The organism is Bradyrhizobium sp. IAR9, from assembly GCF_013408065.1.
Lineage (GTDB): Bacteria > Pseudomonadota > Alphaproteobacteria > Rhizobiales > Xanthobacteraceae > Bradyrhizobium.
Window position 1 is genome coordinate 1 of sequence record NZ_JACBZW010000015.1, and the last position, 55,954, is coordinate 55,954.

Here is a 55,954-nt window from a genome sequence, read left to right on the forward strand (position 1 = left end):
GCGTGGGGGGGGTCACGGGGCCCCTGGCGCCCCCCGGGCCCCAAAGCCGGTTTTTTGGCCAAAAACCGGGGGGGGGGGGGGGGGGGGGGGGGGCCCCCCCCCCCCCGGGGGGGGGGGGGGGGGGGGGGGGGGCCCTGGCCACACGCACCGCTCGTGGGGCTACCCCCCTCCCGTCAGCCTGCGGCTGCCGACCTCCCCCACAAGGGGGGAGGTAACAAAAGCCTCGTCTCCACCGGCCGCAGCGTGCAGCGGACCGGCGGCCTGCACACCCTCTACATCTCGCCGCTGAAGGCGCTTGCCGTCGACATCGCGCGCAATCTGGAGCGGCCGATCGCGGAGATGGTGCTGCCGATCAAGGTCGAGACCCGCACCGGCGACACGCCGGTGTCGCGGCGGCAGCGGCAGCGGCGCTATCCGCCTGATGTGTTGCTGACGACGCCCGAGCAGCTTGCCCTGCTGCTGTCCTCGGATGACGCGCCGTTCCTGTTCTCCTCGCTGAAGCGGATCGTGCTCGATGAGCTGCACGCGCTGGTGACGTCCAAGCGCGGCGATCTGCTCTCGCTCGGGCTGGCGCGGCTGTGGCGGCTGGCCCCGCAGATGCGCGCGATCGGCCTGTCGGCAACCGTCGCTGAGCCGGATCAGCTCGCGCGCTTCCTGGTGCCGCAGCCCGACGGCGAGGAGCGAGCAGCCGACATCGTCATCGCCGGCGGCGCGGCGCCGCCGCTGGTCGAGATGCTGGATACGCGCGAGCGCCTGCCCTGGGCGGGCCACAGCGCGCGCCATGCGCTTCCTGAGATCTACGAGCTGATCAAGGCGAACAAGACCACGCTGGTCTTCGTCAACACGCGCAGCCAGGCCGAGATGCTGTTCCAGAATCTCTGGAGCATGAACGACGACGACCTCGCGATTGCGCTGCATCACGGCTCGCTCGACGTCGCCCAGCGCCGCAAGGTCGAGGACGCCATGTCGGCGGGGCGCCTGCGCGGCGTGGTCTGCACCTCCTCGCTCGACCTCGGCGTCGACTGGGGGGATGTCGATCTCGTCGTCAATATCGGCGCGCCAAAGGGCTCCTCGCGCCTGATGCAGCGGATCGGCCGCGCCAATCACCGTCTCGACGAAGCTTCGCGCGCGGTGCTGGTGCCGGCCAATCGTTTCGAAGTGCTGGAGTGCCGCGTCGCTATCGATGCCATTGCCGAGAACGCGCAGGACACGCCGCCCCTGCGCACAGGTGCGCTCGACGTGCTGGCCCAGCACGTGCTCGGCTGTGCCTGCGGCGAGCCGTTCCTCTCCGATGAACTCTATGCCGAAGTGCGCACCGCAGCGCCATACGCCGACTTGTCGCGGCCGGATTTCGACGACGTCGTCGATTTCGTCGCCTCCGGCGGCTACGCGCTGAAGACCTATGAACGCTTTGCCCGCATCAAGCAGGACAAGGAGGGGCGCTGGCGCGTCGCCAATCCCAAGGTGCGGCAGAGCTACCGGATGAATGTCGGCACCATCGTCGAGGATGACATGCTGAAGGTGCGCCTGGTGCGCTCGCGCGGCGGCGGAGCGGGCTCGACCGGCGTCATCGCGCGCGGGGGTCGGTTGCTCGGCGAGATCGAGGAGGCCTTCATCGAGGGCTTGAGCCCCGGCGACACCTTCGTGTTCTCAGGCGAGGTGGTGCGCTATGAAACGCTGGTGGAGGACCAGGTCTATGTCTCCCGCGCCAACGACAAGGACCCGAAAGTGCCGTCCTATATGGGCGGCAAGTTTCCGCTCTCGACCTATCTCGCCGAGCGCGTGCGCCGGCTGCTCGATGACGGCCGCGCCTGGGGCGGCTTGCCGGAGCAGGTGCGCGACTGGCTGTCGCTGCAAAGGGACGTCTCGCGCGTGCCGGCGGTGCGCGAGCTGCTGGTCGAGAGCTTTCCGCGCGCCAACAAGCACTACATCGTTTGCTATCCGTTCGAGGGCCGTCTCGCGCATCAGACCCTCGGCATGCTGCTGACGCGCCGGCTGGAGCGCGCCCGCGCCCGGCCGCTCGGCTTCGTCGCCAACGAATATGCGGTCGCGATCTGGGCGCTCGGTGATCTCTCCTTCATGATCCGTGATGGCCGGATCGATCTCAACGCGCTGTTCGACCCTGATATGCTCGGCGACGATCTCGAGGCCTGGCTTGCCGAGTCAGCACTGATGAAGCGCACGTTCCGCAACTGCGCGATCATCTCCGGGCTGATCGCGCGCCGGCATACCGGCGAGGAGAAGAGCCGCCGCCAGGTGCTGTTCTCGACCGATCTGGTCTACGACGTGCTGCGCAAGCACCAGGCCGATCACGTCCTGCTGCGCGCCGCCCGCGCCGATGCCGCCACGGGCCTGCTCGATCTGCGCCGCCTCAGCGACATGCTGATGCGCATCCACGGCCGCATCACCCACCGGGAACTCGACCGCGTCTCTCCGCTCGCCGTGCCCGTGTTGCTGGAAATCGGCCGCGAGTCAGTTTATGGCGAAGCTGCAGACGAGCTCTTGGCCGAAGCCGCCGATGAGCTCGTCAAAGAGGCGATGGATAGAAGCGGGTAAAACGTGACGACTGGCGCGCAGGTTTCGGAGGATGTCGACGACATGCGCGTGTCCACAGTCACCATCAGCGATGTAACCTTCGCCGCCGATCTCTCCGGCGCGCTGTTCTGGGACGAGCAGCGCCTGCTCGTCGTCTCCGACCTGCATCTGGAAAAAGGCTCCAGCTTCGCCACCCGCGGCGTGCTGCTGCCGCCTTACGATACGCTCGCGACCCTGAGCCGTCTCGCTGCTGTCATCTCCCGCCATGATCCGCGCACCGTCATCGCACTCGGCGACAGCTTTCACGACCGCACCGCGCATGAGCGGTTGTCGGCCGACGATCGCGATGCCGTCGCTGCGCTCCAGACCGGCCGCGACTGGATCTGGATCTCCGGCAATCACGATCCCATGCTGCCGCGCGATCTCGGCGGCACCGTCGCGGACGAGGTCGCGATCGGCCCGATCACCTTCCGTCACGAGCCGACCGGTGCGTGCGGCGAGATCGCCGGCCATCTCCATCCCAAGGCACGCGTCTCCGCGCGCGGCCGCTCGTTGGAGCGCCGCTGCTTCGCCTCCGATGGGATGCGTGCGGTGATGCCGGCGTTCGGCGCCTATGCCGGCGGCCTCAGCATCCGCGACGTCGCCTTCGCGAAGATCTTTCCGGCCAATGGTTTTGTCGCCCATTTGCTGGGCGACCGCCGCGTCCACGCCATTGCGGCTTCACGCTGCTTCTGACGCCAAAAATTGGGACAGCACTACGTTCAGTAGTTTTCCGGAATCGCCCAAGCCCGTTGACGGTTCTAACGTTACGCTTGCCGGGGCTGGAATTTCTCATCCCGAACAAGAATTGTAACCGGCGAGGGGCCGCTGCGAAGCGGCCCCTTTCGATTCTGGCAGCCCGTAGCCGGCTTCGGGGCCGTCTCCCGCTCCGCCATAGAACGAATTAAGAACACTTTAGCAAGTCTTTGATATATCATTGTGATTCGGCGCGTCGCCGACACAATATCTAGCGTCTGTCAGACTTTGCGAGGACTACATGTCCACCATCGCCTTCGATCAATTTGCCCTCACCCGGATCGCCGATTTCGCGCGCTCGCTGTCGCGGCTGCATCAGGCGGCACGACGCCAGAGGGTCGACGACGACCAGTTCGACCGCGAGTTCAACGCGGTGTGCCAGTCGATCTGGGGCTACACCATCGACGACGTCAGCGACGATCTGTTCTCGGCCGAGGATCATCTGTTTCTGGACACGCTGGATGAAGCGCAGGCGCGCATCTTCGCGGCCGAGCAGGGCTACGACCTCGTCGGCGATCAGGGCATGCTGACGGACTGGTGGGGCTTCTGCTGGATGATCCTGGCCGAGAAGCGCGGGCTGCTGACGGCGGAAAACCGCGCCGCCGCGCGCGCGGCGATCGAGGAGAAATATCTGGCAGCGCCGAACGTGATCGGGGTGATCATCGGACGATAGTCTCGTGCCCCGGACGCAGTGCAACGCTCTCCCGGCGATGCGAAGCATCGTCCGGTTCAGCGGTGCCCTGCAGCGCCGGGGCCCATGCTCGCGGCATTCTGGGTCCCGGCTCTGCGCAGCAACGCCAAAGAGCGTTGCAGCGCGTCCGGGACACGAAAGCGACTTTAATCCAGCCCCGCCCGCTTCGCCGGCTTCTGCGCCGCCGTCTTCGGCACCGTCACATCGGGCAGCGTCTCACGCACGATCTCCGCAGCCGGCGCATCTGCCGACACCGTCTCCGCCCGCACCGGGGCCACCTTCATCTCGCCGAGGCGGGCGCGGACTTGCGCGGTGAGGCCGGGATAGGAGGCGACCGGGGTGAAGTCCGCAGCCTGGTCGTTGCCGACGCGGATGCCGGTATAGGCGACGAGGCCGTCGGTGGTGGCGATCACGTCGCCGGCCTTCAGCGATGAGTCCAGCGCGAGATCGACCGGGGCAAGGCCGACCGGCTCGCGGCCGTTGCAGGTGCAATCGGCGCGCAGCGCCTTGCGATAGGCGAACGCGTTCTCGCTGTCGGCGTAGCGCTCGCCGGTCTGCGACGCGGCACCGTCGATCGAGGAGCCGAAATAGACCTTGGTCGCGCTGGCAGGACAGAACGCCTGACACATCTGCGCCGGTGACGCGAGGCCGCGCATCAGCGGAAAATATTTGCCGTCGCAACTCCGCACGCAGAAGGCCGGGCCGGAGCCGCCGGCCGCCGCCGCGCGGGTCGGCGGCACATATTGCGGAGTTGCGGCATTTTGCTGCCCGGTGAAGGGATCGGCGTAGGAGCTCGACTGTTGCGGCACCTCGCGCTGCGGCCGCTGCTGCTGCATGCCGCCGAAGAAGAAATCGAACAGGCCCTCGGCCGAAACCGGGGCCGGAGCCGCAAGTGCTCCAAGGCTGGCGGCCACAAGCATCGCGCGACGCCGCCGGCGCGCATGGGACAGGACTGTACGCAAACGCTTACTCCACCCGACGCTTCCGAACCGGCTGGGACCTCAAGGGGTCTCAGCACATGATTCACCATAAGGCGCGATGGTAAATGAGCAGTTGAGCGGAGGCGGTTTCAAGACGAGGCGGTGGCCTCTTTAGGGCCGGGCGCAGCTTTGGACGGATGGTTGCGTCCGGGGCACACTGAGGCATGACGGCGAGGGATGTTTCGCCGCGTCAGGCCTTCAAGAATTCCGAGGCCTTGTACAGCGAGCGGAACGGCAGGCCGGCCGCACCGAACGTGTCGGTGGCGCCTTCCTCGCGGTCGACCATGGTCAGCACCAGCACCACCTCGGCGCCGGTCTCGCGCACCGATTCCACCGCCTTCATCGCCGAGCCGCCTGTCGTGGTGACGTCCTCGACGATCACGACGCGCTTGCCGGCGAGCGTCTCGCCCTTGGGCAGGCCCTCGATCGCGAGTTTCGCGCCATGCTCCTTCGGCTTCTTGCGCACGAAGAACGCCGCGATCGGATGGCCCTTGATCCAGGAGATCTGCGCCAGCGCGCCGGCGAGCGGCACCGCGCCCATCTCGAGGCCACCGATGAAATCGAGATTGTCGTCCTTCAGCGCCTCATAGGTCAGCTCGGCGAGCAGGGTCGCCCCCTCGGGGTCAAGCATGGTCGGCTTGAGGTTGAAGTAGAAATCGCTCTTGCGGCCCGACGCGAGCGTCACCTCGCCGCGACCGAATGAGCGCCGGCGGATGATTTCGAACAGGCGGGCGCGGGAGGCTGATTTCGACACGGCGGTCCCTCGGGAGCGTTTTTGGAGGAGGCGGAATTTATCCGCGACGGCCGCGACATTCCAGAGGGGGCGTCCCTAGTCAACAGGGATCGGCCATCCCGGACCGCCGGTTGTGGGGGCGCGACCTTCTGGAGTAAGTGGAATGCCAATCTGTTGGGGAAGGACATGGGAATGACCATCGAGCTGCACACCTGGAACACGCCGAACGGCCGCAAGATCTCGGTCGCGCTGGAGGAGATGGGGCTGCCCTACAAGGTGATCCCGGTGAACATCACCAAGGGCGAGCAGATGGCACCGGGGTTCCTCAAGCTCTCCCCGAACAACAAGATCCCGGCGATCGTCGATCCTGAAGGCCCGGACGGCAAGCCCGTCAGCATCTTCGAATCAGGCGCGATCCTGCTCTATCTCGGTGAAAAGACCGGCAAATTCCTGCCGAAATCGCTGGACGCCCGCATCCCGGTCTATGAATGGCTGATGTGGCAGATGGGCGGCTTCGGCCCGATGCCGGGCCAGGTGCACCATTTCATCGCACTCGAGAACGAGCAGGACCGTGCCTACGGCCTGAAGCGCTACATGGCGGAGACGCGCCGGCTCTACGGCGTGCTCGACCGCCAGCTGGACGGTCGCGACTTCGTCGCCGGCGAGCTCTCGATTGCCGATTTTGCCATCCTGGGCTGGGCCTGGCGTCACTCTCGCCACAAGGTTGAGCTGACCGACTTCGCCAACGTCAAGCGCTGGTACGAGACCCTGATGGCCCGCCCGGCGGTGAAGCGGGGCATGGATGCGAAGCTGGATTGATCTTCGCTTACCCTCCCCTGGAGGGGGAGGGTCGATCGCGCGCAGCGCGAGCGGGGTGGGGTGGTCTCTCCGCTCGGGCACCGTTGGATGGGGAGAGACCGTCACCCCACCCCGTCTCACGCTTCGCTCCGCTCCACGTGAGCCGACCCTCCCCCTCCAGGGGAGGGTGAAGAAAGAACATCACACCTTCTTCGCTTCGACCGCCATCCGCACCGCGAGGCCGGCCAGCACCGTGCCCATCAGCCAGCGCTGCACCAGCATCCAGCTTGGCCGGTTCGCCAGGAACTGCGCGATCGATCCCGCCGCCAGCGCGATCATCGCGTTGACGCTGACGCTGATCGCAATCTGGATTGCGCCGAGCACGACCGACTGCGTCAGCACGCTGCCGGCGGTGGGATCGATGAACTGCGGCAGCAGCGCCAGATAAAGCATCGCGATCTTCGGGTTGAGCAGGTTGGTGACAAAACCCATCGCGAACAATTTGCGCGGGCTGTCGATCGCGAGCTGCTTCACCTGGAATGGCGAACGTCCGCCCGGCTTCACCGCCTGCCAGGCAAGCCACAACAGATAACCCGCGCCGGCGAAGCGCAGCGCGTCATAGGCGAAGGGAATCGCGAGCAGCAGCGCCGTGATGCCGAACGCCGCGCACAGCATGTAGAACACGAAGCCGAGCGCGACGCCGCCGAGCGAGACGATGCCCGCCGCCGGCCCCTGCGTGATCGAGCGCGAGATCAGGTAGATCATGTTCGGCCCCGGCGTGAGCACGAGGCCGAGGCAGACGAGGGCGAAGCCGAGCAGGGCAGAGGTGTGGGGCATGGGTGAACCGGTGCGGGAGATGCGACGGTTCTAATATGCGAGGCGAGGTGGGGCCATCGCGCAATTGCTCGGAGGACAATTCAGGTTCTCGCATGTCACTCCAACGTCGTCCCCGCGAACGCGGGGACGACACCGACTGTGTGGCGTCAGCGAGCGCAAGCGGGGAGAAGTAAAAGAAGAACTAATGCGCCTCGTCCCAATTATTCGCGGCGCGCGCATCGACATGCAGCGGCACCGACAGCAGCACCGCCGGGAACGGCGCGTCCTGCATCACGTGCTGCACGACCGGCAGCGTCGCCTCGACCTCGGCGTCGGGGACCTCGAAGATCAATTCGTCATGCACCTGCAGCAGCATTTGCGCCGACAGCTTCTTCTCGGCGAGGGCATCCTCCACCCGCGTCATGGCGCGGCGGATGATGTCGGCCGCGGTGCCCTGCAGCCGCGCGTTGATCGCGGCGCGCTCGTTGAAGGCGCGCACCGAGGCGTTTGAGGCCTTGATGTCGGGATAGTGGCATTTGCGGCCGAACAGCGTGGTGACATAGCCGTTCTGCCGGCAGAAATCGCGCGTCTCGTCCATGTAGGCGCGGATGCCGGGGAAGCGCTCGAAATATTTCTTGATGTAGGCCGAGGCCTCCTCGCGGGCGATGCCGAGCTGGTTGGCGAGGCCGAACGCGGAGATGCCGTAGATGATGCCGAAATTGATCGCCTTGGCGCGGCGGCGGATCTCGCTCGGCATGCCCTTGATCGGCACACCGAACATCTCCGACGCCGTCATGGCGTGAATGTCGAGACCGTCGCGGAACGCCTGCTTCAGCACGGGAATGTCGGCGATCTCCGCCAGCAGCCGCAGCTCGATCTGCGAATAATCGGCGGACACCAGCTTGTGCCCCGGTGTCGCAATGAAGGCGCGGCGGATTTTTCTGCCATCCTCGGTGCGCACCGGAATGTTCTGCAAATTCGGCTCGTTTGACGACAACCGGCCCGTCGTCGTCGCAGCCAGCGCGTAAGTCGTGTGCACGCGATGGGTCTGCGGATTGACGTAGGTCGGCAGCGCGTCGGTGTAGGTCGATTTCAGTTTCGAGACCTGGCGCCACTCGAGGATCTTCTTCGGGAAGTCGTGGCCCTGCTCGGCGAGCTCGTCGAGCACTTGGGCGGTGGTCGACCATGCCCCGGTCTTGGTCTTGGTGCCGCCTGACAGTCCCATCTTGCCGAACAGGATGTCGCCGATCTGCTTCGGGCTGCCGACATTGACCGGCTCGCCCGCGATCTCCTGGATCTCGGCCTCGACGCGCGCTGCGGTCTGGGCAAAGTCGCCGGACAGCCGCGACAGCACCTGGCGGTCGATCGAGATGCCGCGCCGCTCCATGCGCGCAAGCACCGCGACCAGCGGCCGCTCCAGCGTCTCGTAGACCGCGGTCATGTGCTCGGCGACGAGGCGCGGCTTCAGCACGCGCCAGACGCGCAAGGCGACGTCGGCGCTTTCGGCCGACAGCGCCGCGGCCTTGTCGATCGGCACCTGGTCGAAGGTGATCTTGCCCTTGCCGCTGCCGAGCAGCTCGCTCTCCTTCAGCATGGCGTGTCCGAACCAGCGCTCGGACAGCGATTCGATCGCATGCGAGCCGCGGCCGGCATCGAGCACGTAGGAGATCAGCTGCGCATCGTCGGTGTTGCGCAAGGTGATGCCGTGCTGCGCCAGCATGACGGCGGTGAATTTGAGGTCGAAGCCGATCTTGAGAATGCCCGCCGATTCCAGCGCCGGCCGCAGCGCTTCGATCGCATCCGTGTGCTTGACCTGATCCGGCGCAAGGCCGGCGTCGAACAGGCCGGCGCCGCCGCCGGACTGCTTGTGCGCCAGCGGCACATAGCAGGCCTCGTTCGGCGCCAGCGCCAGCGCGATGCCGCAGAAATCGGCCTGCATCGGATCGATCGAGTTTCCGCGGATTTCGACCGCGACATGACCGGTATCGTGGATGCGCGCGATGAAGGCGTTGAGCTCCTTGAGCGACTTGATCGTTTGATATTTGGCGCGATCGACCGGAAGCTTGCGCAGCGCCTCTTCGCGCGCGGCGGCCAGCGAGATCGGGGCGCCCTTCGCGCTCGCAGCCTTGTCCTCCTTGCCCGCTGACTTGTTGGGCTCTTTCGCCCGGGCTTGCGCCGACGTATCGCCGCCCGGCGCAGGCACGACATCCGAGGGCGGCAGCGTCGTGAACACGCTGGCGCCGCTGGCATAGCCAGGGTCGGCATCGACATTGGCGGGATCGATTTGCGAATATTCGGCGACGCGCCGCGTCAGCGTCGTGAATTCCATGGCTTTCAGGAAGGCGACCAGCTTGCGTGCGTCGGGCTCGTGGACCACGAGGTCGTCCAGCGGCACCTCGAGGTCGACCTTGTCGTCGAGTAGCACGAGCTGCCGCGAGATCCGCGCTTTCTCGGCATTCTCGAGCAGCGCCTCGCGCCGCTTGGGCTGCTTGATCTCGCCGGCGCGGAACAACAGTTGATCGAGGTCGCCATATTCGGTGATCAGCTGCGCCGCCGTCTTGATGCCGATGCCGGGCACGCCGGGCACGTTGTCGGTGGAATCGCCGGCCAAAGCCTGCACCTCGACGACCTTGTTCGGCGGCACGCCGAATTTCTCGATCACCTCGGGGATGCCGATGCGGCGATCCTTCATGGTGTCGTACATGGTGACGCAATCGGTGACGAGCTGCATCAAATCCTTGTCGGAGGACACGATGGTCGCGCTGGCGCCGCGCTCGCAGGCCTGTCGCACATAGGTTGCGATCAGGTCGTCGGCCTCGAAGCCCACTTGTTCCAGGCAGGGCAGGTCGAAGGCGCGGACCGCCTCGCGGATCAGCGCAAATTGCGGGATGAGATCGTCAGGCGCCGGCGCCCGGTGGGCCTTGTACTCGGGGTAGATCTTGTTGCGGAACGTGACCTCCGACTTGTCGAAGATGATCGCGAGGTGCGTCGGCCGGTTGTCTTCCGGCATGTCGCGCAGCAGTTTCCACAGCATGTTGCAGAAACCGAGCACGGCGTTGACCTGCAGGCCGTCGGACTTGCGGTTCAGCGGCGGCAGCGCGTGATAGGCGCGGAAGATGTAGCCGGAACCGTCGACCAGGAAGATGTGGTCGCCCTTGCCGGCCGCCTTTGCTGCAACCGGTTTGGCCGCGACAGGTTTGGCAGCAGCTGTCGCGGCGGGCTTGGTGTCGGCGGCGGCCTTGGGCGCGGCAGCCTTGGTGTCAGCTTTGGCGGTCGTCTTCGGGGATGTTTTGGGCATGGCCGCAATGTATGAATTTTTGCGGGCTTTGACAGCCTGGGAACGGGGATTTTTGGGCGGATTCCCACACCTCTCGTCGTCCCCGCCTAGTGCGCAATTGCGCACGGGGCGCGGGGACCCATAACCACAGGGAGTAGTTTGGCGAAGGCTGACTGTGACTAGGCTCCGGTACGAAGACCGCGATCCATCGACAGATCACGCGGTATGGGTCCCTGCGTTCGCAGGGACGACTGCGAGGGCGGCTACTCCGCCGCCTGCAACACCGGCCCGGCCTTCTTTGGCGCGATCCAGAACGCGTCCGGCCGTTCGAACAGGAAGTGCGCATTGAACAGCAAGGCGCCCCGCCAGATCGCGAGCGCTCCGACCACGCCGACAATGGTGACGATTAGCGACACCGTGCCGATATCGGGAATGATGCCGGTGCGCAGCAGCAGCGTCCGCGTCGCCGCCATCGGCAGGAAGAAGGCGAGATAGATCACGATCGAATGCTCGCCGCAGAAGCGGAAAAAATTTAGCCACTGCGCGCGCGCGAGCAGCGTGCCCATCGTGATGATGGCGCAGGCACCGGCAAAGCCGAGCACGAGCGAGACGATCTTCCATTCGCTGGCCCCCGACCCGACTAGGCCGGCATTGACCAGCACCCAGGTCGCGAGCGCTGCGAGCGCAAGGGCGGGATGTTTCCGCGCGCGATCCGACAGCGCGAACACGTAAGGTGCGAACAGATAGCCCGAATAGAAATAGACGAAGCGTGAGCAGAACTCGTCAATGGCGGTCCAGCCGGTCGAGATGCGGGCCGTCTCCAGGGCGGCGGCGACCAGCCAGATCGCGAGCGGCGGGAATTTGCGTGTCAGTTTTGTGACGACGAAGAAGACCGGCAGCAGATAGATGAACCACAGCGTGCCGAACGGCTCGATGAAGGATTCAAGATACAGGAGGCCAACGTGGTGCCAGCTCGACTCCGCCGCGAAAGCCGGCGCCTTGAAGCCGAATTGGATCGTCACCCAGACGACATAGAAATAGGCGAAATGCACCACCTTGCGGTCGAGATAGGTTCGCCAGTCCCGATCGATCACCAGCGGCAGGAACAGGCCCGAGATCAGGAAGAAATCCGGCATCCGGAACGGCTTTGCGAAGGCCACGGCGACATGCATGAAACCGGTCTCGCCGGCGGCGAGCTCGACCCCCAGCACCGAATGCATCATCACGACCATGATGATGCAAATGCCTTTAGCGTAGTCGATCCAGTCGACACGCGCGGCAGAAGGGGCTTGGCTGCCTCCGCTCCCTGCGATTGTGCCAGATGGTGCCATGGTGTCTCTTTTCGAGGCGCGTTCCGCCCGTCCTGTTCGGGGGCGGGGCAGTGTGGGGCCTGCACGGTTTCCGACTTCTTTACCGGTTCAATTCCCATGCCGCTTTTTTGCCTGCGGACTGTTCCCTCCCCTCGGGAAAATGCTAAACCGCCCCGTGTCGGGGTTTCGTTAACCAATCTAAAACAGGGATTTTCATGCGCATCGCGATGATCGGCACGGGTTATGTGGGACTGGTGTCCGGAGCCTGCTTTGCTGATTTCGGTCACGACGTCACCTGCGTCGACAAGGACGAGAAGAAGATTGCGGCGCTCCATCGCGGCGAGATCCCGATCTACGAGCCCGGGCTCGACGAGCTGGTCGCGACCAACGTCAAGGCCAAGCGGCTCGACTTCACCACCGATTTGTCCAAGCCGGTCGCCGATGCCGATGCCGTGTTCATCGCCGTCGGCACGCCGTCGCGGCGCGGCGACGGCCACGCCGACCTCTCCTATGTTTACGCCGCAGCGAAAGAGATCGCGCGGTCGCTCACCGGTTTCACCGTCGTGGTGACGAAGTCGACCGTGCCGGTCGGCACCGGCGACGAGGTCGAGCGCATCATCCGCGAGGCCAATCCCAACGCCGACGTCGTGGTCGCCTCGAACCCCGAGTTCCTGCGCGAAGGCGCGGCGATCCGCGACTTCAAGTTTCCCGATCGCGTCGTGGTCGGCACCTCCGACGAGCGGGGCCGCAAGGTGATGGGCGATATCTACCGTCCGCTGTCGCTGAACCAGGCGCCGCTGATGTTCACGGAGCGTCGCACCGCGGAAATGATCAAATACGCCGCGAACGCGTTTCTCGCGACCAAGATCACCTTCATCAACGAGATCGCCGATCTCTCCGAGAAGGCCGGCGCCAACGTGCAGGAGGTGGCGCGCGGCATTGGCCTCGACAACCGCATCGGCACCAAATTCCTGCATGCCGGTCCCGGGTTTGGCGGCTCGTGCTTCCCGAAGGACACCAAGGCCCTGATCAAGATCGCGCAGGACTACGATGTCTCCTTGCGCATCGTCGAATCCGTGCTGGCGGTCAACGAGAACCGCAAGCGCGCGATGGCGCGCAAGGTGAGTCAGGCGCTCGGCGGCTCGTTGCGCGGCAAGACCATTGCGGTGCTCGGCCTCACCTTCAAGCCAGACACCGACGACATGCGCGATGCGCCGTCGATCCCGCTGGTGACGGGCCTGATCGACATGGGCGCGAAGGTCAAGGCGTTCGATCCCGTCGGCATGGAGCAGGCCAAGGGCGAGCTGCCCGACATCACCTATTGCGAGGACGCCTATTCCTGCGCGCAAGGCGCTGACGCGCTCGTCATCGTCACCGAATGGGTGCAGTTCCGTGCGCTCGATCTCGACCGGCTGAAGAGCGTCATGGCGCAGCCCGTGGTCGTCGACCTGCGCAACATCTACCGCCCCGAGGACATGGAAGCCGCCGGCTTCACCTATGACAGCATCGGCCGGCCGTCTGTGCAGGGCTGATCGCCACACACGATTGTCATACCCCGCGAAGGCGGGGTATCCAGTAATCCCGATCTTCGTGATGATCGGGATCTGAGTTGACTGGATCACCTGCCCGGCGCGCAAGGCGGGTGATGACGGATGCGAGATCTTGCCCCGCAGTTTCGACACGCCCCTCCCGATCGATTCCGTGCTCGACGATTTGTCGCGCACGCTGGAGGCGCATAACGCGGCCGTGCTGGTGGCGCCGCCCGGCGCCGGCAAGACCACGCGCGTGCCGCTGGCGCTGCTCGATGCGCCCTGGGCGAAGGACAAGAAGATCATCGTGCTGGAGCCGCGGCGCATCGCGGCGCGGGCCAGCGCCGACCGCATGGCCAAATCGCTGGGCGAACGCGCCGGCGAGACCGTCGGCTACCGCGTCCGGTTCGGCTCGAAGATCTCGCGCACCACGCGCATCGAGGTGGTGACCGAGGGCATCTTCACCCGCCAGATCCTCGACGATCCCGAGTTGTCAGGCGTTGCCGCCGTCCTGTTCGATGAATTCCACGAGCGCTCGCTCGATGCCGACATGGGCCTGGCGCTGGCCCGTGACGCCCAAACCGGCCTGCGCGAGGACTTGCGCATCCTCGTAATGTCGGCCACGCTCGATGGCGCGCGCGTTGCAAAGCTGCTTGGCGATGCGCCCGTCGTCGCGAGCGAGGGCCGCGCCTTCCCCGTCGAGACGCGCTATCTCGGCCGAAAGGCGGACGCGCCGGTGGAGCGGCAGATGGCGGATGCGATTGCATCCGCGCTGCGTGCCGACAGCGGCTCGGTGCTGGCATTCCTGCCCGGCGCCGCCGAAATCCGTCGCACCCAGAATTTCCTCAGTGAGCGCGTGCAGGACGCCAGCATCGAGATCGTGCCGCTGTTCGGCGCGCTCGATGCCGCCGTGCAGGATCGCGCCATCGCGCCCGCGCCCAAGGGCACGCGCAAGGTGGTGCTGGCGACGTCGATCGCGGAGACCTCGCTGACGATCGAAGGCGTGCGCATCGTGGTCGATTCCGGTCTTGCCCGCGTGCCGCGCTACGAGCCGGACATCGGGCTGACGCGGCTCGAGACCGTGCGCGCCGCGCGTGCGGCAGTGGATCAGCGCCGCGGCCGCGCCGGCCGTACCGAGCCAGGTATCTGCTACCGGCTCTGGGACGAGCCGCAGACGGCTTCACTCGCGCCGTACACGCAACCGGAAATTCTCAGCGCGGATCTCTCCTCGCTGGTGCTCGATCTCGCGCAATGGGGCGTCAGCGATCCTGCCGCGCTGTCGTTCCTCGATCCGCCGCCGGCGCCCGCTTGGAAGGAGGCAAAAAGCCTGCTCTCCGAGCTCAACGCGCTCGATGGCGATAGCCGCATCACCGCAGAGGGAAAAAGCCTGCGTGCACTGGCGCTGCCGCCGCGGCTGGCGCGCATGATCGTGGATTCGCATCGCGCAGGCGAGGGCGAAGCCGCCGCCGAGATCGCGGCCATCATCACCGAGCGCGGGCTTGGCGGTGACAGCGTCGATCTCGAGCACCGGCGCGATCAATTCCGCCGCGACCGCTCGCCGCGCGCCGGCAGCGCCCGCGATCTGGCACGGCGCTGGGCCTCGCAAGTGGCGGCTTCGGAGAAGGCAGGACCGCAGGATGATCTTTCGACGGGTTTGATGCTCGCCTATGCGTTCCCGGACCGCGTCGCGCGCAATCGCGGCAATGGCAGTTTCGTGCTGGCCAACGGCCGCGGCGCCGCCGTCGAGCAAACCTCATCGCTGGCCCGCGCGCCCTACATCGCGATCGGCGAGATGACGGGAACGGCGGCGAGCGGGCGCATCCTGCTCGCTGCGCAGATCACTGAGAGCGAGATCGAGCGGCATTTCGCCGAGCATATCGAGAGCGCCGACGAGATCTCGTTCGATCGCGGGGCGATGGCGCTGCGCGCGCGGCGCAAGCGCGTGCTGCACGCGATCACGCTGTCCGAGGCGACACTGGCCGTGTCGCCCTCCGAGGACACCGCGCGCATTTTCGCGGATGGATTGATCGCCGCCGGCCTTGATCGGTTGCCTTGGTCGAAGGCTGCAAAGCAATGGCGCGACCGGGTGATGTTCCTGCGCAAGGCCGAGGGCGACAGCTGGCCAGACCTGTCCAACGAGGGATTGATCGCGCGCCGCGACGACTGGCTGGTGCCGGCGCTCTACGACAAGATCGCGCTCAAGGACATCTCGCCCGGCGATCTCTCCGACGCGCTGATGGCGCTGCTGCCGTGGGAGATGCGCGCGCGGCTCGAGCGCGAGGCGCCGACGCATTTCGAGGCGCCGACAGGAAGCGTGCTCGCGATCGACTACGAGGCCGAGCAGGGGCCGACCATCGCGGTGCGGCTGCAGGAATTGTTCGGCCTCAACAGCCATCCCTCCATCGCGGCCGGCAAGGTGCCGCTGGTGCTGGAATTGCTGTCGCCGGCGCAGCGCCCGGTGCAGGTAACGCGCGACCTTCCCGGTTTCTGGCGCGGCAGCTACGCCGCGGTCCGTTCCGACCTGCGCGGCCGCTATCCCCGTCATCCCTGGCCGGACGATCCGGCCAGCGCAGTGCCGACCCGACGCGCCAAGCCGCGCGGAACGTGAGGGCGCGTTAACCGTCCGCTCATCCTTTTCGTCAAAATAGCATCGCTCTGGCCGCAGCAATGCTCGCGGCCTGGCGTGTCGCGTGTTGAAATCGGGCTTTCCGGCTCGGAAGTGGTGTGATGCGTAACATTATGATCATCGCAGCCGTCATGATCGGCCTCGGCACCTTCATGGCGCAGATGGCGGACAAGATGAGCTCCGCCTCCGCAAGCTCGGTGCCGCGCACCACGTTCGCCGTCGCGGCAGCCGCGCCTGCCGGGGGCCGCAGCCTTGCCATTTCCCGCGATGGCCGCGGTCATTTCCAGACCGAGGGCCGGATCGACGGCCAGCGCATCGGCTTCATGCTCGATACCGGCGCCTCCGTGGTTGCGCTGAATGAGACCTCAGCCGCCCGCTTCGGCCTGCGTCCCTCGCGCGGCGATTACAACGCCACCGTCTCCACCGCGAACGGCACCATCAAGGCCGCGCGCACCCGTATCCCGATGCTCGAGGTCGGCGGTCTGGTCGTGCGCGACGTCGATGCCATGGTGCTGCCCGACGAGGCGCTGTCGGAGAACCTGCTCGGCCTCTCCTTCCTCTCCCGCCTGAAGCGCTTCGAATATTCCAACGGCCAGATGGTGCTGGAGCAATAGGCGGAGCCTTTCGCGATCAAGCGCGGTCCATTTCAAGATAGCTATTTGCCTCGACCGCCCTCGCGGTAACGTTTCTTCGTTACCAAACTGCCGCAATTATCGGCCATAAGCCTTCATTCCCGCCTTCCGCTGCGGCCTGGCATTCGCTAAGGCTGCATCAATTCCTGCCCTTTTTCACGAGACCGTCTCAATGTTCCCCAAGCCGAAATCCGTATTGCTGCCCAACACCTACGCCTTCGAATCCGAGCCGATGGTGAAGCCCACGGGCTTTCGCGAATACGACGCGCGCTGGTTGTTCCAGAAGGAAATCAACCTGATGGGTGTGCAGGCGCTCGGTATGGGGCTGGGCGCGCTGATCGCCGAACTCGGCGTCAAGCAGGAGATCGTCACCGGCCACGACTTCCGTGGCTATTCGGCCTCGATCAAATACGCGCTGATCTCCGGCCTGATGGCGGCGGGCTGCAAGGTGCACGACATCGGCCTCGCCGTGACGCCGATGGCCTATTTCGCGCAGTTCGATCTCGACGTGCCCGCTGTCGCGATGGTGACCGCCTCGCACAACGACAATGGCTGGACCGGCGTGAAGATGGGCGCCAACCGTCCGCTGACCTTCGGTCCCGACGAGATGACGCGGCTGAAGGAGATCGTGCTGGGCGCCGAATTCAAGAACAAGGCCGGCGGCTCCTACCAATTCCACGAGAACTATCCGGCGCGCTACATCGCCGATCTCACCTCTCGTCCGAAGCTGAAGCGCAAGCTCAAGGTCGTTGCGGCCTGCGGCAACGGCACCGCCGGCGCCTTCGCGCCGCAGGTGCTGGAGGCGATCGGCTGCGAGGTGATCCCGCTCGACACCGAGCTCGACCACACCTTCCCGAAATACAATCCGAACCCCGAAGACATGGAGATGTTGCACGCGATCCGCGATGCGGTGCTGCATCACAAGGCCGATGTCGGCCTCGGTTTCGACGGCGACGGCGACCGCTGCGGCGTCGTCGACAATACCGGCGAGGAGATCTTTGCCGACAAGGTCGGCGTGATGCTGGCGCGCGACATGTCGGCGATCCACAAGGACGCGCAGTTCATCGTCGACGTGAAATCGACCGGCCTGTTCGTCACCGATCCGGTGCTGCAGAAGCAGGGCGCGAAGGTCGCCTATTGGAAGACCGGCCATTCCTACATGAAGCGCCGCACCAACGAGACCGGCGCGCTGGCGGGCTTCGAGAAGTCCGGCCACTTCTTCTTCAACAAGCCGTATGGACGCGGCTATGACGACGGCCTGGTGTCGGCGATCGCGATCTGCGACATGCTCGACCGCGCGCCGGGCAAGTCGATGGCGGACCTGAAGAACGCGCTGCCGAAGACATGGTCGTCGCCGACCATGTCGCCACATTGCGCCGACGAGACCAAATACGGCGTCATCGACCAGGTGGTGAAGCATTTTGAGGGCTTGCAGGCCAAGGGCGCCAAGATCGGCGGGCAGGCAATCCGCGATCTCGTCACCGTCAATGGCGTGCGCGTCACGGTCGAGGACGGCAGCTGGGGCCTGGTGCGCGCCTCCTCCAACAAGCCCGAGCTCGTCGTCGTGGTCGAGAGCCCGGTCTCCGAGCAGCGCATGCACGACATGTTCGAGATGGTGAACAGCGTGCTGCGCACGCATCCCGAGGTCGGCGAGTACAATCAGAAGATTTGAGGTTGCTCGAGTGAGGCACGATCCGTGCCTGTCTCTCCGCTGTCATTCCCCGCGAAAGCGGGGAATCCAGTACGCCGCAGTTTCTCCGTATCCAATCGCTGTCTCTGGAATACTGGATCGCCCGGTCTTCGCCGGGCGATGACAGCGTCCGTGTAGCGCGACCTACGCCGCCACCACCGCCGGAATCGGCAGCGCGGTGACCGACTTGATCTTCTCCATTGCGAAACGCGAGGTGACGTTCTTCAGCGGCACGGCGCTGATCAGCTTCTTGTAGAACACGTCATAGGCCTGCATGTCCGCGACCACGACGCGCAGCATGTAGTCGACGTCGCCGGCCATGCGATAGAATTCCATCACCTCGGGCATGGCGCTGACGGCTTCGGCGAACTTCTTCAGCCAGGCGTCGGAATGATCGGAGCTTTCCACCGACACGAACACGGAGATGCCGAGCCCGATCTTGTTCTGGTCGACCAGGGCCACCCGTTTCAGGATCACGCCGTCAGCCTCCAGGCGCTGGATGCGCTTCCAGCAGGGGGTCGAGGACAGTCCGACGCGGTCGCCGATCTCGGCGACGGACAGGGAGGCATCCTCCTGCAGAACCATCAGGATCTTGCGGTCGATGGCATCGAGGCGGCGGCTGGTCTCGGGGATCTGGACGGCGACGTCGGTCATTTGAAGAACTTTGTTCCATTTCAGGGGCCGATTTCCCTGATATAGAGAAAATCTTTCCCCAGCAAGCCCATAATCTCGGCTCATCCATGGAATTGATCTAGGGCCTCCCTCGCAAAAACTCTTCAACTTCAATGCGTTGGGGTGCAGCCATGCCACCGCCATGGCGAGTGCATTTCAGTGCTGCCGCGGCCGCGGCGAATCGCAGCGCCTGCCGCACGTCGCCGCTCTCAGCGAGGCCGAGTGCGAAGGCGCCATGAAAGACGTCGCCGGCGCCGAGCGTATCGACCGCCTGGACCGGGAAGGCCGCGGTCTCCTCCAGCTCGCCTCTCTCGTTTAGCCAGATGGTACCGAGCGGGCCGCGGGTTGCGGCAAGGAAGGCGGGCGTCAGCCTGGCCAGGCGTTGCAACGCTTCGGCGTCGTCGGCGATGCCGGCGGTCTCCTGCACCTGCTCGCTGGCGAACAGCAGATGCGAGGCGGCGGTCAGCAGGCCGTCCTGCAACGACATCACGCGATCGACGCCGACGATGACGGGAATGCCGCGTCGCCGGGCCTCGGCGCAGAGATCAACGCAGAATGAGGCACAGCGGCTTTCGACGAGGACGGCGCGGCAATCGGCCAGCAATTCGTCGGCATCAGGCAGCGTCACGCTCCACAGGCCGGGATCGCGATAGATCGTGAGCGTCCGTTCCCCCGAGGGCTCGATCATGATCGCCGAGACTGGCGTGGTCACATCAGGCATGCGCACGATGTGCGTGGTGTCGATGCCCTCCTGCGCCATTTGGTCGAGGATGAAGCCGCTCGACGTCTCCCGCGCATCGCCCATGGGACCTGCGAAAAAGACACGGCCACCAAGTCGCGCAATCGCGATGGCGGCATTGAGCGCGTTGCCGCCGCAGATCTCGGCGAGGTGGCTGGCGTTGGCCTTGCTGCCGCGCGCCGGCACGGCCTCGACCCGAAAGGTGAGGTCGCGCACGGGAATGCCAATGCAGAGGATGCGCGGCGCGATCCCGGATGCGGCCACGGCGGTCAGCTCTTGTCGTGCACCCAGCGGCCGAGCAAATGATGGGCGATGGCGAAGGGATGCGGGCCGGCGAGCCCGTCCGGATGCGTCCGCGTCAGCATCAGTGCGGCCTCTTCGCGCGTGAACCAGCGCGCATCCTCCAGCTCCGAATGATCGACGACGATGTCCTCGCTCACGGCCCGCGCACTGCAGCCGATCATCAGCGACGACGGATAGGGCCAGGGCTGCGTCATGTAATATTGCACGTCGGTGCAGCGGATCCCGGATTCTTCCAGGATCTCGCGGCGCACCGCGTCCTCGATGGTCTCGGCGGCCTCGACGAAGCCGGCGAGGCAGGAATACATCCCTGCCGGAAACTGCTTCTGGCGGCCAAGCAAGCACTTGTCGCCGGAGGCGACGTGCATGATCACGACAGGGTCAGTCCGGGGAAAATGCTCGGCCTTGCAAGCCGGGCACTCGCGCTTCCAGCCGCCTTCCTTCATCGCGCTGCGAGAGCCGCAATTGGCGCAATAGCCGTGGCGCTGGTGCCAACCGACCATCGACTTCGCCATCGCGATCGCCGACAGCTCGTCGGGGGGAATCGCGCCCTGCATCGCCATGCCGCGCAGCTCGGTCACGGTGTAGTCCTCGCGTCCGACCAGCTTCTCGGCGGCGGCCTGCGACAGGCCCATGCCGAACATCGCGGCGCCGTCGCGTAAGCCCAAGAAGATCGTGCCGGGATTGGCGCCGCACTTCAGCGCCTCGTCGATCGAGAGCAGCGCGCGAATCTTGTCGCCCTCGCGCTTGATCAGGAGCGAGTCGCGGTAAACGACATAGGCGCGCGAGGAGGGCTTCTGCTCCATCGCGAACAGCTTTTGGTCGTCGCGGCGCAGATGCGCGGCGCGATCGAGGATGTTGGTGACGAAGGCCGGCTGTCCCAGCGGAAATGCGTTGAATGCTGACATTATCGTTCTTTCAACCCAACCAGATCTTGCGGCGAAGCGCGCTGATGAAATTCTGAACCTCTGCGGCGTCATGCGCCAATGGCGGCATCACGCCCCAGACCGGCCGCGGCCAGGCCGCATCGCTGGTGCGCCGCGCGATGATGTGGACGTGAAGCTGCGGCACGAGGTTGCCGAGCGCCGCGACATTGAGCTTGTCGCATCTGGTGATCTCCTTCAGCGCGCGCGAGACGCGGGAGATCTCCGTCATCAGCTGCGCCTGCTGCACCTCGTCGAGATCGATGATCTCGACCGCGTCGGGCCGCCGCGGCACCAGCAGCAGCCAGGGATAATGCGCGTCCTTGATGACCAGCACCTTCGACAGCGGCAGATCGCCGATGTCGATGGTGTCCTCTTTCAGGCGGGAGTGCAGCGTCCAGGCGGGTTCGGGCATATGCGTTTCCGGATGGCCCGGCGGGGACGGGCGTGTTGGGCCCGACCATACGATAGGGAGTTGGCGAGGGGAAGGATGGCGCCCCGCTCTTGCTGCATACACGGTCGTCGTTTGAAGCGTCGTTCCGCGGTACAACGACCTGTGTTCATCGTTAGATCACGCGGTACGGGTCCCGGCGTTCGCCGGGACGACAGCGGAGTTTGTAGCTGCGACCGCAGGCTCACACCTCCGCCAGCACCCTTGCATTGGCGCGGATCGAGGCCTCGCTGACGCGAATGCCGAGGCCGGGGCCGTCGGGCACCACGACATGGCCGGCGCGGTTGGCGACGCGCTCCTCCAGCACGTCCTCGGTCAGCACATGATGGGGCATGTAGAATTCGCAGCCGAGCGAAATGCCAGGCGTCGCCGCAATCAGCTGCGTGCCGGCGGCTAGGCCAATGCCGCCTTCCCACAGCGTGCCGCCATAGCCGGGCAGGCCGGCGATGTCGGCGATGGCCATGATCGCCTGCGCCTCGAACAGGCCGCCGGCCTTCATCAGCTTGATCGAAACGGCGTCGGCCGCCTCGCGGCGCACCACTTCCATCATGTCGCGGCGGTCGAAGCAGCTTTCGTCGGCAAGCACGGGCGTTTCCAGCGCCGCGGTGAGCTGGGCCATCACGTCGAGATATTTGCGCGGCACCGGCTGCTCGATGAAGGTCGGCGCGAACTCTTCGACGTCGCGCAAAATCTTGATGGCGCCGAACGGCGCGAGAGCCTGGTTGTAGTCGACGCGCAGATCGACCTTGTCGCCGAACTCCTTTCGGATCGCTTCGAGATGGTCGAGATCCTCGCGATGCGGCTTCACGCCGGTCTTGACCTTGTAGATGACATTGCCGTCCGGAACCATCTTTCGCATGCGCTCGAGATCGGCGGCGAAATCCGGATCGGCGATGGAGAAGGAGAGGGGAATGGTGTCGCGCACGCGGCCGCCGAGGAGGTCGGCGACCGAGAGCCCTGACGATTTGCCGACGATGTCGAGCAGCGCCATCTCGATGGCGACCTTGGCTTCGGCATGGCCGACCAGCGCGCGGTCGAGCTCGGCCATCAGCGCACGAACGCGGCGCACCGGCTTTTCGAGGACGATGGGACGCAAGTAGATATCGAGCGCGGCGAACGCGGCTTCCGGCGTTCCCGTGAACACTTCCCACGGCGCCGCCTCGCCCCAGCCGACCACGCCGTCGCTCGCGGTGAGCTCGATCAGCACGCGCTTCACCGTGCCCTTGACGTTGCCGACGCCCTGCAGGCGCGCCATCTTGATCGGGCTCTCGATCAGGAACAGCCTGAGACGTTCGACGGTTGCTTCGCTCATGTCAGGCCTCCATTGACGTGCCAGACCTGGCCGGTGACGTAGGATGCTTTTGGGGATGCCAGGAAGGCGATGATCTCGGCGACCTCTTCCGGTCGCCCGCGGCGGCGCATCGGGATCAGCGCTTCGGTCGCGGCGATCTGCTCGGGCGACAGCCGGCTCTCGCTCGGCTTGTCCTTGACGATGAGGCCGGGCGACACCGCGTTGACGGTGATGCCGTCGCTGGCAAGCTCGATCGCGGTCAGTCGCACCAAGGCTTCCAGCGCGGAACGGCTCGCGGCCGTTGCCGCGAATGGTGCGAATTCGGGCCGGATCGCATGTGCGACGAAGGAGGACACGGCGACGATCCGTGCATTTTGCCCTGCGCGCAGCAGTGGGAGCGCCGCCTCGACCATTCGCGTGAAGGCCAGCGCTGACTCATCCATCGCCTGCCGGAATTGATCCGCCGGCGTGCCGATCGCGCTGCCGCGGCGGGCGTGGCCGCCGACCAGGATCAATCCGTCGAGCCGGCCGAAGGAGGCTTTCGCGGCGGCGATGGCGTCGGTGGCCGCGCTCTCCTCGGCGAGATCGCCAAGGCATTGTGCCGCCACGGCGCCCTTCGCTTCGATGTCCGCTGCGGTGGCTTGAAGCCCCTCTGCGTTCGATCGCGTGTGGAGCAGAAGCCCTACGCCCGGCGCGGCGAGCAGTTTGGCGGTGGCACGGCCGATGCCGCTGGCGGCACCGGTGACGAGATAGACGCGGTTGATGTCGGACATCACGATGCCGTTGTGGCCGGCGGCAATGCGCCGGTGCGGTGGAAATGGCTGAGGAAGGCGCGGGTGGCGGCTTCCTTTGGGTTGTCGATCACCTGCCGCGCGGGGCCTTCCTCGACCACGACGCCATCGCGCATGAAGATGAGGCGGTCGGCGACCTCGCGAGCAAAAGCGATCTCGTGGGTCACGATCACCATGGTCATGCCTTCGGAGGCCAGTTGCTGGATCACGTTCAGCACCTCACCGACCAGTTCGGGATCGAGCGCCGAGGTCGCCTCGTCGAACAGCATCACGTCAGGCTCCATCGCGAGCGCGCGCGCAATCGCGACGCGCTGCTTCTGTCCGCCGGACAGCGTCGCCGGATATTGGTCGGCCTTCTCCGCAAGCCCCACCTTGGCGAGCTGCGTCCGCGCAAGCTTTTCGGCGTCGGCCTTGGCCATGCGCCGCACCGTGACCGGTCCCTCCATCACGTTCTCAAGCGTCGTCATGTGCGGGAACAGATTGAAGTGCTGGAACACCATGCCGGTGGTGGCGCGGAATTTTGCCAGCATCTTCACGTCGGGCAGCTTCGCACCGTCACCGAACGCAAAGCGCGTGTCGCCGACACGAACGCTGCCGCCATCGGGCACGACCAGCAGATTGATGCAGCGGAGCAGCGTCGACTTGCCCGAGCCTGATGGCCCGATCAGCGCGACCACGCCGCCCTTGGCGACGTCGAGATTGATGTTCTTCAAAACCTCGTTGCTGCCAAAGCTCTTGCGCAGGCTGCGGATCTCGATCTTTTGCGTCTCGCTCATTCGCTGACCGCCAATCGCTTCTCGCCGCGGCGGACGAGGATGGTGAGGGGAATCAGGATCGCCGCATAGGCGACCGCGACCGCGGTGTAGGTCTCCAGCGGCCGGTAGCTGTCATGGGCGGCGACCTGGCTCTGATAGACGAGGTCGGGCACTGCCAGCACCGAGACCAGCGAGGTATTCTTGAACTGGATGATCGACTGGTTCATCAGCGCCGGGATCATGCGCTTGATGGCCTGCGGCAGCACGATGCGCCGCATGGTCTGGATCGGCGTCATGCCCAGCGCGGCGCCGGCTTCGGACTGCCCGCGGTCGATCGAGATGATGCCGCCGCGGATGATTTCCGAATAGAACGAGCCGCCATAGAGCGAGAGCGCCAGCGCCGAGGCCGTGATCGGCGTCATCTCGACGCCGGCGAGGATCGGCAGCGCGTAATAGAACCAGATCAGCTGCACCAGGATCGGCGTGCAGCGAAACGCCTCGATGAAGGTGAGGGCGAGGAGGCGGACGGGCTTGAAGCGTGACAGGCTGCCGAACGCGCCGAACAGGCCGAACAGCAGGCCGCACACGACGATGACCACGGTGAAGCCGACGGTGACGCCGAGCCCGTTGAGAAAGAGCCAGCGATAGCTCCAGAGGATGCCGAAGTCCCACTGATACATGTGTGTTTTTACTCAGCCGGCGAAAAGCTTGGAACGGTGTCGCGTCGTTCTCGGTGCACCTCTCCCGCTTGCGGGGGAGGTCGACGCGCTCGGCAGCGCACTTGCGCGCCAGAGCGCGGCGGGTGGGGGCTCTCTCCTGTGGGGGAGTCTCTTTGTGGAGAGACCCCCACCCCAACCCTCCCCCGCAAGCGGGAGAGGGGGCAGAGCGGAGTGCGCGGAGATAGCCAGCCTAACCTTACCGGTTGTTACAGCGAAACGCCCGGCGGAATGTCCGCTTCGGTCACGCCCACTAGCTCCATGTTGGTGATGATCGCGTTGCGGATGAAGCCGAGGCCCTTGTTGAAGTCGATCCAGGTGTTGACGTAGTCGCGCCAGGTCTTGTCGGTCTCGCGGCGGAAGCCAGCATTCGAGGTCGTGGCGAAGATCGGCGTCGGCAACACGAGCTGGCCGAGCGAGGGGTTCTTCTTCAGCACGGTCAAGGACAGCATGGTGATCAGGCACTGCGCGTCGACGCGGCCGGTCTGCAGCGCGGCGGTGGCGTCGTCCGCGGTCTTCAGCCGCGTGATCTGCGCCTTCGGTGTCAGGCGGCTGACGACCTGATCGTGCGAGGAGCCCTGGTCGACCGCGATCTTGATGTCGGGTGAGTTCAGCTCGGCCCAGCTCTTCGGCTTGAAGTCCTTCTTGCAGAGGATGGCGAAGGCGTTGTTGAACACCGGCACCGAGAAGTCGACCACCAGCGCGCGCTTCGGGGTCGGGTTGAGGCCGAAGAAGATGTCGATCTTGTTGGCCTGCAGATCGAGCACCGAATTGCCCCAGGTGGTCTCGGTGATCTCGAGCTCGGCCTCCATATCGTCGGCGAGCCCCTTGGCGATGTCGATGTAGAAGCCCTTCCACTGACCGCTGGAGAGATCCTTCATGTAATAGGGAGCGCCGCCGCCGACCGCGCCGATCCGCATCTTCTTGGTCCGGCGGATCCGGGCGAAGGTCGATTCGTTCGGATCGGCGGTCTGGGCCACAGCGGGCGAAGCCAGCACGGCCGCGGTCATCGCGCCAAGTCCGACAATCGATGCAACATCACGACGTGTAACCATTGGGATCAATCGCTTTTCTGGTTGGGACAGGTTCCGGCAGGTTCATACCAAGGTCGCACTTTCAGTGAAAGCACAGCCTATCGGCTGGGCAGATCGGGAATTGCCCGGATGCTGGGCAGGCACCGTCGATCAAGGGCGATCGCCGCTTGCTTTCCGCCCCTTTTGGCCCCAAATAGGGACCGGGAGATTGGCGGTGGACGAGCCACTCGCCAACCGGGTCAGGTCCGGAAGGAAGCAGCCCTAACGAGGTCCGGATCGGGTCGCTCGTCAGTCTCCTACCTGTTTTTCGAGCGAATCAGCGCCGGCGGCACCAGCCGCCAGCGCGCTCCTTTCCGCAAAAGCCGGCCAAGAGACATTTCATTGCGGATCGACCGATGACCGACGCTGGCGCCCCTCCCAACCCCGACAGCGCCGGCCCGGGCAACGCGCCCTACCGGGTGCTGGCGCGCAAATACCGTCCCTCCAGTTTCGACGATCTGATCGGCCAGGAAGCGGTGGTCCGCACCGTCTCCAATGCGTTCGAGACCGGGCGAATTCCGCAGGCCTGGATCCTCACCGGCGTCCGCGGCGTCGGCAAGACCACCACTGCGCGCATCCTGGCCCGTGCACTCAACTACGAGATGCCGGATGGTTCGGTGAAGGGCCCGACCATCCACATGCCGACCCTGGGCGTGCATTGCCAGGCGATCATGGAAAGCCGGCACATGGACGTGCTGGAAATGGACGCGGCCTCGCACACAGGCGTTGACGACGTCCGCCAGATCAATGACAGCGTGCGCTACGCGCCGGCCAGCGCGCGCTACAAGGTCTACATCATCGACGAAGTCCACATGCTGTCGACGGCGGCGTTCAACGCCTTCCTGAAGACGCTGGAGGAACCGCCGGAGCACGCCAAATTCGTGTTCGCGACGACCGAGATCCGCAAGGTTCCCGTCACCGTGCTATCGCGCTGCCAGCGTTTCGACCTGCGCCGCGTCGAGGCCGACGTGCTGATGAAGCACCTCGCCAACATTGCCGCGAAGGAAAGCGTCGAGATCGAGCCGGAAGCACTCGGCATCATCGCGCGCGCCGCCGAAGGCTCGGTGCGGGATTCGCTGTCGCTGCTCGATCAAGCGATTGCCCATGCGGCAGGCACGGTGAAGGCCGACGCCGTCAGGCAGATGCTGGGGCTCGCCGACCGCACCCGCGTCATCGACCTCTTCGATTCGCTGGCGCGCGGCGATATCGCCGCCGCCTTCAAGGAGTTCCGCGACCAGTACGACGTCGGCGCCGATCCCATCGTCGTGCTCTCGGACCTTGCCGAATTCGTCAATTTCGTCACCCGCGTGAAGGTCATTCCGGCGATTGCCGACAACGTCGCCTATGGCGAGACCGAGCGGGTTCGCGCCAAGGAGTTCGCCTCGAAAATCTCGATGCGCGTGCTGTCGCGGATGTGGCAGATGCTGCTCAAGGGCATCACCGAGGTGCAGGCCGCAACGCGCCCGGCTGCGGCCGCCGAGATGGTGCTGGTGCGCATCGCCTATGTCGCCGACCTACCGACGCCGGACGAAGCGATCAGGATGCTGGAGCAGAACGGCGGCGGCTCGCCGGTCGCGAGCGGCGGCGGCGCTGCACGCAGCGTACCGGCCGCGCCGACGGCCTCCGCAGCGCCTGTTCGCATGCCGACCTCGTCGCCTTCATTTGGCGGTGGTGGTGCGCGGCCGCAGATGGCCGCACCTGCGCCGGATCCGCAAGGCGCGGCGCCGGCGTTGCGCATCACGAGTTTCACCCAGCTCGTCGCGCTGGCCGGGCAGAAGCGCGACATCATGACCAAGAGCGCGCTCGAAGGCGACATGCGCCTCGTCCGTTTCGAGGAGGGCCGGCTGGAGGTCGCGCTCGAGCCGAACGCCTCCAAGACCATGATCTCCGAGCTCGCGAGGAAATTCGAGCTGTGGACCGGCCGCCGCTGGACGGTGATCGTCTCCAACGAGCAGGGCCAGCCGACGCTGCGCTCGGTGAACCAGGCGGCGAAGCAGGAGCATGCCCGTACCGCGGAGGCCGATCCGCGCGTGCGGGAGGTGCTGTCGCGTTTCCCCGGCGCGAAGGTTGTCGAGGTCCGCAGGCTTGCCCCCGAGACGCCGGAAGCCAATATAAACGCTGACTATGGCAGTGACGATCCGCCCGACGGTTCCGACGGCGACGATCTCTGAGCCCATCTTTTTCCAAGGACGAGCACCGATGGCTGATTTTCTCGGCATGATGAAGCAGGCGGCGCAGCTGCAATCCAAGATGCAGGAGATGCAGGAGCAGCTGGGCAACGTGGAAGTCGAGGGCATTTCCGGCGGCGGCCTCGTCGCCGTGCGCATGACCGCGAAGATGGACGTCAAGGGCATCAAGATCGACCCCTCGCTGATGAAGCCGGAAGAGCGCGAAGTGCTCGAAGATCTGCTCGTGACCGCGCTCAGTGATGCCCGCCGCAAGGCGGAGACCGCGATGCAGGAGAAGATGCAGTCGCTGACCGGCGGGCTCGGCCTGCCGCCGGGGTTGTTCGGCCAGTAAGATGGGCGCGGTTGCGGGTCCTGAAATCGAGCGGCTGGTGCAGCTTCTCGCGCGGCTGCCGGGCCTCGGTCCGCGCTCGGCGCGGCGCGCGGCGCTGCATCTGATCAAGAAGCGCGAAGCGCTGATGATGCCGCTGGCCTCGGCCATGCAGGTCGCGCTCGACAAGGTCCAGGTCTGCAAGACCTGCGGCAACATCGATACGCAAAATCCCTGCACGGTTTGCACCGATCCGAAGCGCGATGACGCCATCATCGTCGTCGTCGCCGACGTCGCCGATCTCTGGGCGCTGGAGCGCGCCAATGCGACCCAGGGTCGCTATCATGTGCTGGGCGCGACATTGTCGCCGCTCGACGGCGTCGGCCCGCAGGATCTGACCATCGACGCGCTGGTCGCGCGCGCACATGATTCTCGGGTGCATGAAATCATCCTGGCGCTGAATGCGACGGTGGACGGCCAGACCACGGCGCACTACATCACCGACCTGCTTCAGGACGCCAACGTAAAAGTAACCCGGCTGGCCCATGGTGTGCCTGTCGGTGGCGAGCTTGATTATCTCGATGAAGGTACGCTATCGGCCGCGATGCGGCAGCGTACCCTGTTCTAGCCATCCAGACTTTACGGAACGGACGACATGACGAAACTTTTCGCCACACGCTTGGCTTTGGTCGCGACGATGATGCTGCTGGCGAGCCCGGCCATCTCCGCGCAGCAGGACGACGGAGCGCCGCCGCCGTCCAAGCCCGGCAAGCCGATCAACGCCGGCGAGGTGTTGTCCGGCGAGTTGAACGCCTTGAAAGTGCGCGACGTCAAGAATGCCGGCAAGCGGGTTGCGACCTACCAGATCACGTCCGAGCCGCGCCGCCTGCCGCCGCCGAACGGGTTGTGCAATCTCGAGACCGGGCCCGAGACCTTCCAGCTCGTTCCGAGCGGCGATGCGCAAGCGGCGCAGCTGAAGACGTTCGTCGGCAAGGAAATCTCGGTCAAGGTCGACGAAGTCGCCTGCGCCAGCGATCCCGGCCAGATGAGCGAAGCCGTGATCACGAAGTGGAGCCTGATCAAGAAGCAGTAGGGGCGGCGAGGCGAGATGCCGTAGGGTGGGCAAAGCGAAGCGTGCCCACCACCTCTCTGGAATTCCTGGCGCGATGGTGGGCACGGCGCGTCGCGCCTTTGCCCACCCTACGAGACCTTCAAGCTACGAGACCATCACACCCTGACTGGCCCCAGCGCCTCAAAATGCCCGCGCTTCTGCAACCAGGCGAGCAGCAGCAGGCTCGGAATCGCCACCAGCACGCAGATCACAAAGAACAGCGGCCAGCCCGTCGTCTCCGCGACATAGCCCGCACTCGACGACAGATAGGTCCGCCCCACCGCCGCGAGCGCGGTGAGCAGCGCATATTGCGTCGCCGTGTGCAGCGGGTTCTGGCAGAGCGCCGACAGGTAGGCCACGAAGATCACGGTGCCGATCGCGCTGGTGAAGTTCTCGGCGCAGATCGCGAGCGCCAGCGCCCATTGATTGGTGCCGACCATTGCGAGCCAGGCAAAGGACAAATTGGCCAGCGCCTGCACCACGCCGCCGATCCAGAGGCTGGTCGCGAGCGAATAACGCCGCGCGACGAAGCCGCCGGCAAACCCGCCGATCAGGGTGGCGGCGAGGCCGACGCCCTTCACGATCGCCGCATAATCGTTGCGGGTGAAGCCGAGGTCGATCACGAACGGCGCCGTCATCGTGCCCGAGAAGGCATCGGTGAACTTGAACAGCACGACGAAGGCGAGCGCGGCGAGTGCGTCCTTGCGCGACAGGAATTCGGAGAACGCGCCGATCGCTGCGCTCAACACACGTGCAAATGCGGTCTCGGTTTGTGTCGCAGCTTCCGCCTGCGCGGATTGCGCCGGCTCGGTCGCCGCCAGCGCGGTGATCGTGCCGATCAGCACCATCGCGGCCATCACCACGTAGCCCCACATCCACGCCGAGGTGCGGGCTATGCCGGTGCCTTCGAAGCCCGAGACGATGAACAGCGCGCCCGCGGTCGAGACCAGCATTCCGATGCGATAGGCCGCAACGTAAGCCGCCATGCCGGCGGCCTGCTCGCTCTCCGGCAGGCTCTCGACGCGGAAGGCGTCGACCACGATGTCCTGCGTCGACGACGTCGTCGCCACCAGCAGCGCGCCCAGCGCGACGTAGAACGGCGAGCTGGCCGGGTCGGTCATCGCCAGCAGCAGGATCGCGACGATCAGCAGTAGTTGCGAAAACACCAGCCAGCCGCGCCGCCGTCCGAACGCCCGGGTGAACAGCGGCACGTGCAGCGCATCCACCAGCGGAGCCCACAGGAATTTCAGCGTGTAGGGCGTGCCGACCAGCGCGAACAGCCCGATCGTCTTCAGGTCAACCCCGGCCTCGCGCATCCACACCAGCAGCGTCGAGCCCGACAACGCCAGCGGCAGGCCGGAAGAGAAGCCGAGAAACAGCACGATCAGCACCCGCGGCTGCAGGTAAACGGCAAGGCTGTCGCGCCAGGAGGCGGCGGGAGCGGAGGTCGCGGCGGGGGAGGTCGCGTCGGGAGCGGTCATGGGACGGTGTTAGCAGATTCTGGGGGCCACAAGTGAGGTGTCGTCGCCCGGCTTGACCGGGCGACCCAGTATTCCAGAGGCCGGAGTTATGGAGGACCTGCAATCTCCGGATAGAGATCGTTCCAGTCCGGATTGTCCTTCTCGATCAGCGCGATCTTCCAATCACGCTTCCACTTCTTCAGGCGCTTTTCCCGCTTGATCGCATTCTCGGGGGCATCGAACTGCTCGAAGTAGACCAGCCCACGACGCCGTAGTCTTTCGTGAAGCTCTCGATGAGCTTCAGCTTGTGTTGTGCGACCCGGCGGATGAGGTCGTTGGTGATGCCAATGCAGAGCGTTCCGCCAATCTTGCTGGCGAGAATGTAGTAGCAGCGAGGGCTCATCTGCCGTCTCTGGGATACTGGGTCACCCGGTCAAGCCGGGCGACGACAGTGAAATTGGGCTGGCAGCGTACCTGATCTCAGAAGAGAATCACTCCCCCGCCTGGAGCTTCCGCGGGAACAGCTCACTTGCGCCCGTCGCCACCAGCCGCGGCCCTTCCGCATCGCTCTTGCTGAAATCGAGCTCCTCAATCCTTCCGGCACGCTTCTCGATCTTGTCGGCGGAGATCAGGATCTGGCGGACGTCCTCGTTCGCATCGGAAAAGTGTTTCTGCAATTTGACCACGCGATCCCTGAGGCGTCCCAGATCGTCGCCGAGCTTGATCACTTCAGTCTGAATCTGGTCGGCGGCATCGCGCATGCGCGCGTCCTTCATGATCTGCTGCATCACCTGGATTGCGAGCATCAAGAGCGAGGGCGACACCAGCACCACGCGGGCGCGATAGGCCTTCTGGATCACGTCGTCGAAACCGTCGTGGATTTCGGCGTAGACCGATTCCGACGGCACGAACATCAGCGCCATCTCCTGGGTCTCGCCGGTGACGAGGTATTTTTCCGCGATGTCGCTGACATGCTTCATCACGTCGCCGCGCAGCCGCTGCGTGGCAACGCGCCGCTCCTCGTCGGTGCGGGCGTCGTGCAGCGCCGTCATCGCCTCCAGCGGAAATTTCGCGTCGATGCAGAGCGGGCGCTGGTCGGGCAGGAACACGACGCAGTCCGGCCGCTTTCCCGTCGAGAGCGTGAACTGGAACTCGTAGGCGCCCTTTGGAAGACCGTCCTGGACGATCGCCTCCATCCGCGCCTGGCCGAAGGCGCCGCGCGACTGCTTGTTGGCGAGCACGTCGCGCAGGGTCGTGACCTGGGTGGTGAGATCGGTGAGGTTCTTGTGGGCGCTGTCGATGATGCCGAGCCGCTCGTGCAGTGCGCGGAGGCTCTCCATGGTGTTGCGGGTCGAATGTTCCATCGACTGGCCGACGCGATGGGTCACCGAATCCAGCCGCTCGTTGACCGCGCGTGCCATCTCGGCCTGGCGTCCCGCCAGCGCCTGGGTCATGGCGTCGACCCGCCCTGAGGATTCGCTCTGGGCGCGCAGCACCTCGCTGAGGCGCTCCTCGAGCTCGTCGGCCCGGATCGCATGCGCCATCGCGAGTTCCGCGCCGCGCCGGCCCGAGCGGGCGATCACGACGGCGATGACCACCAGGAGTATGAGGACGAGGGCGCCGAAGCCGATCAGCGCATCGATCGTGCGCACCGGCCAGTCGCCCAACATGAAAATGATCTCGTTCATGCCGCCGTTCTAGCCGATTCGCTGGCTCCCGCGAACGAAGAGGGAACGTTGACGGTTAACGGTCCCCTAATTTTCATGGTTAACGAAAAGCGAAGTTTTATGGTTAGCGGAGAGTTAACGGGGTTCCCGGCCGCATTGACCGCACCCGGCGCGGGGCTTAAATCGCGGCCATGGCCCTCAGAGAAATCATCATCCTGCCCGACAGGCAGCTGCGTCTGGTCTCCAAGCCGATCGAGAAGGTCACCTCGGAGATCCGCAAGCTTGCCGACGACATGTTCGAGACCATGTACGACGCGCCCGGCATTGGCCTCGCCGCGATCCAGATCGCGCAGCCGCTGCGGCTGATCACCATGGACCTCGCCAAGCGCGACGAGAACGGCGAGACCACGCCGCTTCCGCGCGTCTTCATCAACCCCGAGATCATCGCCTCGTCCGAGGAACTCTCGGTCTACGAGGAAGGCTGCCTCTCGATCCCCGAATATTACGAGGAGGTCGAGCGCCCTGCGAAGGTGCGCGTCCGCTTCACCGATCTCGACGGCAAGGTGCACGAGGAGGACGCAGAAGGCCTCTATGCCACCTGCATCCAGCACGAGATCGACCACCTCAACGGCGTCCTGTTCGTCGACTATCTGTCGAAGCTCAAGCGCGACCGCGTCATGAAGAAGTTCGAGAAAGCCGCCAAGCGCGCGGAGTGAGTGGAGCTCGGCTCTCTCACGTCGTCATGGCCGGGCTTGACCCGGCCATCCACGCCTTGCTTGCTTTGTCGCCAAGACCGTGGATGCCCGGGACAAGCCCGGGCATGACGGGGAATCAGAACTCTCACCGAACGCAGCCACATGCCCCTCCGCCTGATCTTCATGGGCACGCCCGATTTCTCCGTGCCGACGCTTCGAGCCCTAGTTGAGCATGGGCATCAGTTGTTAGCGGTTTATACGCGCGCGCCTAAGCCGGCAAAGAGAGGACTGAAACCACAGCCTAGCGAGGTCGAGCTCGAAGCTAGGAAACTTGGTATTCCCGTCTTTACGCCCCAAACACTGCGAACGCCTGAGGCTATCCGAGAGTTTCAGGCCTTTCATGCTGACGCGGCCGTTGTTGTCGCGTACGGCGTAATACTGCCTCAAGAAATCTTGGATGCGCCCCGGTTCGGTTGCTTCAATCTTCATGGATCGCTTCTGCCTCGTTGGCGCGGGGCCGCACCAATTGAGCGGGCCGTCATTGAAGGTGATCTTGAAACTGGCGTGATGGTAATGAAGATGGATGCTGGTCTCGATACCGGCGACATTGCTCTAGAGGCGCGAGTACAACTTACGGATACTGATACGTCTGGAGATTTACGAGAGCTTCTATCATCCTTGGGTGCAACGCTAATGGCGCATGCCATGGACAAGCTCGAGCGCAATCAGCTCAATTTCATCAAGCAAAGTGAGTTTGGCATTTACGCGGCTAAGATCGATAAGGCCGGGGCACGCATCGATTGGACGCTGCCAGCACACAAGGTTCTTCGACACATCCATGGGTATTCGCCGGCCCCTGGAGCATGGTGTGAAGTCCCAATTGGAGGCGAGCTTATCAGAATAAAGATTCTGCGATGCGAGCGGGGATATGGAGAAGGAGTGCCGGGCCAATTGCTAGATGATCGCCTAACTGTCGCTTGCGGAGAAGGGTCTATCCGAATTTTAGAGCTCCAAAGACCTGGCAAAGGCCCCATGAATTGGAAGGCCTTTCAAGCTGGCGCGCGTCTTAGACCCCCCTTACGTTTGCATTGATGCCCCGCTACAAGCTCACCATCGAATATGACGGCGCGCCGTTTTTCGGCTGGCAGATCCAGGACACGCTGCCCTCGGTGCAGGGTGCGCTGGAGGCGGCCGTGAAGGCGATGACCGGCGCGGATTTGCGGGTGCATGGCGCCGGGCGTACCGATGCCGGCGTGCACGCGCGCGGCCAGGTCGCGCATGTCGACATCGACAAGCAGTTTCCGCCGGGCCGGTTTCGCGACGGGCTCAACGCGCATCTGCGCCCGCATCCGATCGCGGTGCTGGAGGCGGAGATCGTGCCTGACGCGTTCGAGGCGCGCTTCTCGGCGGTGAAGCGCCACTACCGCTACCGCATCGTCAACACCCGCGCCAATCTCGCGCTCGACATCGGCCACGCCTGGCGCGTGCCGCGCCGGCTCGATGCCGACGCGATGCATGCGGCGGCACAGCGCCTGCTCGGCAAGCACGATTTCACCACGTTCCGCGACACCGAGTGCCAGGCCAAATCGCCGGAGAAGACGCTCGATCAGCTCGACGTGCTGCGTGACGGCCGCGAGATCACCATTGTCACCTCGGCGCGCTCGTTCCTGCACAGCCAGGTGCGCTCGATGGTGGGCTCGCTGGTCTGGGTCGGCGAGGGCCGCTGGACCGCCGACGATCTCTCCGCAGCGCTGGAGGCGCGCAACCGCGCCGCCTGCGGCATCGTCGCCCCGCCGGATGGGCTGTATCTGATGAAGGTGGATTATTAGAGGTGTGAGAGCGCAGAGACTGCGCGCTCTCTCCACACCCTCGCTGTCATGCCCCGGCTTGACCGGGGCATCCAGTACGCCGCGGCCTTTCGGTTCGATCACTATCGTCTCTGGAATACTGGATCGCCCGGTCCTAGTACGCAATTGCGCACTGGCCGGGCGATGACAGCGGAGTATTAAGCAAAATACCGCGTCAAAATCCCGCGGTAGACCTGCGTCAGCTTCTCCAGATCCTTAACCGGCACCCGCTCGTCGACCTGGTGCATGGTCTGGCCGACCAGCCCGAACTCGATCACCGGGCAATAGCTCGAGATGAAGCGCGCGTCCGACGTGCCGCCTGACGTCGACAGCTCGGGCTTTCGCCCCGTCACCTCCTCGATCGCGGACACCGCGAGATCGGTGAACGGGCCGGGCTTGGTGACGAACACGTTGGAGTTCGAGGGCTCCCAGACGATGCGGGCCTTGATGCGGTTGCCGCAGGCCTTTGTCAGCCGCGTCTCGACCAGCTCGCGCAAGGAGGCCTGGGTGTGGTTGTCGTTGTAGCGGATATTGAACTTGGCGCGGGCCTCGCCGGGGATGACGTTGTTAGCTTTGTTCCCGACGTCGACCGAGGTGAACTCGAGATTGGAGGCCTGGAATTGCGCGCTGCCATGATCGAGCGGCTCGTCGGAGATCGCCACGATCAGCCTGGAGATGTCAGGCACCGGATTGGAGGCGCGATGCGGATAGGCGACGTGGCCCTGCACGCCGTCGACATAAAGCGTGCCGGATTGCGAGCCGCGGCGGCCCACCTTGATGGTGTCGCCGAGGGTCTCGACATTGGAGGGCTCGCCCAGCACGCAATGGTCAAATTTTTCGCCGCGCTCGGCGGTCCATTTCAACAGCTTGATGGTGCCGTTGATGGAGACGTCCTCCTCGTCGCCCGTAATCAGGAACGAGATCGAGCCCTTTCCGTCGCTGCGCGGCTGGCCGCCATTGGCGGCGAGATGCTCCAGCACCGCGGCGACCGAGCAGGCGATGCCGCCCTTCATGTCGACCGCGCCGCGGCCGTGCAGGACGCCGTCCCTTACCTCACCGGAGAACGCACCGACGCTCCAGGCGCTCTCGTCACCTGCTGGTACCACGTCGGTGTGGCCGGCAAAGGTGATGTGCGGGCCTTCAGTGCCGATCCGCGCATAGAGATTGTCGACGTCGGCAGTGCCTTCCTCGCTGAAGGTCACGCGGTGGCAAGTGAAGCCGGCGGCGGTGAGGGCTTTTTCGAGCACCCCGAGCGCACCGGCATCTTCAGGGGTTACCGAGGGGCAGCGGATCAGATCGCGGGCAATGGACAGAGCATCGGTCATGCGCCCCGCTTAACATGCATGCCGCCGGGTGGGCTAGCGCGGGGCGGGACAATTTCGATCTCGCGGCTCTGGTCCCAGCTTTTCGCAGGGGGAGCGGCGGATGCGGAGCCATCGTCAAAGTCGCCGAGCGGATCGGGGCCGAAGCGGTTGTGGCCCGCAGTGCCGGACCGGCAGAACATTTCGACGAGGCCCCACAGCCATAGCAGTGCGGCAGTCAGGTTGAGCGAGAATATCCAGCTTGATTTGGGCAGCAGGTCGGCGAACTGGCTGAACAGGCCTGGCAGGAAGAAGAACGGAACGATCCACCAGCCGCTCTTGTCGCGGTCATGGAGTCGCTTGATCGCCGTCGCGAGATAGATCCAGAAGAACAGCGCCATGCCGGACGCCTTGAGGATCGAGCCCGCGAGATCAGCTGATGCCAGCGCGTGGGAGACGCGGGGGTCGATAAGCTTGAAGAGGCCGTCGAGTCCGAAGTCGAAATCGAGCTCAATTCCGAGCTTTAGGGTGGACCTCGTCCCTCCGACGATTCCGATGACTTGACCGGCAATCTCCAGCAAGCCCGCCAGCAGCGCGACGATCAGCAGCGCCTGCCACAGCAGCGCGCGGTTGATGCGACCGTCGAAGCGGAACAGATACCAGGTCCAGTCCATGCGAACGGCTCCGGGCGGGAGGAGCCGCCCGAAGATTGGTCGCGATGGAGGGAGAGGGGGTTCGAACCCGTCATCCTGAGGTGCGAGTGGCGCGATGCAAAGCGTCGCGCCGGGAGCCTCGAAGGATGAACGGCCCGCGATGTCGCCGCCAGCCGTGCCGTCGCCCTTCGAGGGCCGCTGAAGGAGCGGCCACCTCAGGGTGACGGGGATGGGTCTGGGATCGTCGCTCTAGCTCAATCCCGCAGCAGCTCGTTGATGCTGGTCTTGGAGCGCGTGCGCTCGTCGACGCGCTTGACGATGACGGCGCAGGCGGTGCTCGGTCCGATCTGGCCGTTCTTCATCGGCTTGCCGGGCAGCGCGCCGGGCACCACCACCGAATATTCGGGCACTTCGCCGATGAAGACCTCGCCGGTCTCGCGGTCCACGATCTTGGTCGAGGCGCCCAGGAACACGCCCATCGCCAGCACCGCGCCCTTGCGCACGATCACGCCCTCGGCGACCTCGGAGCGCGCGCCGATGAAGCAATCGTCCTCGATGATCACGGGCTCGGCCTGGAGCGGCTCGAGCACGCCGCCGATGCCGGCGCCGCCGGAGATGTGCACGCGCTTGCCGATCTGGGCGCAGGAGCCGACCGTGGCCCAGGTGTCGACCATGGTGCTCTCATCGACATAGGCGCCGAGATTGACGAAGGACGGCATCAGCACGACGTTCTTGGCGATGAAGGCCGAGCGGCGGACGACGGCGCCAGGCACCGCGCGAAAACCGGCGTCGCGAAAGCGGTTCGGGCCCCAACCTTCGAACTTCGAGGGCACCTTGTCCCACCAGCTCGCCTGGCCGGGGCCGCCGGGAATGACGTCCATTTCGTTGAGGCGGAACGACAGCAGCACCGCCTTCTTCAGCCATTGATTGACCTTCCACTTGCCGTCGGCCCCGCGCTCGGCAACGCGTGCCTCACCCCTGTCCAGGGTCTCCAGCGCCTGGTCCACGGCTTCGCGCACCTCGCCCCTGGTCGACGTCGAGATGCCGTCACGCGCGTCGAAGGCACTGTTGATGGTGGATTCGAGGGCTGCAAGAGACATCGGGATTTCCTCTGGGGGAAGGCGTGGTTTCGTGTGAATTGGAGCGCTTTTTCGGGATTTGGCGGGGGAGAGTCAAGGCATACTCCGCTGTCGTCCCGGGGCGCGAAGCGAGCCCGGGACGACAGCGGTTATTTGGGCGACAACCCCGCTAAAAACCCCGTCAGATCATCCGTGACGTGGTCGACATGGGCAGCATCCCGGCCTTCCAGTTCCCAATCCTCCCGCACCACCTCCTTCGTTCCGTCCGGCACCACCAGCACGGTGGTCATGCCGAGCTGGTGCGGTACGGTGAGGTTGCGGGCGAGGTCCTCGAACATGGCGGCGCGGGTCGGATCGACCGCGTGGTCGGCGAGGAATTTCTGATAGGTCTGCGCCGCCGGCTTCGGCTCGAACTGGGCGGCGATGATGTCGAACACGCCGTCGAAATGCGTTGCCAGGCCGAGACGCGCCAGCACCGCATCGACATGGTCGACCGAGCCATTGGTCAGGATCAGCTTGCGCCCCGTTAATTTTGCGATGGCCTCGCCGAGCGCAGGGTTCGGCTCCAGTGGCGAATGGTCGATCTTGTGGACGTAGGCGAGATAGTCGTCCGCGGACACGCCATGCAGGGTCATCATGCCGCGCATCGTGGTGCCGAAACGCAGGTAATAATCCTTCTGCAGTTTTCGCGCTTCCGTCGGCGTCACCTGCAGCCAGCTCGACACGAACTCGGTGATCCGCACATCGACCTGCTGCCACAGATTGACGTGATGCGGATACAGCGTGTTGTCGAGGTCGAATACCCAGGTGTCGACATGGGCAAAGGTGCGGGGTTGGTTCATATCAACATTCTCAGCTCGTCGTCCCGGACAAGCGAAGCGCGATCCGGGACCCATCACCACAGGGAGTGGTTTGGCGAAGATTCGGGGTGACCAGCTTCGCGCCACAACCACTCCCTGCGGTTATGGGTCCCTGCATTCGCAGGGACGACAGCGGAGTTTGTGGCGCCGCCACCATCACGGCACCGCAAAGCGCAGCGTCTTGCCGCCGCTCGACATGTCCACCGCGCCAAATCCCGTCGCCCCGAAACCGCGCGCGCCGCAATCGGTCTGCTCAACGGTCTCGAACTTGGTCTCGCGTGTGCAGAGCTGCCTGTCGCCGCCCCAGTTCAGCGGCCGGTCCTTCAGCTTGACGGCGCGGTTGTCGGCGTCGACGGCCTCCGCGAAGCTGAAGATCTGCTTCGGCTGGCCGGACACGTCAGGATGCAGGCACGTCTTGGGATCGATGCGATACCAGCCGCGACTGGTCACGGACTTGCCGTCGTCGGTCGCGATCGCCGCCATCACCTTGTGCGGCGTATCGTTGCACCAGGTGAGGCCGGTCGCGGACGGCGTCTGCACCGCATCGACCATGGTCTTGAAGAAGTTTTGCGAGCCCACGATGTCCGAGGACAATCCGCGGCTCTTCAGGAACGCGGCCAGGGCTGCCTGCGTCTTCGGCCCGTCGACGCCGTCGATCGGCGCGGCGTCGTAGCCCGCAATGACCAACAGCCGCTGGATGCCGGCGAGGCGGGCCTGCTCGTCGTCATATTCGGAATCCTCGGCGAGATAGGCAATGAGGTTGCCGTCCGCGCTTTGCGTCGGGGTGACTTGCGTAAACGCGGCCTGGATCTGGCCAGTGCGGCATTGCCGGGCCGCAGCAATGACGAAATTGTCCTGCGCGACACAGAGCATGTCGCTGCCGTTCTGCGGGATCGGGGAGGCGCCATAGACACCGAGCGCGCGGGCATTGAGCAGGATGCGGTCGGCGGTCAGCGTGCCCTGCACGACCACGCGGCAGGTGGCGGGATCGACCCTGAACCAGCCGCGCGTCGCGGTCGCCGCCTTGTCGTCGATGCCGATCGCGGCCTCGACGACGTAGGACATGCGGTTGCAGATCTTCAGATCGGCGAAGGCCGGCACCGAGGAGAACAGGAACGAGACGGCCGCCGCCGGCAACGCCATCAGGAAGCGGGTCAGGGGCGAGCGGCGATTTCTCCGCTCTCTCCGCTCGTCATGGCCGGGCTTGTCCCGGCCATCCACGTTCTTGGCGCGGATCGAAAGATCGTGGATGGCCGGGACAAGCCCGGCCATGACGGTTTTCTTTGTCCGCTCGTCTCTCACTTGTGGATCAGTGTTCCCGTGCCCTGGTTGGTGAAGAGCTCGAGCAGCACGGCGTGCTGCATCTTGCCGTCGATGATGACGACGCCCTCGACGCCCTGCTCGAGCGCATAGATGCAGGTCTCGACCTTCGGGATCATGCCGCCGGAAATGGTGCCGTCGGCGATCAGCTTGCGGGCATCCTTCACCGACAATTGCGGGATCAGCTTCTTCGACTTGTCGAGCACGCCGGGCACGTCGGTGAGCAGCAACAGCCGCTTGGCCTTCAGCGCGCCGGCAACCGCACCGGCAAAAGTGTCGGCGTTGATGTTCAGCGTCTGGCCTTCCTTCGAGGTTGCGAGCGGCGCCAGCACCGGGATCAGCTCGTAGCCGATCAGCTGGTTGAGCAGCGTGAGGTCGACCTTCTCGGGGTCGCCGACGAAGCCGAGATCGATTGCCTTCTCGATGTTCGAGCCCGGATCGATGATGGTGCGTGTCGTCTTCGACGCCTTCACCATGTTGCCGTCCTTGCCGGACAGCCCCACGGCCTTGCCGCCGGCCTCGTTGATGTAGCCGACGATCTGCTTGTTGACGGAGCCGGCGAGCACCATCTCGACGATCTCGATGGTCGCCGCATCGGTGATGCGCAGGCCGGCGGCGAATTCCGAGACGATGCCGAGGCGCTTGAGCATGGTCGCGATCTGCGGCCCGCCGCCATGCACCACCACCGGATTGATCGCGGTCTGCTCCAGCAGCACGATGTCGCGGGCAAAATTCTTCGCGGTCTCCTCGTCGCCCATGGCATGGCCGCCATATTTGATGACGATGGTTTCCTCGTCATACTGCTGCATATGCGGCAGCGCTTCCGACAGGATGCGGGCCTGGTCGAGCGGGGAGATGTCGGTCATGTCGCGGATCTCGCTGGCGGGACTGGAGCGGCCTGCGTTCTATCCGATTGGCGGGCGGGCGCAAAGTGTGGTGTTCGCTCTTACCCTCCCCTGGAGGGGAGGGTCGATCGCGCGTAGCGCGAGCGGGGTGGGGTGATCTCTCCACACGGGCACTATTTCAATGGAGAGACTGTCACCCCACCCCGCTACGCATTTCGCTTCGCTGCATGCCTAGCGACCCTCCCCCTCCAGGGGAGGGTAAGAAGGCGTATCACTTCCTCGCCACCACCGCCGCCGCACTCACCGCCAGCCAGCCCAAAATCATCACCGTCCCGCCCGTCGGCGCCGCCATCGGAAACAGCGAGTGTCCGGCAAATTGCCGCAAGGTGAGGTCGCCCGCGAACAGCATGGCGCCGATCACGAAGCCGAATGCGCCGATCAGGCCAATTCCGCCGTGCAGAAGGCCGCGCGCGAGCAGGGCGACAGCTGCAAGTATGGCAGTTGCATGAAACAGCAGCATCGCGCTGGCCGAGGCCAGCCGGCTCACATCGCCGCCATGCGCCGAGGCGGCTGCCAGCGCGACGCCGGCGGCGCCCATCAAGCCGGCAAGCCCGATCAGCAGGCGCTGCGCCACCATCACGAGGCCCGCTCTTCCAGCAGCTTGGCCATCGCGGCGCGCAAACTCTCCATGCCGGTCGAGCTGCGTGACGAGGTCGCGAGCACGTTCGGGAACGCGGCCGGATGCTTGGCCAGCGCCGCCTCGGTCTCGGCGATGCGCGATTGCAGCTCGGAGGCCTTCGCCTGGTCGGCCTTGGTCAGCACGATCTGGTAGCTGACCGCCGAGCGGTCGAGCGTCTTGAGGACCTCGAGGTCGACCTCCTTGAGGCCATGCCGCGCGTCGATCAGCACGTAGACGCGCGCAAGCGATGCGCGTCCCAGCAGGAATTTGTGGATCAGCTCGGTCCAGGACGCGACCTGGCTCTTGGGCGCTTTGGCATAGCCGTAGCCGGGCATGTCGACCAGGCGCAGGTCGGTCTTGCCGGGGACCTCGAAGAAGATCAGCTCCTGGGTGCGTCCCGGCGTATGCGAGGTGCGCGCCAGCGCGTTGCGCCCCGTCAGCGCGTTGATCAGGCTCGACTTGCCGACATTGGAGCGCCCGGCAAAGGCGACCTCAAGCCCCGCCATCGGCGGCAGCGTCTGGATCGAGGGCGAGGCCCAGATGAACTGCCAGTCGCGCGCGAACAGCTTCCGCCCGGCCTCGATCAGCTTCGCATCTTTGTCGTCGGTCATGCGAAGCTCTTTGCTTCCTGTCATTCCGGGGCGATGCCAAGCATCGAGCTCTGGTGCGCTATTGCGCACTTGAGAATCTCGAGATTCCGGGTCTGGTGCTTCGCACCATCCGGAATGACAGAGTGTGAGACTTACGTCGCCTTCTTCGCGAACGTCGCCTTGAGATTGTCGAACAGCTCCACCTTCACCCCGTTGCGGCGCATGATGTAGCTCTGCTGGATCACCGAGAGCAGGTTGTTCCAGGCCCAGTAGATCACGAGGCCCGCCGGAAAGCCCGCCAGCATGAAGGTGAAGATCAGCGGCATCCAGTTGAAGATGATCTGCTGCGTCGGATCCGGCGGCGTCGGGTTCAGCTTCATCTGGAACCACATCGTGATGCCCATGATGATCGGCCAGATGCCGAGCGCAAGGTAATGGCCGAACACCGGGATCGTGGTCGGATCGAACGGGATCAGCCCGAACAGGTTGAAAAGGTTGGTCGGATCCGGCGCCGAGAGGTCCTTGATCCAGCCGTAGAACGGCGCGTGCCGCATCTCGATGGTGACGAACAGCACCTTGTAGAGCGAGAAGAACACGGGAATCTGGATCAGCACGGGAAGACAGCCGGCGACCGGATTGATCTTCTCCTTGCGGTAGATCTCCATCATCTCCTGCTGCTGCTTCACCTTGTCGTCGGGGTAGCGCTCCTTGAGCGCCTGAAGCTGCGGCTGAACCGACTTCATCTTCGCCATCGAGGCGTAGGACTTGTTCGCCAGCGGGAAGAACAGCAGCTTCACGATCACGGTCACGAGCAGGATCGAGATGCCGAAATTGCCGAAGAAGCGGTAGAAGAAGTCGAGGCCGAGGAACATCGGCTTGGTGATGAAGTAGAACCAGCCCCAGTCGATCAAGAGATCGAAATGGTTCAGCCCCAGCTCCTTGTTGTAGCCGCCGAGGCCGGCGAACGGGAACACGCCGACCACGCCGGCTTCCTTGGCGCCGGCGAACAGCCGCGCGTTCGCGGTCGCAGTGCCGCCGATCGCGACGGTGACGGGGTCGAGCAGGTAGTCGGTCTGGTAGGTGTGGACGTTGCCGGATGGGTTCGACGAGAAGCGCGCCTGCAGCTGGGCATTGGTATCGGGCAGCAGCGCCGAGGCCCAGTACTTGTCAGTGATGCCGAGCCAGCCGTTGGTGACCTTGAAGTCCACCTTCTTGCTTTCGTCGATCTTCTTGTAGGCATATTCCTGAAGGCCCTGGTCGCCGAGATAGCCGATCAGGCCTTCATGCAGGATGTAGTAGCCGGAGACCTGCGGCGCACCGTGGCGCGAGATCAGCGCGAACGGATAGAGCGTAACCGGCGCATTGCCGACATTGCTCACCTCGTCCTTGATGGTGAAGAGATAATGGTCGTCGACCGCAATGGTGCGGCGGAAGGTGAGGCCATCGCCATTCTCCCATTTCAGCACCACCGGCGTCGTCGGCGTCAGGCTGCCGCTGCCGTCCTGCTGCCAGACAGTCTGGGCATCAGGCATCTTCGCCGTCACGCCCGTTGCCGCCACCCAGCCGAATTCGGCGTAATAGGGCTCCGCGGTGCCCGAGGGCGAATAGAGGATGATCGGCGGCGATTTCGGATCGACCGTTTCGCGGAATTGCACCAGCGCGATGTCGTCGATGCGGCCGCCCTTCAGCGCGATGCTGCCGGCAATCCGCGGCGTGTCGATCTTCACGCGCGGGCTGGCTGCAATGGCGGCCTCGCGCGCCACCACGGGCTGGGCCTGCTGGTTCGCGCCCGGCGTTGCCGGCTGAGCGGCGTTGCCCGGCTGCTGCGGCGCCGCGCCCGGCGTCGCGGAGGCCGACGGCTGCGGCGTGGTCTTCTGGAGCTCGGCCTGCGTCTGCTGCTGGGCGCGCTGCTTCTCCATCTGCGGAACATTGTAGAAATATTGCCAGGCGATCAGGACGAGGCCCGACAGAATGACGGCGAGGATGGTATTGCGATTGTCGGTCATCTCTGGGGTCTCGTCATCAATCCGGTTTGCGGCTGGCAGCAGGAGCGGGGCGGGGCCCGGTACGGTCAGTCCTCGGGCTGCGTCCCTTCGCAGGTCCCTTGGCCGTATGCCGCGCCGGCTTCGTGAACGCCATGCGCAGATCGTCGAGCATGGTGGCGAAGTCGCGCGAGAGCGCGCCGCTTCGTCCGACCAGGACATAATCATGATGGGGCTGCATCGACACCGGATCGAGCCGCTTCACCAGTTCGCGAAGCCGGCGCCGGATACGATTGCGCGCGGGGGCGTTGCCGTTCTTTTTGGTAACGGTGAAGCCAATCCGGATCGGGCCGCCGTCATCGCGGGGGCGGCTTTGCAGGACGAACGCGGGACTGTTCACCCGCGCGCCATTGGCAACGGCGAGGAAATCCGCCCGCTGCCTCAGCCGATCCATGATGAAATCCCGGAAAAGGGGGTCCGGCTCAGGCGCTCAGACGCTTGCGGCCGCGGGCGCGGCGGGCGGCGAGAACCTTGCGGCCGCCGGCAGTGGCGAGACGAGCACGGAAGCCGTGACGGCGCTTGCGCACCAGTTTGCTGGGTTGATAAGTCCGCTTCACGGGTTTTTCTCCGCTGACCGGGCAATTTGCCTGTAGAATTGAAGGTAAAGTCCGGAAGATGCGGCCCAAAACGAGCCGTTTCCGGCCCCAAGAGAGCCGCTCCCGGTGTCGCACCGGGTCATCGCGGACAATTTGCGCGGCTTATAAGGGAGTGCCTTCTTTTCGTCAACGCCGCACAAGCGCACGATTCCGGTGAATATCGCTGTTTGTGCGGGGTTTTTAACCCTTGAGGTGGCGACTCGCGATATCAGCGCTTACATCCCACCTCGGCAGATTAGCGATCCGTAATTTGACCGGACCGGGGTCGGGTCGCATCTTCATACCGCCAATCCTTTACCGGCCAAAGGCAGCGAGGGCGACTTTCGTGGCAGCGACAGACCTCCAGCCGATCCAGGATCAGGATCAGCCGGACCAGCCGGCGATGCGCCCCCGTGGGACGCGCGGCCTCGGGCTGTCAGGCAAGCTGTTGTTGCTCACCGTTCCCCTGGTGATGATCGCGGCCAGCCTGCTCTATGTGCCCGCCATCGCCAACTTCTGGGTCAATCGGCTGAACGACCGCGTCGCCGCCGCCAACACCGCGGCGCTGGTGCTCGATGCGGCGCCGCTCGGCATGGTTCCTGATTCGCTGTCGCGGCAGATCCTGAAGAGCATCAATGCCCGCGCCGTCGCCATCAAGATGGGCCAGCAGCGCCGGCTGCTCGCCAGCGACAACATTCCGGCCGCCATCGAGCATGACATCGACCTGCGTGACATGACGGCATGGGAGGCGATCACCGGCTCGTTCCGGATGATGCTGGAGACCGGCAATCAGGCCATCCGCATCGTCGGGCCCGGCGTCGGCAATGCCCAGTTCATCGAGATCGTCACCGACGAGCTGCCACTGCGGCAGCAGATGTACCGGTTCTCCCGCAACGTCGTGGTGGTCGCGCTGATCATCGCGGCGCTGACCGCGGGCCTCGTCTATCTGGCGCTTCATTATCTCTTCGTGCGCCCGATGCGGCGGCTGACCGCGAGCCTGGTCGGCTTCCACGAGAACCCCGAAAGCTCAGCGGGGATCATTGTGCCGAGCCAGCGCAGCGACGAGATCGGGGTCGCCGAGCGCGAATTGTCGGACATGCAGCGCGATTTGATGTCGATGCTGCATCAGAAGAGCCGGCTCGCCGCCCTTGGCCTCGCCGTGTCCAAGATCAACCACGATCTGCGCAATCTGCTGGCCTCGGCCCAGCTGCTGTCGGACCAGCTCGCCAGCGTGCCGGACCCGCGGGTGCAGCGCTTCGCGCCAAAGCTGGTGCGCTCGCTCGAGCGCGCCATCGCCTTCTGCCAGTCGACGCTGTCCTACGGCCGCGCCCAGGAGGCCGCACCGGACCGGCGCATGATCCTGATCGAGCCTGTCGTGCTGGAGGTGCGCGAGACCGCGGGCCTCGCCTCCGACGCCTCGATCGCCTGGGTCGCCGCGATCGATCGCGGGCTTGCGGTCGATGCCGATCCCGATCAGCTGTTCCGGGTGCTGCTCAACCTCGTCCGCAACGCCGCCCAGGCGCTGGAAAGTCACGCCTCCGGCGAGGGCGGGGTGCAGCAGATCCGGATCACGGGAAAACGCGAGGGCGCGGTCGCAATTCTCGAGGTTTCCGATACCGGCCCCGGTGTCCCCCCGAAGACCCGGGAGCACCTGTTCGAGGCGTTCCAGACCTCCGGCCGCCCCGGCGGAAGCGGCCTTGGCCTCGCCATCGCCGCCGAGCTGGTCCGCGCCCATGGCGGCGATATCCACCTGGTCGAAGGCACCATCGGCGCCACCTTCCGCATCGTCATCCCCGACCGGCCCGTCGAGCTCCTTTCCATCCGCAACGAGCGGCAGAGGGCGTAGTCGGCCAGAGGCCCATAATCTCCCGTCATTCCGGGGCTCGCGTGGCGAGAACCCGGAATCCCGAGCATTGGCGCGAGATTCCGGGTTCGACGCTGCGCATCGCCTCGGAATGACATCCAAACCGTCATTTCCCTGCAAAATCTCCCCATCCCGGACCTTGCCAATCGGGGCAAGAGCGGTTAGTCAGAGCGCTCTTTCGCACCCCCTCCGGCTTTGCCGGGGGCTGCCTGCGGGCCAAGCCCGCGCTGTTTGCGAAAAACGCGCCCGTAGCTCAGCTGGATAGAGCATCAGACTACGAATCTGAGGGTCGGACGTTCGAATCGTTCCGGGCGCGCCATTCTTCGCCGAAAGGTCAGGACCTAGCAGCATCTGGTCGCCAGACGGGCCCGAGACCGGATGGCGACGCCGTGTGAGGAGCGGAATGAAGATATCGCAGGCGTTCAAGTTCGAGGCGGCGCATCGGCTGCCGAACGTGCCCGAGACCCATCGATGCCGCCGGTTGCATGGTCATTCCTATCGGGTCGAGGTCCAGTTGGACGGGCCGGTCGACCCGCATACCGGCTTCGTCGCGGATTTCTTCGACATCGAAAAAAGCTTCGCCGACATCCTGGGCGCGCTGGATCACCACTGCCTGAACGAGGTCAAAGGCCTCGAGAACCCGACCGCCGAGAATATCGCGATCTGGATCTGGGACCGGTTGAAGCCGAGCCTTCGACAGCTGTCGGCGGTCCGTGTCTATGAAACGGCGGACTGCTGGGCCGAATATAACGGGCAGTAGCGATGGCCCTGCGCTGATCCCGCGCGGGCCGTCCTTGGCTCGGCTGGATAGAGCATCAAACGACGGATCTGAGGGGCGGACGTTCGAATTGTTCCGGACGCGCCCTTTCGATAGTAAGTACGTCCCATGCGTACCATCGATCGCCTGTGCTCCTGCCTCGTTCTGTTCCTTGCAATCGCAGCCGTCCCCGCGCTTCCCGCGCGCGCGGCCGAAACCTGCCCGTTCATCAGCGCCAAGGATCTCGCCGCCGCGATGCCGGCGCTCAAATGGTCGCTGATTTCAAATCAGGACGGCCGTGGCTGCATCTACCAGGCCGGGCGCGGCGACACGATGATGCTCTCCGTGTTCCGCAACCCGGACAAGGACCGCGCCAGGGAATTGTACGCGACCTTCATCAAGACGCTTGGCGAGCGCATGCCGCTTAACGCAGTCGCGGGGATCGGCGACGAAGGCCAGGGCGGAACGAGCGCGGCCGGCGCAGAGCGCCAGGAGGCCTCGGTCGTCGCCTTGTCCGGCGATTACATTCTGCAGATCACCGTCTATCCGGTCGGCCGGCGTGCCGACGACGCGCTGCTCGGGCCGGTCACCGAAGCCGCGCGCGTGGCCATCGCCAGCGTGAGCAAGAGCAGCGAGCGGTTCGGCAATTGCGAGTGGCTCACGGCCGCGGATGCCGACGGCTTTCTCGACAAGAGCACGCTGACGGTCCAGCGCACCGGCGCGGGCAGCTGCATGATGTTCGATCGCGACGCCAACACCATGATCGTCGCGGTGATCGCGACCTCGCGCGACACCGCCATCGGCATGATGAAGCGCGCAGGTCCCTGCAAGCACGCGGCGATCCCCGAGCTTGGCAGCGAGGCGTTCGGTGAGCATTCCTGCACCAAGGGCAACGGCAACGCCGTCACCATCTATGTCTGGAAGAACGGCAGGCAGGCTTCGATCGTGTTTGCCCCGGTCAAGCCGCATCCGGAATCCGGCTCGGTCGAGCGCCTGAAGGCGGTCGCCGGGCGGGTCTATGGGAAATTGTAGCGGCGCAATTCCACGCCAGAGCATGCTGGCGTATCCAGAGGCCTCGAGAGCGCTCTCTGAAATGCCGCGAGCCTACTCTGTGCCTTCGTCGCTGGCGGGTGGAACGTGGCGCCGAAAGTCCATTCTGTCGTGAAGGATGCGCACGATTTCGATCGTGCTGTCCGCCGCGGCCCGATACATCAGGAAATGGCTTCCGCGACGGCCGTGCCGCGCCACGTGAAGCGTGCGAAGGTCTGCCATGATCTCGTCCCGCGGCCTGGAGCCCGCAACATTGGGACGTCGGCAAGCTCGCCCATCGCCTGAACAAGGGTGTCGCGATAGCTTCGAGATTGTCGCGCGCCAAAATTCTCTGTGGTCCACCTGAGGATGTTGGCGAAATCGACCTCTGCGGCTGCACCGAGACGAACGCGCCATCTCCGCCCGGCCATGACGGCTCTATTCGGCGGTTCGGGAGATGATCTTCTCCGAGAGATCGTTCAAATAGGTTTGCAGGTCCTCGATACTTCCGAATTCCTTGAAGTCTCCCTGGTCCAATGCCCCGACACCGGCGCGCGCCGCGGCCCGCAGGGCTTTCAGCTTGCCTGCATCCTCCGCCTCGCGTTGCTCCACGAGCCGCAACCCGTCGCGCAGCACCTCACTGGCATTCTGGTAGCGGCCAGACTTGACGAGGGTCTCAAGGAGCTCTTCCTGACGCTCAGTCAGCACGACGTTTCGGGTGGGCATCGGCATTTCCCTGTTGCTCAAAGCCAGGCAACCTATGGCATATTATGCCGTGGGCGTGTGATCTCCTCAACCCAGCACCTCCTTGCACTTTGCCGCAAACGCGTTGAGGTACGCGCCGAGTTCGCTGGCCAGCGCAACGGACCGCTCGACATTTTGCAGGCTCATGTTGAGGGCGTAGACCGGAAGCCCGGCCAGCACGATGGGCGTGGCAACGGCGAGAACGCCGGGTTGCCACGACACTGCGCAATAACCGTTGCGTTCGACCGCGCGTATCGATGTCCTGACGTCCGCAAGCAACGCCTTGGTGGCCGCAGCGCTGCGCCGCTTGAACTGCTTCAGCAATCGCTCGCGCTCGGTCTCTGCGATGCCGGCGAGGTACGCGCGCCCGAGCGACGTCAACTCCATCGGGACCTGCTGACCCGCGACGACGTTCCGCAGTGCCGCTCGGGGGCTGTAGCGGATCGACTCCAGGTAAACCATTATGGCTCGATCCGCCGTCGCGAGGCCCACGTTGAGCCGGCGCTTGGCCGATTCGGCCCGCATCATCGGTCCGATCGCGTTGAGCACCGGTGATCCCGTCCGCATCGCGTGACCGATGCTGATGACGGAAGCGGCAAGCCGGTAGGTCCGCATCGCGCGGACTTCGTCGAGCATCCCGGAATTGACCAGCGTTCGCGTCAGCCGGCTGACCGTCGATCGCGGCAGTCCTGTTCGCTCCGCAATCTCGCCGTTGCCCAGCGTGTCGACGCCGGGCCGGAACGCCCGGAGGATCTCGATGCCCCGTTCGAGCGAGCGGTTGCCGTCAACCCCGCCCGCATATCTGCGCACCTGCGCCACATCAGCCTCCGCCCAGCGTTTCCACTAAGTGGAATTAGGGGGATGTTCCGGCGGGCGCAAGCCGCTATCAGCACCGGGAAGAAGAATGCCCGGCCGTGCTGGGGCTCAACGAGGAAACGGCACCGCCGAAATCGGCAACCGACATCCGCAATGCGGCGTCGCGGTGATCGATCCGACTCGAACCAAGGAGCTTGCCATGTCCTATCAGCTCATCGAATTTTCAGTCGCGGCGGGTGTCGCGACGATTGCATTCAACCGGCCGGACCGACGCAACGCCATGAGCGACGACATGCGCTCGGAGTTCGTTGCTGCGCTCGAAACCGTGGCTCGGGACAAAGCGATCAAGGCTCTGGTGCTGACGGGGCGCGGCAGTGCGTTCTGCGCCGGCGGCGACATCAGCGGAATGAAGCGCCGGCTCGAGGCGCCGCAGGGCGAAGTCGCATTCAACGGATGGAGCCGTCAGCAGGGCGTGCATCACGTGCAGTCGCTGCTGCTGGGCCTGCCGAAACCGACGATCGCCGCCGTCAACGGCGCCGCGGCGGGTCTCGGCGCGGACACTGCGCTCGCCTGCGACTTCGTCATGGCAACGGAGCGATCGAAATTCACCTGGTCCTACATCAAGCGCGGTTTGATCCCCGACGGCGGCGGCCTGTATTTCCTGCCGCGCCGGGTGGGGCTTCCCAAGGCCAAGGAGCTGATCTTCACCGGACGCGTCGTCGAGGCCGACGAAGCGCTCGCGCTCGGCATCGTCGATCGCAAGGTGGCCTCGAGCGAGCTCCTGCCGGCCGCGCAGGCCTGGGCGGCCGAACTGGCTCAAGGCTCTCCCACCGCGCTGGCGCTGGGCAAGAAGATCCTGAACGAGACGTTCGAGCATTCCGCCAACGACATCTTCAGTCTCGGCAGCCAGGCGCAGGCCATCTGCTACACCAGCGCGGAGCATCGCGACGCGGTGACCGCATTCCTTGCGCAATCCGCGTCGAAGGATTGAGCCATGGATGCGATCGAACGCCTGATCCGGCCCCGCAGCGTCGCCATCATCGGCGCTTCAGCGGACCCGAGCAAGACGTCGGGGCGGCCGGTGTCCTATCTCCGGAAGCATGGCTTTGCGGGCGCGATCTATCCCGTCAATCCGAAGGTCGCAAGCATCGGCGGTCTGACTTGCTACCCCGACATCGCCTCGCTGCCCGATGTGCCTGACGTCGGCCTTGTCCTGCTCGGTGCCGAGCGCGCGCACGTCGCGGTGCGCGAATTGTCCGAGCGGGGCGCCGCCGCGGCGATCGTCCTTGCCAGTGGCTTCACTGAAACAGGGGCGGAAGGCGCCGAGCGGCAGAAGCAGCTCATGCAGGCCGCCGGCTCCATGCGGATCCTCGGGCCGAACACGATCGGCCTCGTCAATCTCACCGACAATATCGTGCTGTCGGCGTCGGGCGCGCTGGCGATGGATGACTTCCCGGCGGGGTCCATCGGATTGATCTCGCAAAGCGGGGGCATTCTCGGCGCCTTGCTGTCGCGCGCCGCGGCGCGCGGGGTCGGTCTGTCGAAGCTGGTGTCGACCAGCAACGAGGCCGATCTCGACCTCGCTGATTTCATCGATTTTCTCGCCGACGACAGCGCAACCAAGGTCATCGCGCTCTATGTCGAGGCGATCCGCAATCCGGCTCGCTTTCGCGAGTCGGTTTTGAAAGCGCGCCGCGCCGGCAAACCAATTGTCGCCTTCAAGATCGGTCGATCGGAAGCGGGCGCACAGGCGGCGGTCTCGCACACCGGCGCGCTGGCCGGCTCCGATCGCATGTATGACGCCTTGTTCAGGCAAGTCGGCGTGATCCGCGCCAAAACGTTCGAAGACCTGCTCGATATTCCCGCAGCCCTTGGTGCGGGACGGAAGCTGTCCGGCCGGCGTGTTGCGATCCTCACCTCGACCGGCGGCGCCGGCACGATCGTATCAGACAGTCTCGGCGTCGCCGGCTTTGTGACACCCGCCCCCGATGCTGAGACGGCCGCGCAATTGCGCGCGCTGCAGTCGGGACCGCAAGCCAACCTCGATCGCAACCCGATCGATGTGACCCTCGCCGGCCTGCAGCCGGATCTGCTGCGCGCCGCCATCCGCATCCTGCTCGCAAGTCCCTCCTACGACGCGCTGGTCGTCATTGCCGGCTCGTCGGCCGTGGGATCGCCGAGCCTGATGGCCGATGCCATCCACGACTGCCTGCCGCTGAGCGACAAGCCCGTCATTGCCTATGTGAGCCCCTACGCGCCCGAGGTGGTTTCCGTCCTCACCCGCCGAGGCGTCCCGGCCTACACGTCCGCCGAAAGCTGCACGGCTGCGCTCAACGGGCTCTTGCGGGCCGCAATGCCGGAGCAGGTCCAGACCTCCGGTGCGATCGAGACGACGGTCGACATCGGCGACTTCCCGGCAGGATCGCTGGATGAGGCTCAAGCCAAGGCGTTGTTCGCCCGCTTTGGTGTTCCGGTCGTGGCAGAGAAAATGGTCGCAACGGCGAGCGAAGCGGAACAGGCCGCACGAGACTTCGGCGGCCGGGTCGTGCTCAAAATTCTCTCTCGCGAGATCGCGCACAAGAGCGATGTCGGCGGCGTCGCGGTCAACCTGACTGCCGAGACGATCGGCGGCCGCCTGACGGCGATGGCAGACGAGGTCGAGGCCAGGGTCGGGACGCGGCCCGACCAATTCCTGGTTCAGGAGATGGTTTCCGATGGCGTCGAGATCATTCTCGGAATGCATCGCGATCCTCTGGGAACGGCCATCCTCCTCGGAATGGGCGGCGTCACGGCCGAACTGTTCAAGGACACGACGATGCGCCTGCTGCCACCGGACGGCAGCCTCGGCCAGGCCGAGGCCCTTGCGATGGTGCGTGATCTCGTCACCTGGCCGTTGCTGGACGGTTTTCGGCGCCGGCCGAAATGCGATGTCGAAGCGCTCACAGAAGCGGTCGTCGCTTTCTCGCGCATGGTTGCGCAGCTCGGTGATCGCCTCGTCGAGGCCGAAATCAATCCGGTCTTCGTGCTGCCGGCGGGCCGGGGCGTGAAGGCGGCAGACGGATTGGTTGTTCTCAATGTCTGAACAAGATCGGATGGAGCTTCTTATGGCCAATGGCGAAATCATCAATCATGATCGCGCGCGCGGAAAGGGTGTCGTCGTGCGGCGCTGGCGAGGTCTTGCCATTCTCGCCTGTGCTGTCGTCTCGGGGCTCGGACTGACGCCGGCGCGCGCCGAATATCCCGACAAGATCATCAAGATCGTGGTGCCCTTCGCAGCCGGCGGCGGGACCGACATCATGGCGCGAACGACGGCGCAGGAGATCCAGACGGATCTCGGCAAGTCCGTCATCATCGAGAACAAGCCGGGCGCCGGGACCATCATCGGGACCCAGACGGTGGCGACCAGCGAGCCCGACGGCTATTCGCTCCTGATGGCGACCTTCGCGCACGCGGTCAATCCGAGCCTGTACAAAAAGCTGCCGTTCGATCCGCACAAGGATTTCGCGGCGGTCTCGCTGATCGCGCGATCCTTCAATATCGTCGTCGTCAACCCGGCCTCCAAGATCAACTCGATCTCCGATTTGATCGCAGAAGCCAAGGCCAATCCGGGCAAGCTCAATTTCGGGACATTCGGCACCGGCACCTCGGCCCATCTCGCCGGCGAGCTGTTCAATGCGATGGCCAAGGTCAAGATGACGGCGGTGCCATACAAGGGTGCGGCGCCCGCGATCAGCGATCTCTTGGGCGGCCAGATCGACGTGATGTTCACCACCGTGGCAAGCGCGGCCTCGCTGGTGGCTGCGGGCCAGCTCCGGGCGCTGGCTGTCACGTCCGCCGAACGTTCGGCGGCATTTCCGCAATTGCCTGCTGTCGCCGAGGCCGGGGTGCCCGGCTATGCCGCCGAATCCTGGTACGGATTGTACGCTCCCGCCAAGACGCCCGCGCCGGTGATTGCACGTCTCAATCAGGCAATCGCAAAGGCGGTTCAGTCCGGCGCTTTCAAGAAGCTGGAGGCCAACGAAGGACTCATCATGGTCGGCGGCGCTCCGGAACAGCTCGATCGCTATGTCGGGCAGGAGGAGGAACGCTGGCGCAAGCTGGTCAAGGACGCCAACATCGAGGTGCAATAGGACAGCAGGAGGGCGCCCGCGCATTGCGAAACATTGCGCAAGCACGCTCCGCTCCTATCTGTCCTCACCAGAGTGTTCTGCTCGGTCGGATGACAGCCCTCATTCGGAGACGGCGAGAACGGTCAGCCCCCTGGTGCGCTTGTCCGGCGTCTCGAACTCGATCCGCTGCCCCACCGAGAGGCCAATCAGGGCCGCTCCAACGGGCGTCAGGATCGAGACCCGGTTGAGTTCGATGTTCGCCTCGTGCGGATAGACCAGCACGATCTCCCGGCTCGCACCTGTCCCGTCATCGCGATAGGTTACTTTGGAGCCCATCCTGACCACGCCGCGCAAATCGTTCTCTGCGGCGACCGACGCGCGCTCCAGTTCGCGCGCCAGAAACTGGGCGACACGAGGGAATAGATCCATGGTCGAATTCGCCAGCGAGCTGAGACGCCGCGATTCGTCTTCAGTGATCTTGATCGGCGGCAACGCCGGCTGGTCTCGCCGAATCTCGGTTTCGAAGTTGTGCATTTGATGTCTCCTATGCTGCAGTTGGTCCGGGATCGTCATCGAGCGGCTTGCGCCGATGAGCCCGGAAGAGCGGGACGACGTTGGGGCTTGATTGGGTCACGTTCTGAACCCTGACGACGTTCAGGCAGCCGGCGAGGATGTATGGCATTTGGTCGCCGACCTGCAGGCCGATCAAGGCTGCCCCCAAAGGTGTCAGAACCGAAATGCGGGCGGGATCCGACCCACACTCCTCGGGCCAGACCAATTGCACGACGCGACGCGGAACGCCCCAATTCGTGCAATAGGTGACCCACGATCCAACGGTCACCCGCGAACGGAGATCGTCCCAATCGTTCGGTACGATGTCAGCGCGGTTGATCTCACTGATGAGAAATATCCCGTCCAAATCGCCTTTTTGGGCGGCAAGGCGGGCAAGCTGTTCGAGTCGCGGATAGTCCGATGCGGTGAGCGCGATTCTTGGAAGAGGCAGCACGGCACACTCCTTCTGCTTCAAGACGACCTCTCAGGGCGAGGTCACGAAAGCTGGAAAAGAGCCCGGACGGTGCAAGCACCGTCCGGCTAACCGCCTGCTTGGAGGCGGCCGGCGTGAAGACCGAAGCGCGCGGTGCGCGCATCTATGTCGACGACATATGCCATGACATTCTGACTATAGTGATTCATTTCGCCAGCAACATTGCGGCTAAACCGCACAGTCGCGAGCGATCGAATCGCTGCAACGGCCATAATTCGACGGTGATATGAGCTTCAGTTTTGACACT

At 64.9% G+C, this 55,954-nt stretch carries 52 protein-coding genes, 1 tRNA gene, 1 other RNA gene and 1 pseudogene; 23 read left to right on the forward strand and 32 right to left on the reverse strand.

What is annotated here, in order from left to right:
* Positions 1 to 54 precede the first annotated feature (54 nt).
* From GGD67_RS31100 to GGD67_RS31110, 3 genes are all read left to right on the forward strand, one after another.
* Entirely contained in the window at positions 55 to 2,556 is a 2,502-nt protein-coding gene (locus GGD67_RS31100; RefSeq protein ID WP_409411372.1) for a ligase-associated DNA damage response DEXH box helicase, read from the forward strand.
* Between the two features lie 42 nt (positions 2,557 to 2,598).
* Entirely contained in the window at positions 2,599 to 3,270 is a 672-nt protein-coding gene (pdeM, locus tag GGD67_RS31105; protein ID WP_049815010.1) for a ligase-associated DNA damage response endonuclease PdeM, read from the forward strand.
* A 301-nt stretch (positions 3,271 to 3,571) separates the two neighbouring features.
* Entirely contained in the window at positions 3,572 to 4,003 is a 432-nt protein-coding gene (locus tag GGD67_RS31110) for a hypothetical protein (RefSeq protein ID WP_018320810.1), read from the forward strand.
* A gap of 164 nt (positions 4,004 to 4,167) precedes the next feature.
* On the opposite strand, the gene GGD67_RS31115 is transcribed toward GGD67_RS31110, so the two are convergent.
* Complete coding sequence (locus GGD67_RS31115) at positions 4,168 to 4,941, reverse strand: DUF2865 domain-containing protein (protein WP_179738173.1); 774 nt, start codon at positions 4,939 to 4,941, stop codon at positions 4,168 to 4,170.
* A 250-nt stretch (positions 4,942 to 5,191) separates the two neighbouring features.
* Positions 5,192 to 5,755 carry an orotate phosphoribosyltransferase gene (gene pyrE / locus GGD67_RS31120; RefSeq protein WP_018320808.1) on the reverse strand — a complete coding sequence of 188 codons (564 nt, stop codon included), beginning with the start codon at positions 5,753 to 5,755 and terminating at the stop codon, positions 5,192 to 5,194.
* Positions 5,756 to 5,926: 171 nt separating this feature from the next.
* On the opposite strand from pyrE, the gene GGD67_RS31125 reads away from it, so the two are divergent.
* Positions 5,927 to 6,553: a glutathione S-transferase family protein gene (locus GGD67_RS31125; protein ID WP_179738176.1), complete on the forward strand. Its 627-nt coding sequence runs from the start codon at positions 5,927 to 5,929 to the stop codon at positions 6,551 to 6,553.
* A gap of 180 nt (positions 6,554 to 6,733) precedes the next feature.
* Here GGD67_RS31125 and GGD67_RS31130 read toward each other — a convergent pair whose 3' ends face one another.
* The 3 genes from GGD67_RS31130 to GGD67_RS31140 form a co-directional block, all read right to left on the reverse strand.
* Positions 6,734 to 7,369, reverse strand: a complete 636-nt coding sequence (locus GGD67_RS31130) for a LysE family translocator (RefSeq protein ID WP_104465485.1) — start codon at positions 7,367 to 7,369, stop codon at positions 6,734 to 6,736.
* Positions 7,370 to 7,550: 181 nt separating this feature from the next.
* Positions 7,551 to 10,646: a DNA polymerase I gene (polA, locus tag GGD67_RS31135; RefSeq protein WP_179738178.1), complete on the reverse strand. Its 3,096-nt coding sequence runs from the start codon at positions 10,644 to 10,646 to the stop codon at positions 7,551 to 7,553.
* Between the two features lie 242 nt (positions 10,647 to 10,888).
* Entirely contained in the window at positions 10,889 to 11,956 is a 1,068-nt protein-coding gene (locus GGD67_RS31140) for an acyltransferase family protein (RefSeq protein ID WP_179738180.1), read from the reverse strand.
* Positions 11,957 to 12,150: 194 nt separating this feature from the next.
* On the opposite strand from GGD67_RS31140, the gene GGD67_RS31145 reads away from it, so the two are divergent.
* The 4 genes from GGD67_RS31145 (at position 12,151) to GGD67_RS31160 (ending at position 18,394) form a co-directional block, all read left to right on the forward strand.
* Positions 12,151 to 13,467 carry a UDP-glucose/GDP-mannose dehydrogenase family protein gene (locus GGD67_RS31145; RefSeq protein ID WP_179738182.1) on the forward strand — a complete coding sequence of 439 codons (1,317 nt, stop codon included), beginning with the start codon at positions 12,151 to 12,153 and terminating at the stop codon, positions 13,465 to 13,467.
* A gap of 130 nt (positions 13,468 to 13,597) precedes the next feature.
* On the forward strand, positions 13,598 to 16,072 hold the full coding sequence (hrpB, locus tag GGD67_RS31150; protein WP_179738184.1) for an ATP-dependent helicase HrpB: 2,475 nt from the start codon (positions 13,598 to 13,600) through the stop codon (positions 16,070 to 16,072).
* A 119-nt stretch (positions 16,073 to 16,191) separates the two neighbouring features.
* A complete protein-coding gene (locus tag GGD67_RS31155) occupies positions 16,192 to 16,704 on the forward strand; it encodes a TIGR02281 family clan AA aspartic protease (protein ID WP_179738186.1) in 513 nt (170 codons plus the stop codon).
* 190 nt (positions 16,705 to 16,894) lie between these two features.
* A complete protein-coding gene (locus tag GGD67_RS31160; RefSeq protein WP_179738188.1) occupies positions 16,895 to 18,394 on the forward strand; it encodes a phosphomannomutase/phosphoglucomutase in 1,500 nt (499 codons plus the stop codon).
* Positions 18,395 to 18,556: 162 nt separating this feature from the next.
* On the opposite strand, the gene GGD67_RS31165 is transcribed toward GGD67_RS31160, so the two are convergent.
* From GGD67_RS31165 to GGD67_RS31205, 9 genes are all read right to left on the reverse strand, one after another.
* Entirely contained in the window at positions 18,557 to 19,066 is a 510-nt protein-coding gene (locus tag GGD67_RS31165) for an Lrp/AsnC family transcriptional regulator (protein ID WP_018320799.1), read from the reverse strand.
* Positions 19,067 to 19,163: 97 nt separating this feature from the next.
* A complete protein-coding gene (locus GGD67_RS31170; protein ID WP_179738190.1) occupies positions 19,164 to 20,087 on the reverse strand; it encodes a sugar kinase in 924 nt (307 codons plus the stop codon).
* A gap of 5 nt (positions 20,088 to 20,092) precedes the next feature.
* Complete coding sequence (gene nudC, locus GGD67_RS31175; protein ID WP_018320797.1) at positions 20,093 to 21,031, reverse strand: NAD(+) diphosphatase; 939 nt, start codon at positions 21,029 to 21,031, stop codon at positions 20,093 to 20,095.
* Between the two features lie 10 nt (positions 21,032 to 21,041).
* Positions 21,042 to 21,461 (reverse strand): HIT domain-containing protein, encoded by a 420-nt coding sequence (locus GGD67_RS31180; RefSeq protein ID WP_177236871.1) that lies wholly within the window; start codon positions 21,459 to 21,461, stop codon positions 21,042 to 21,044.
* A gap of 220 nt (positions 21,462 to 21,681) precedes the next feature.
* Positions 21,682 to 22,809 carry a muconate cycloisomerase family protein gene (locus GGD67_RS31185; RefSeq protein ID WP_179738192.1) on the reverse strand — a complete coding sequence of 376 codons (1,128 nt, stop codon included), beginning with the start codon at positions 22,807 to 22,809 and terminating at the stop codon, positions 21,682 to 21,684.
* Positions 22,806 to 23,561 carry an SDR family NAD(P)-dependent oxidoreductase gene (locus tag GGD67_RS31190; protein WP_179738194.1) on the reverse strand — a complete coding sequence of 252 codons (756 nt, stop codon included), beginning with the start codon at positions 23,559 to 23,561 and terminating at the stop codon, positions 22,806 to 22,808. The genes GGD67_RS31185 and GGD67_RS31190 overlap by 4 nt, the downstream gene beginning before the upstream one ends.
* The gene (locus GGD67_RS31195) at positions 23,561 to 24,355 is read right to left on the reverse strand and encodes an amino acid ABC transporter ATP-binding protein (RefSeq protein WP_179738196.1); all 795 of its coding nucleotides are present in this window, start codon (positions 24,353 to 24,355) and stop codon (positions 23,561 to 23,563) included. The genes GGD67_RS31190 and GGD67_RS31195 overlap by 1 nt, the downstream gene beginning before the upstream one ends.
* Positions 24,352 to 25,014, reverse strand: coding sequence for an amino acid ABC transporter permease (locus tag GGD67_RS31200; protein ID WP_179738199.1), 663 nt, complete (start codon positions 25,012 to 25,014; stop codon positions 24,352 to 24,354). The genes GGD67_RS31195 and GGD67_RS31200 overlap by 4 nt, the downstream gene beginning before the upstream one ends.
* A 245-nt stretch (positions 25,015 to 25,259) precedes the next feature.
* The gene (locus GGD67_RS31205; protein ID WP_018320791.1) at positions 25,260 to 26,105 is read right to left on the reverse strand and encodes a transporter substrate-binding domain-containing protein; all 846 of its coding nucleotides are present in this window, start codon (positions 26,103 to 26,105) and stop codon (positions 25,260 to 25,262) included.
* A 182-nt stretch (positions 26,106 to 26,287) separates the two neighbouring features.
* On the opposite strand from GGD67_RS31205, the gene ffs reads away from it, so the two are divergent.
* From ffs to GGD67_RS31230, 5 genes are all read left to right on the forward strand, one after another.
* An RNA gene (gene ffs / locus GGD67_RS31210) (signal recognition particle sRNA small type) lies at positions 26,288 to 26,384 on the forward strand.
* Positions 26,385 to 26,479: 95 nt separating this feature from the next.
* Complete coding sequence (locus GGD67_RS31215) at positions 26,480 to 28,294, forward strand: DNA polymerase III subunit gamma/tau (RefSeq protein ID WP_018320790.1); 1,815 nt, start codon at positions 26,480 to 26,482, stop codon at positions 28,292 to 28,294.
* Positions 28,295 to 28,322: 28 nt separating this feature from the next.
* Positions 28,323 to 28,643: a YbaB/EbfC family nucleoid-associated protein gene (locus GGD67_RS31220; protein ID WP_018320789.1), complete on the forward strand. Its 321-nt coding sequence runs from the start codon at positions 28,323 to 28,325 to the stop codon at positions 28,641 to 28,643.
* Position 28,644: 1 nt separating this feature from the next.
* The gene (recR, locus tag GGD67_RS31225; RefSeq protein WP_018320788.1) at positions 28,645 to 29,247 is read left to right on the forward strand and encodes a recombination mediator RecR; all 603 of its coding nucleotides are present in this window, start codon (positions 28,645 to 28,647) and stop codon (positions 29,245 to 29,247) included.
* A gap of 27 nt (positions 29,248 to 29,274) precedes the next feature.
* On the forward strand, positions 29,275 to 29,712 hold the full coding sequence (locus GGD67_RS31230) for a hypothetical protein (RefSeq protein WP_018320787.1): 438 nt from the start codon (positions 29,275 to 29,277) through the stop codon (positions 29,710 to 29,712).
* Between the two features lie 134 nt (positions 29,713 to 29,846).
* Here the strand turns inward: GGD67_RS31230 and GGD67_RS31235 are convergent, their stop codons facing one another.
* From GGD67_RS31235 to GGD67_RS31240, 3 genes and pseudogenes are all read right to left on the reverse strand, one after another.
* Positions 29,847 to 31,211 (reverse strand): AmpG family muropeptide MFS transporter, encoded by a 1,365-nt coding sequence (locus tag GGD67_RS31235; protein ID WP_018320786.1) that lies wholly within the window; start codon positions 31,209 to 31,211, stop codon positions 29,847 to 29,849.
* Positions 31,212 to 31,297: 86 nt separating this feature from the next.
* Positions 31,298 to 31,593: pseudogene (locus GGD67_RS39565) on the reverse strand (GIY-YIG nuclease family protein).
* Positions 31,594 to 31,681: 88 nt separating this feature from the next.
* Positions 31,682 to 32,878 carry a DNA recombination protein RmuC gene (locus tag GGD67_RS31240; protein WP_092251775.1) on the reverse strand — a complete coding sequence of 399 codons (1,197 nt, stop codon included), beginning with the start codon at positions 32,876 to 32,878 and terminating at the stop codon, positions 31,682 to 31,684.
* A gap of 170 nt (positions 32,879 to 33,048) precedes the next feature.
* On the opposite strand from GGD67_RS31240, the gene def reads away from it, so the two are divergent.
* The 3 genes from def (at position 33,049) to truA (ending at position 35,381) form a co-directional block, all read left to right on the forward strand.
* Positions 33,049 to 33,573, forward strand: a complete 525-nt coding sequence (gene def / locus GGD67_RS31245) for a peptide deformylase (protein WP_092251777.1) — start codon at positions 33,049 to 33,051, stop codon at positions 33,571 to 33,573.
* A 141-nt stretch (positions 33,574 to 33,714) separates the two neighbouring features.
* Entirely contained in the window at positions 33,715 to 34,644 is a 930-nt protein-coding gene (gene fmt / locus GGD67_RS31250) for a methionyl-tRNA formyltransferase (RefSeq protein WP_179738200.1), read from the forward strand.
* A complete protein-coding gene (gene truA / locus GGD67_RS31255) occupies positions 34,644 to 35,381 on the forward strand; it encodes a tRNA pseudouridine(38-40) synthase TruA (protein WP_179738202.1) in 738 nt (245 codons plus the stop codon). The genes fmt and truA overlap by 1 nt, the downstream gene beginning before the upstream one ends.
* A 176-nt stretch (positions 35,382 to 35,557) precedes the next feature.
* Here truA and dapE read toward each other — a convergent pair whose 3' ends face one another.
* The 11 genes from dapE to rpmH form a co-directional block, all read right to left on the reverse strand.
* Positions 35,558 to 36,724 (reverse strand): succinyl-diaminopimelate desuccinylase, encoded by a 1,167-nt coding sequence (gene dapE, locus GGD67_RS31260; protein ID WP_179738210.1) that lies wholly within the window; start codon positions 36,722 to 36,724, stop codon positions 35,558 to 35,560.
* Positions 36,721 to 37,374, reverse strand: coding sequence for a DUF805 domain-containing protein (locus GGD67_RS31265; protein WP_179738212.1), 654 nt, complete (start codon positions 37,372 to 37,374; stop codon positions 36,721 to 36,723). The genes dapE and GGD67_RS31265 overlap by 4 nt, the downstream gene beginning before the upstream one ends.
* A 233-nt stretch (positions 37,375 to 37,607) precedes the next feature.
* Positions 37,608 to 38,453, reverse strand: a complete 846-nt coding sequence (gene dapD / locus GGD67_RS31270; RefSeq protein ID WP_179738214.1) for a 2,3,4,5-tetrahydropyridine-2,6-dicarboxylate N-succinyltransferase — start codon at positions 38,451 to 38,453, stop codon at positions 37,608 to 37,610.
* Between the two features lie 128 nt (positions 38,454 to 38,581).
* Positions 38,582 to 39,274 (reverse strand): pyrimidine 5'-nucleotidase, encoded by a 693-nt coding sequence (locus GGD67_RS31275; RefSeq protein ID WP_092251787.1) that lies wholly within the window; start codon positions 39,272 to 39,274, stop codon positions 38,582 to 38,584.
* 174 nt (positions 39,275 to 39,448) lie between these two features.
* Positions 39,449 to 40,435: a DUF1036 domain-containing protein gene (locus GGD67_RS31280; RefSeq protein WP_179738446.1), complete on the reverse strand. Its 987-nt coding sequence runs from the start codon at positions 40,433 to 40,435 to the stop codon at positions 39,449 to 39,451.
* A 155-nt stretch (positions 40,436 to 40,590) separates the two neighbouring features.
* On the reverse strand, positions 40,591 to 41,478 hold the full coding sequence (gene argB / locus GGD67_RS31285) for an acetylglutamate kinase (RefSeq protein WP_018320775.1): 888 nt from the start codon (positions 41,476 to 41,478) through the stop codon (positions 40,591 to 40,593).
* 250 nt (positions 41,479 to 41,728) lie between these two features.
* Positions 41,729 to 42,094 carry a DUF423 domain-containing protein gene (locus GGD67_RS31290; RefSeq protein WP_179738447.1) on the reverse strand — a complete coding sequence of 122 codons (366 nt, stop codon included), beginning with the start codon at positions 42,092 to 42,094 and terminating at the stop codon, positions 41,729 to 41,731.
* Positions 42,094 to 42,747 (reverse strand): ribosome biogenesis GTP-binding protein YihA/YsxC, encoded by a 654-nt coding sequence (gene yihA / locus GGD67_RS31295; RefSeq protein WP_179738216.1) that lies wholly within the window; start codon positions 42,745 to 42,747, stop codon positions 42,094 to 42,096. Before yihA ends, GGD67_RS31290 begins: the two co-directional genes overlap by 1 nt.
* Positions 42,748 to 42,878: 131 nt before the next feature.
* Positions 42,879 to 44,732, reverse strand: coding sequence for a membrane protein insertase YidC (gene yidC / locus GGD67_RS31300; protein ID WP_018321164.1), 1,854 nt, complete (start codon positions 44,730 to 44,732; stop codon positions 42,879 to 42,881).
* Positions 44,733 to 44,748: 16 nt separating this feature from the next.
* Positions 44,749 to 45,162, reverse strand: coding sequence for a ribonuclease P protein component (gene rnpA, locus GGD67_RS31305; protein WP_018321165.1), 414 nt, complete (start codon positions 45,160 to 45,162; stop codon positions 44,749 to 44,751).
* A gap of 28 nt (positions 45,163 to 45,190) precedes the next feature.
* Positions 45,191 to 45,325: a 50S ribosomal protein L34 gene (gene rpmH / locus GGD67_RS31310; RefSeq protein ID WP_008542748.1), complete on the reverse strand. Its 135-nt coding sequence runs from the start codon at positions 45,323 to 45,325 to the stop codon at positions 45,191 to 45,193.
* Between the two features lie 364 nt (positions 45,326 to 45,689).
* Between rpmH and GGD67_RS31315 the strand changes: the two genes are divergently transcribed.
* From GGD67_RS31315 to GGD67_RS31330, 4 genes are all read left to right on the forward strand, one after another.
* On the forward strand, positions 45,690 to 47,189 hold the full coding sequence (locus GGD67_RS31315; protein ID WP_092251795.1) for a sensor histidine kinase: 1,500 nt from the start codon (positions 45,690 to 45,692) through the stop codon (positions 47,187 to 47,189).
* Between the two features lie 260 nt (positions 47,190 to 47,449).
* Positions 47,450 to 47,526 (forward strand) — tRNA-Arg (locus GGD67_RS31320).
* 84 nt (positions 47,527 to 47,610) lie between these two features.
* Positions 47,611 to 47,967, forward strand: coding sequence for a 6-carboxytetrahydropterin synthase QueD (gene queD / locus GGD67_RS31325; RefSeq protein ID WP_018321167.1), 357 nt, complete (start codon positions 47,611 to 47,613; stop codon positions 47,965 to 47,967).
* A gap of 126 nt (positions 47,968 to 48,093) precedes the next feature.
* Complete coding sequence (locus GGD67_RS31330) at positions 48,094 to 48,996, forward strand: hypothetical protein (RefSeq protein WP_179738218.1); 903 nt, start codon at positions 48,094 to 48,096, stop codon at positions 48,994 to 48,996.
* Between the two features lie 435 nt (positions 48,997 to 49,431).
* Here GGD67_RS31330 and GGD67_RS31340 read toward each other — a convergent pair whose 3' ends face one another.
* On the reverse strand, positions 49,432 to 49,719 hold the full coding sequence (locus tag GGD67_RS31340; protein ID WP_179738220.1) for a type II toxin-antitoxin system ParD family antitoxin: 288 nt from the start codon (positions 49,717 to 49,719) through the stop codon (positions 49,432 to 49,434).
* Positions 49,720 to 49,785: 66 nt separating this feature from the next.
* The gene (locus tag GGD67_RS31345; RefSeq protein WP_179738222.1) at positions 49,786 to 50,556 is read right to left on the reverse strand and encodes an IclR family transcriptional regulator; all 771 of its coding nucleotides are present in this window, start codon (positions 50,554 to 50,556) and stop codon (positions 49,786 to 49,788) included.
* A 196-nt stretch (positions 50,557 to 50,752) separates the two neighbouring features.
* Between GGD67_RS31345 and GGD67_RS31350 the strand changes: the two genes are divergently transcribed.
* The 3 genes from GGD67_RS31350 to GGD67_RS31360 are packed head-to-tail and all read left to right on the forward strand — an operon-like array spanning position 50,753 to position 54,683.
* Positions 50,753 to 51,544: an enoyl-CoA hydratase/isomerase family protein gene (locus tag GGD67_RS31350; protein ID WP_179738224.1), complete on the forward strand. Its 792-nt coding sequence runs from the start codon at positions 50,753 to 50,755 to the stop codon at positions 51,542 to 51,544.
* A gap of 3 nt (positions 51,545 to 51,547) precedes the next feature.
* Positions 51,548 to 53,635 carry an acetate--CoA ligase family protein gene (locus GGD67_RS31355; protein ID WP_179738226.1) on the forward strand — a complete coding sequence of 696 codons (2,088 nt, stop codon included), beginning with the start codon at positions 51,548 to 51,550 and terminating at the stop codon, positions 53,633 to 53,635.
* Positions 53,636 to 53,657: 22 nt separating this feature from the next.
* Entirely contained in the window at positions 53,658 to 54,683 is a 1,026-nt protein-coding gene (locus tag GGD67_RS31360) for a tripartite tricarboxylate transporter substrate binding protein (protein ID WP_179738228.1), read from the forward strand.
* A 99-nt stretch (positions 54,684 to 54,782) separates the two neighbouring features.
* Here the strand turns inward: GGD67_RS31360 and rnk are convergent, their stop codons facing one another.
* Complete coding sequence (rnk, locus tag GGD67_RS31365) at positions 54,783 to 55,196, reverse strand: nucleoside diphosphate kinase regulator (protein WP_018321175.1); 414 nt, start codon at positions 55,194 to 55,196, stop codon at positions 54,783 to 54,785.
* Positions 55,197 to 55,206: 10 nt separating this feature from the next.
* A complete protein-coding gene (locus GGD67_RS31370; RefSeq protein ID WP_179738230.1) occupies positions 55,207 to 55,689 on the reverse strand; it encodes a GreA/GreB family elongation factor in 483 nt (160 codons plus the stop codon).
* Between the last annotated feature and the right edge of the window lie 265 nt (positions 55,690 to 55,954).

What these genes read in the sequence shown, in the direction of transcription:
- GGD67_RS31240 (WP_092251775.1), bottom strand. Translation starts at nt 32,878, where the DNA reads ATGAACGAGATCATTTTCATGTTGGGCGACTGGCCGGTGCGCACGATC.
- dapD (WP_179738214.1), bottom strand. Translation starts at nt 38,453, where the DNA reads ATGTCTCTTGCAGCCCTCGAATCCACCATCAACAGTGCCTTCGACGCG.
- GGD67_RS31360 (WP_179738228.1), top strand. Translation starts at nt 53,658, where the DNA reads ATGGCCAATGGCGAAATCATCAATCATGATCGCGCGCGCGGAAAGGGT.
- GGD67_RS31350 (WP_179738224.1), top strand. Translation starts at nt 50,753, where the DNA reads ATGTCCTATCAGCTCATCGAATTTTCAGTCGCGGCGGGTGTCGCGACG.
- GGD67_RS31280 (WP_179738446.1), bottom strand. Translation starts at nt 40,435, where the DNA reads ATGGCGTTGCCGGCGGCGGCCGTCTCGTTCCTGTTCTCCTCGGTGCCG.
- GGD67_RS31200 (WP_179738199.1), bottom strand. Translation starts at nt 25,014, where the DNA reads ATGTATCAGTGGGACTTCGGCATCCTCTGGAGCTATCGCTGGCTCTTT.
- GGD67_RS31165 (WP_018320799.1), bottom strand. Translation starts at nt 19,066, where the DNA reads ATGACCGACGTCGCCGTCCAGATCCCCGAGACCAGCCGCCGCCTCGAT.
- GGD67_RS31230 (WP_018320787.1), top strand. Translation starts at nt 29,275, where the DNA reads ATGACGAAACTTTTCGCCACACGCTTGGCTTTGGTCGCGACGATGATG.
- pdeM (WP_049815010.1), top strand. Translation starts at nt 2,599, where the DNA reads ATGCGCGTGTCCACAGTCACCATCAGCGATGTAACCTTCGCCGCCGAT.
- fmt (WP_179738200.1), top strand. Translation starts at nt 33,715, where the DNA reads ATGCCCCTCCGCCTGATCTTCATGGGCACGCCCGATTTCTCCGTGCCG.
- GGD67_RS31140 (WP_179738180.1), bottom strand. Translation starts at nt 11,956, where the DNA reads ATGGCACCATCTGGCACAATCGCAGGGAGCGGAGGCAGCCAAGCCCCT.
- GGD67_RS31340 (WP_179738220.1), bottom strand. Translation starts at nt 49,719, where the DNA reads ATGCCCACCCGAAACGTCGTGCTGACTGAGCGTCAGGAAGAGCTCCTT.
- nudC (WP_018320797.1), bottom strand. Translation starts at nt 21,031, where the DNA reads ATGTCAGCATTCAACGCATTTCCGCTGGGACAGCCGGCCTTCGTCACC.
- GGD67_RS31115 (WP_179738173.1), bottom strand. Translation starts at nt 4,941, where the DNA reads ATGCTTGTGGCCGCCAGCCTTGGAGCACTTGCGGCTCCGGCCCCGGTT.
- GGD67_RS31155 (WP_179738186.1), top strand. Translation starts at nt 16,192, where the DNA reads ATGCGTAACATTATGATCATCGCAGCCGTCATGATCGGCCTCGGCACC.
- GGD67_RS31180 (WP_177236871.1), bottom strand. Translation starts at nt 21,461, where the DNA reads ATGCCCGAACCCGCCTGGACGCTGCACTCCCGCCTGAAAGAGGACACC.
- GGD67_RS31160 (WP_179738188.1), top strand. Translation starts at nt 16,895, where the DNA reads ATGTTCCCCAAGCCGAAATCCGTATTGCTGCCCAACACCTACGCCTTC.
- GGD67_RS31190 (WP_179738194.1), bottom strand. Translation starts at nt 23,561, where the DNA reads ATGTCCGACATCAACCGCGTCTATCTCGTCACCGGTGCCGCCAGCGGC.
- GGD67_RS31110 (WP_018320810.1), top strand. Translation starts at nt 3,572, where the DNA reads ATGTCCACCATCGCCTTCGATCAATTTGCCCTCACCCGGATCGCCGAT.
- yihA (WP_179738216.1), bottom strand. Translation starts at nt 42,747, where the DNA reads ATGACCGACGACAAAGATGCGAAGCTGATCGAGGCCGGGCGGAAGCTG.
- recR (WP_018320788.1), top strand. Translation starts at nt 28,645, where the DNA reads ATGGGCGCGGTTGCGGGTCCTGAAATCGAGCGGCTGGTGCAGCTTCTC.
- GGD67_RS31125 (WP_179738176.1), top strand. Translation starts at nt 5,927, where the DNA reads ATGACCATCGAGCTGCACACCTGGAACACGCCGAACGGCCGCAAGATC.
- GGD67_RS31275 (WP_092251787.1), bottom strand. Translation starts at nt 39,274, where the DNA reads ATGAACCAACCCCGCACCTTTGCCCATGTCGACACCTGGGTATTCGAC.
- polA (WP_179738178.1), bottom strand. Translation starts at nt 10,646, where the DNA reads ATGCCCAAAACATCCCCGAAGACGACCGCCAAAGCTGACACCAAGGCT.
- rnpA (WP_018321165.1), bottom strand. Translation starts at nt 45,162, where the DNA reads ATGGATCGGCTGAGGCAGCGGGCGGATTTCCTCGCCGTTGCCAATGGC.
- argB (WP_018320775.1), bottom strand. Translation starts at nt 41,478, where the DNA reads ATGACCGACATCTCCCCGCTCGACCAGGCCCGCATCCTGTCGGAAGCG.
- def (WP_092251777.1), top strand. Translation starts at nt 33,049, where the DNA reads ATGGCCCTCAGAGAAATCATCATCCTGCCCGACAGGCAGCTGCGTCTG.
- queD (WP_018321167.1), top strand. Translation starts at nt 47,611, where the DNA reads ATGAAGATATCGCAGGCGTTCAAGTTCGAGGCGGCGCATCGGCTGCCG.
- dapE (WP_179738210.1), bottom strand. Translation starts at nt 36,724, where the DNA reads ATGACCGATGCTCTGTCCATTGCCCGCGATCTGATCCGCTGCCCCTCG.
- GGD67_RS31185 (WP_179738192.1), bottom strand. Translation starts at nt 22,809, where the DNA reads ATGAGCGAAGCAACCGTCGAACGTCTCAGGCTGTTCCTGATCGAGAGC.
- GGD67_RS31220 (WP_018320789.1), top strand. Translation starts at nt 28,323, where the DNA reads ATGGCTGATTTTCTCGGCATGATGAAGCAGGCGGCGCAGCTGCAATCC.
- GGD67_RS31195 (WP_179738196.1), bottom strand. Translation starts at nt 24,355, where the DNA reads ATGAGCGAGACGCAAAAGATCGAGATCCGCAGCCTGCGCAAGAGCTTT.
- GGD67_RS31215 (WP_018320790.1), top strand. Translation starts at nt 26,480, where the DNA reads ATGACCGACGCTGGCGCCCCTCCCAACCCCGACAGCGCCGGCCCGGGC.
- rnk (WP_018321175.1), bottom strand. Translation starts at nt 55,196, where the DNA reads ATGCACAACTTCGAAACCGAGATTCGGCGAGACCAGCCGGCGTTGCCG.
- yidC (WP_018321164.1), bottom strand. Translation starts at nt 44,732, where the DNA reads ATGACCGACAATCGCAATACCATCCTCGCCGTCATTCTGTCGGGCCTC.
- GGD67_RS31145 (WP_179738182.1), top strand. Translation starts at nt 12,151, where the DNA reads ATGCGCATCGCGATGATCGGCACGGGTTATGTGGGACTGGTGTCCGGA.
- GGD67_RS31130 (WP_104465485.1), bottom strand. Translation starts at nt 7,369, where the DNA reads ATGCCCCACACCTCTGCCCTGCTCGGCTTCGCCCTCGTCTGCCTCGGC.
- GGD67_RS31290 (WP_179738447.1), bottom strand. Translation starts at nt 42,094, where the DNA reads ATGGTGGCGCAGCGCCTGCTGATCGGGCTTGCCGGCTTGATGGGCGCC.
- GGD67_RS31205 (WP_018320791.1), bottom strand. Translation starts at nt 26,105, where the DNA reads ATGGTTACACGTCGTGATGTTGCATCGATTGTCGGACTTGGCGCGATG.
- GGD67_RS31265 (WP_179738212.1), bottom strand. Translation starts at nt 37,374, where the DNA reads ATGGACTGGACCTGGTATCTGTTCCGCTTCGACGGTCGCATCAACCGC.
- GGD67_RS31235 (WP_018320786.1), bottom strand. Translation starts at nt 31,211, where the DNA reads ATGACCGCTCCCGACGCGACCTCCCCCGCCGCGACCTCCGCTCCCGCC.
- GGD67_RS31330 (WP_179738218.1), top strand. Translation starts at nt 48,094, where the DNA reads ATGCGTACCATCGATCGCCTGTGCTCCTGCCTCGTTCTGTTCCTTGCA.
- GGD67_RS31355 (WP_179738226.1), top strand. Translation starts at nt 51,548, where the DNA reads ATGGATGCGATCGAACGCCTGATCCGGCCCCGCAGCGTCGCCATCATC.
- truA (WP_179738202.1), top strand. Translation starts at nt 34,644, where the DNA reads ATGCCCCGCTACAAGCTCACCATCGAATATGACGGCGCGCCGTTTTTC.